Source organism: Arthrobacter sp. Y3222053 (assembly GCF_059092805.1).
In genome coordinates this window covers 1-56,499 of sequence record NZ_JBNHIA010000001.1, presented here as the reverse complement: position 1 = coordinate 56,499, position 56,499 = coordinate 1, and the positions used below count along the sequence as shown (strand labels likewise).

Sequence of the window (56,499 nt, the reverse complement as noted above, 5' to 3'; positions counted from 1 at the left end):
GGCCCAGGACTTCAAGCGCATCTTCGACGGCGACGCCGGCCCCAACACCGGCGGCATGGGCGCCTACTCGCCGCTGGAATGGGTTCCGGAGAACCTCGTCGAGGACGTCATGGCCCGCGTGGCACAGCCGACCATTGACGAGATGGCCGCCCGCGGCATCCCCTTCACCGGGGTGCTCTACTGCGGGCTGGCCCTGACCTCCCGCGGCCTGCGCGTGATCGAGTTCAACGCCCGTTTCGGTGACCCGGAGACCCAGGCCGTGCTGGCACGGCTGAAGACTCCGCTCGGCGGTCTGCTGCTCGCCGCGGCCAAGGGCTCCCTCGACTCCGCGGAACAGCTGCGGTGGGATCCGCGGAGCGCCGTCGCCGTCGTCGTCGCCGCCGAAAACTACCCCGACGCGCCGCGCACCGGGGATCCGATCCTCGGCCTGCCCGAGGCGGAGCTGCTGGAGGGCGTGCACGTGCTGCACGCCGGCACCCGGGAGCAGGACGGGGAAGTGGTCTCGGCCGGCGGGCGGGTGCTCGCCGTCGTCGGCCTGGGCGATGGGCTCGCAGAGGCCCGTGCCCGCGCCTACGCCGGGGTGGAACGGATCGGCCTGGACGGCTCGCAGCACCGCACCGACATTGCCCTGCGGGCCGAGCGCGGCGAGATCACCGTGCCCGGCACCTCCGCGGCCTCCGGCACGGACGGAGCCGACGCATGAGCCTGGACCTGCCGGCACCCGCGCAGCTGCCCGGCTGGCGGCACGTCTATTCCGGCAAGGTCCGCGAACTGTACGTCCCCGAGGATCCGGCGGTCACCGACCGGGTGCTGGTGGTCGCCACCGACCGGATCAGCGCCTACGACCACATCCTGCCCACCCCGATTCCGGACAAGGGACGGATCCTCACCCAGCTGAGCCTGTGGTGGTTCGATCAGCTGGCCGGGGTGCCCAACCACGTTATCAGCGCCGACGACGGCGTGCCCGCCGAGGTGGCCGGGCGGGCCATGATCTGCAAAAAGCTCGACATGTACCCGGTCGAGTGCATTGCCCGCGGCTACCTCACCGGATCCGGGCTGGCCGAGTACCGTGCCGATTCCGCCGTGTGCGGGGTGCCGCTGCCCGGCGGGCTGGTGGACGGTTCGCGGCTGGAGCCGGCGATCTTCACCCCGTCCGCGAAGGCGGAGCAGGGCGAGCACGACGAGAACATCACCTACGACGCCGTCGTGGACACGGTCGGCGCGGAGACGGCGGAGACGCTGCGCTCGCTGACCCTGGACATCTACACCGCAGCGGAGCGGACCGCCCGGGACCGCGGCATCATCCTCGCCGACACCAAGGTGGAGTTCGGCGCCGATCCCGCCACCGGGGCGGTCACCCTGGGCGATGAGGTGCTGACCCCGGATTCCTCCCGGTTCTGGGACGCGGCGCTGTACCGGCCGGGCCAGGCGCAGCCCTCCTTCGACAAGCAGTACGTGCGGGACTGGCTCACCTCGCCCGACTCGGGATGGGACCGGGCCTCCGATACGCCTCCGCCGCCGCTGCCGGACGAGGTGGTGGAGCGGACGCGTGCCCGCTACGTGGAGGCCTACGAGCGGCTGACCGGACGTACCTTCGTCTAGGGGAGGGGCCGGCAGCGGTCGGCGGGCGTAGGCGTCGTCGACGCCGGTGCTCGGGCCCGTCAACACCGGGAACCGTTAACAAGCAGGGGGGCGGCGGCAGCCTGCAGCCGGGGAACGGAACCGGAAGGCTCAGCCTTCGCTGAGCCGCATCCTGATCTCCCGTCCGGTCGGTGTGCCGTCCAGGGTGAAGGCCAGGACCAGGGCGGCGGCGCCGGGCGGCGGCTCGGGGATAAAGGACGAGCTGCCCTCCCAGTCGGTCCCGGTTCCCGCCGCCCGACTGCCGACCCATCGGTACCGGGTGCCGACGTCGTCGGTAATCTGCGCCTTCAGGCGGCCAAGCACCGCTGCTCCGGGCATCTGCGGCGGGTCCCTGGTCTCGGAAGCGGAATCGTGGCGGGTCTCGGCCCAGGCGTACAGGGCCTTCATGAAGGCGTTGTCCCGTCGCATCGTTTCCGGCCCCCGCACCCCGTACAGGCTCACGGTCAGTCCCGGACCGTACCGCTCCAGGCCGGGCGGCAGCTCACCAATGTTCAGGGCGCCGAAACGGACGTCGATTCCGTCGACGGTGGCGACGACGAGATCGCCCGGCGCGGAGATGATGGTGGGCATGCCGGCACCCTAGCGCATTTGCCGGGAAACAGCTGTCAGGGGGGGTGGCTGGGGAAACAAGAAAGGACCCGCTGTTTCCAGCGGATCCTTGATCCTGGTCGGGGTGACAGGATTTGAACCTGCGACCTCGTCGTCCCGAACGACGCGCGCTACCAAGCTGCGCCACACCCCGTGGCAGTTGCCTCCCGCGCCTTGTCGGCCCGCCGAAGCAACTTTACAAATATAGCCGATGCTGCTGCCGAACGCGAAACCGAACGAGGTGCCCTGCGTCACAGCGCGGTACGGCGCGGTCCGGTTCGGGCCTGCCCGGCTCCGCCTAGACCAGGGAGTCCTGCCAGGCGGCCTGGAGGGCGGCGTACCGGCCCTCGCCGCGGATCAGGTCCGCCGGCGTTCCGTCCTCCACCACCCGGCCGCCGTCGAGCACCAGCACCCGGTCCGCGATCTCCACGGTGGACAGGCGGTGCGCGATGATCAGTGCGGTGCGGTTGCCGAGCAGGGTCTGCAGGCCCTGCTGCACCTGCCGTTCGCTGGGGATGTCCAGCGAACTGGTGGCCTCGTCGAGGATCAGCACCACCGGATCGGCCAGGAAGGCACGGGCGAAGCTGATCAGCTGCCGCTGGCCGGCGGAGACGCGTCCGCCGCGCTTGTTGACATCGGTGTCGTAGCCCTGCGGGAGCGCCTCGATGAACTCGTGCGCGCCCACCGCCTGCGCCGCCCGCACGATCTCCTCCCGGGTGGCGTCGGGACGGCCGAGCGCGATGTTCTCCGCCACCGAACCGGAGAAGAGGAACGCCTCCTGGGTGACCATGACGACGGCGCGCCGCAGGTCCCGCTGGGAGAGGCTGCGCAGGTCCACGCCGTCCAGCTGCACGGCTCCTTCGGAGGGGTCGTAGAACCGGGCGATCAGCTTGGCGAGGGTGGACTTGCCGGCCCCGGTGGCGCCGACCAGCGCCACGGTCTGGCCGGCCGGCACGTGCAGGTCCATGCGGGGCAGCACCACCGGTCCGTCCCCGTAGCGGAATTCGACGCCGTCGAACCGGACCTCTCCCGCGGCGTGCGGCAGCTGCACGGGGTGTTTCGGCGGCCGCACGGTGGGCACCTCCTCCAGCAGCCCGGAGACCTTCTCCAGCGCCGCGGAGGCAGACTGGAAGGAGTTGTAGAACATCGCCATCTGGTCCACCGGCTGGAAGAACCGCTTGGAGTACAGCAGCAGGGCCAGCAGCGCGCCCACCTCCAGCCCGCCGTCGAGCACCCGGAAGCCGCCCGCCAGCAGGACGACGGCGACCATCACGTTGCCGATCAGCACCAGGCCGGGCTGGAAGACGCCGTTGAGGTTGATCGAGCGCATGGTTGCCATCCGGTAGTCCTCGGTCAGCTCGTCGTTGCGCTCGGCGTTGGCGCGCTCCCGCCGGAAGGCCTTCACGGCGCGGATGCCGGTCATGGTCTCGATGAAGTGCACGATCAATGCCGCGCTGGCCACCCGCTGGCCCCGATAGGCGATGGCGGAACGCTTCTGGTACCAGCGGGTGAGCAGGTACATGGGCACGAACGCGGCCAGCAGCAGCAGGCCGGTCTGCCAGTCCAGCAGGAAGATGCTCACTGCCGTGAAGAGCATGTACATGGCGCCGGAGGCGAGGGAGCTGATGCCGGAATCGAGCAGCTCCCGCAGCGCCTCCAGGTCCGAGGTCTGCCGGGAAATGATGCGCCCCGACGTGTACTTCTCGTGGAACTCGAGGCTCAGCCGCTGCGTGTGCCGGAACACCCGCAGCCGGAGGTCCAGCAGCATCGCCTGGCTGAGTGCCGCCGTGGCAGCCACGTAACCGGCGGTCAGGACCCCGGCCAGGACGGCGGCGGTCAGATATGCGGCGCCTGCCCCGAGCAGGGGCAGCCGGGCGCCGGCCTGCAACGCAGGCAGGGCGTGGTCGATGCCGAACGCAATGATGGCCGGGCCGGCCACCCGCGCCGCCTGGGACAGCACCACCAGGGTGATGGTGAGCAGGAACCGGGCACGCCGCGGGCGCAGCAGCGAGCCGAGCAAGGCCAGCGACCGACGCCGGACGGCCCGGTTCTGCCCCCGGCTGAGCTCGACGGCGTCCTCCCCGGCGGTGCCCATGGGCGCGGCCGGAGCGGAGGGGCGGGCCGGCCGGAAGCGTACGCGGCTCACAGGCTCGCCCCGTCCTGCTCCGCGTCGGCCAGGGCGGTGTCGAGATCCGCCGGTTCCTCGGGCAGGCTGGCGATCACATAGCGGTAGTGGGCACTGGAGGACAGCAGCTCGGCGTGCGTTCCGACGGCGGTGATCCGCCCGTCCTCCAGCAGGGCGACCCGGTCCGCCAGCGCCACGGTGGAAGGCCGGTGCGCCACGACCAGGGTGGTGGTGTCGGCCAGCACTTCCCGCAGCCGGGTCTCCACCAGCTCTTCGGTCTGCACGTCCAACGCCGAGAGGGGATCATCCAGCACCAGGACTTTGGGCCGGGCGGCGATGGCACGGGCCAGGGCGATGCGCTGGCGCTGCCCGCCGGAGAGGCTCAGCCCCTCCTCACCGATGAGCGTGTCCACCCCGTCCGGCAGGGAGTAGGCGAACCCGGCCTGCGCGACGTCGAGCGCCTCGGCGAGGAGCCGGTCACCGTCCGCCGCGTCCGCCGGGTCGGCTCCGAGCAGCACGTTCTCCCGCACGGAGCTGGAGAACAGGGTCGTGTCCTCAAAGGCGACGGCGGTGATCCGGCGCAGGTCGGCCAGGCGCAGGCGGCGCACATCGATGCCGTCGATCCGGACGGCGCCGCCGGTGACGTCGTAGAGCCGGGGCACCAGCTGCAGGAGCGTCGACTTGCCGCTGCCGGTGACCCCGACCAGCGCCATCGTCTCTCCGGCCCGCAGGGTGAGGTTGACGCCGTCGAGCAGGTTACGACGGTCGCCGCTCTTCCCTGCCTCCGCGTCCGGATAGGCGAAGTGCACCTGGTCGAACGCCAGTTCGCCGCGCACGGCGTCCGGGTCGGCCGGGTGCTCGGGATCGGTGACGGTCCTGCGCGTATCCATGACTTCGTAGTGCCGGTCGATCGCGGTCTTCGCCGTCAGCGTCATGGACAGCAGCATGCCGATCGATTCGACCGGGCCGGCCACCACCGAAGCGGTGGCGAAGAAGGCGACCAGGCCGCCGATGCTCAGCGCGCCGTCGGCCGCCAGGAAGATGCCGAGGACCAGCCCGACGGCGAGGGCCGCCTCCGGAAGCAGCGTGACGACCAGCGAGAACCGGGCCAGCGAACCGGCCCGCACGATTTCGGTCTCCCGCAGTTCCTGGGCCTGTTCCTCGAACCCGTCCAGCGCCTCACGGCTGCGCCCGAAGGCCTTCAGCACCCGGATCCCGTGCACGGATTCCTCGACGGTGGTGGCGAGGTCACCGGCCTGGTCCTGGCTGCGCCGGGTGACCCGGCCGTAGAAGCGGCGGAAACGGAAGCCGTAGAAGATGATCGGCACCGCAGCGGCGAGGAACACCAGGGCCAGCTGCCAGCTGGTGAAGAACATGACCGTGACACCGATGAGGACCGTCAGCGAGGTCACGACCAGCATGATGGCCCCGAAGGCCATCCAGCGGCGCAGCAGGTTCAGGTCGCTCATGGAGCGGGACAGCAGCTGGCCGCTGCCCCACCGGTCATGGAACTCGACCGAGAGGTCCTGCAGGTGGCGGTAGAACCCCCGGCGCATCCGGTTCTCCACCGTCGCCGCCGGGGCGATCACCAGATGGCGGCGCATGGCGACGAACGCGGCCTCCAGGACGCCGAGCAGCAGGACGATTCCGGCCGCGGTCCACAGGGCGGGCACGCTGCCGCCCGGCTCAAGGTAGGAGTTGATGAGCACCCGCAGCACCTGTGGGATGGCCAGCGCCATCAGGCTGGCCCCCAGAGCGCAGAGCAGGCCTAACAGCAGGCGGGACAGGATCGGTTTGAGGTGCGGGTACAGACGTCCAAGCGATTGCCACAAAGTCGTCTGCGCGGGCATGAAACCCCTTCATTGCAAGGCGCCGCACGCTCCGGGTGCAGCAGGTACCGGATCATCCTAGGCCACTTCCTGGCGTCAGCGGCGGGCCCGGGCACTTTTTGGCATCGTCCGAGACTGCTTCGCCGGCGGAACCTGCGCACCGGCCCACCGCGGGCATCCCGCTGCGAAGAGGGTCAGGAAGCGGCGGCCTCACCGCTGCGGGGCTCCAGAGTCAGCAGCACGGCCTCGGGGCGGCAGGCGAACCGGACCGGCGCGAAGCGGGAAGTGCCGATGCCGGCCGAAACGTTCAACGGCACCTCCCGGCCGCGGTGCTCCCACATGGTCAGGCCGCTGGCCCGCCAGGTCGGCAGGTCACAGTTGCTCACCAGGGCTCCGTAACCGGGGATGCAGACCTGGCCGCCGTGCGTGTGCCCGGCCAGGATCAGGTCCGCGCCGTCGTCGGCGAAACGGTCAAGGACCCGCTGGTAGGGGGCGTGCGCCACGCCCACACGCAGGTGCCGGGAGCGGCCCGACGTCGAGCTCCCGGCCGGGAAGCCGACATGCCTGTCCCTGGACAGATGCGGGTCGTCGACGCCGGAGAAGTCCACCCTGGTCTTGCCCAGCACCATCGACAGGCTGCGGTTGGTCAGGTCCAGCCAGCCGGCCCGCCCGAAGGCCAGGAACAGGTCCTCCCAGGGCAGGTCCTTCGGCTGGCGCTGCACCTTGGACGGACCCGTGAAGTAGGTGAACGGGTTCTTCAGCATGGGCGCGTAGTAGTCGTTGGAACCGGGGACGAACACGCCGGGGAACCGCATCAGCGGTTCCAGGGCCTCGAGCAGCGGCGGGACCGCCTCCAGATGGCTCAGGTTGTCACCGGTGTTGACCACGAGGTCCGGCTCAAGGTCCGCCAGCGACTGCAGCCAGCGGACCTTCGCCGCCTGGCCGGGCACGAAGTGGATGTCCGAGAGATGGAGCACCCGCAGCGGCGCGGCGTCCGGAGGAAGCACGGCAACGGTTTCCGACCGGACGCCGAACAGGTTGCGCTCTACCAGCGAACCGTAGGCAAAGGCGGCCGCGCCTGCGCCGAGCAGGCTGCCGGCGGTCCAGGCGGCGGTACGGGTGGTGGAACGAAGGGCGGAACGGGTGGCCTCAGCCGTCAAACTCAATCGTCTCCGCCGTCTCCGCCGTCGTTGTTCCCGCCGCCGCCGTTTCCGCCGCCGTCGTTGTTCCCGCCGCCGTTGTTGTTGCCACCGCCGTTGTTGTTGTTTCCGCCCCCGCCGTTGTTGTTGTCATTGTTGTTGTTGGGCGCGGGGCGGGGCTGGGCCACCTGGCCGATGACGCTGCCCGGAGGGTTGGTGAAGGCGTTGGCCTCATACTGACCCGGGATGCGCTGCATGAAGTTCTTCCAGGACGGCCCGGCGATCAGCGAGCCGTCGATCTCGGGGTAGACCCGGCCGCCGATGAGCTTGTCGCTCATGGTGGTGTTGTTGGCCTTCCAGTTACCGATCCAGGAAGCGGTCGACATGCCGGTCGTGTACCCCATGAACCAGGTCTGGGACCGCTCATCGTTGGTACCGGTCTTGCCTCCGACCGGAACGCCGATCTGCAGGTTGTAACCGGAGCCGTTGGTCATCACGCGCTGGGTGGCGTAGTTGACGCCCTGCGCGACCTCCTTCTTCATGACCTGCTCGCACTGCTGCTCCGGCACCGGGAACTCCCGGCCGTCGGCAGCCGTGACCGAGGTCAGGGCACGCGGCTCGCACTTCAGGCCCTCGGCGGCCAGGGTGGCGAAGCCGGTGGCCATGGACAGCGGCGAGGCGTCACCGCCGCCGCCGAAGGTCGACGGCGGATCCACGGACAGCATCTGCCGCTCACCGTCCGCGCCCTTGCCGTTGTGGATGCCCGCCTGGAAGGCCAGCTGCTGGAAGGAACAGAGGTCCAGCTGGTTGATCTCGGCGAGCGTGATGGTGTTCAGCGAGTTCGCCAGGCCATCCAGCACGGTGGTGGTCTTGTAGTTGGTGTCGCCGTAGTTGATGGGCGTCCACGCCTCGGGCGTGACGTAACGGCCGCCCGGCAGGCAGCTGGCATTCCACGTGTGTCCCGGCGGGTAGGTCCGCTTGCGTCCGTCCAGCGAGGTGTTCAGGGTCTTGCCCGCATCGAGCCAGGCCGCCACGGTGAAGGGCTTGTAGGTGGAGCCGGGCTGGAAACCGCCCAAGCCGTTCAGCGGCTTGTTCGGGTCACCGTTCTGGTTGACGTCAACGTTGAAGTTCTGCACCGAGTTGCCCTGGACATTCGTATCCGGGTTGTAGCGCGTGTTCTGCGCCATCATCAGGATGTTGCCGGTTCCCGGTTCCACGGAGACCATGGCGTGGCCGATCTCGCCGTCGGTGGTGTCCGGGTTGGCGGTCTCGTTGATGGCCTCCTGGGCAGCCGCCTGGATGTTGGAGTTCAGGGTGGTGTTGATCGTCAGGCCGCCGCGCAGCAGCAGCTTCCGGCGCTCCTCGCGGGTTGCGCCGAAGTTCTCGTCGTTCTCGATCAGCGCCTGAACATAGTCGCAGAAGTAGGGGGCCTGCGCCGCTCCCACGCAGTTGCTGGGCACCGGTGTGGGGGTGATCCCCAAATCGGAGGCGACCGCGGCGTCGTATTCGGCCTGGTCGATCCGGCCCTTGTCCAGCATGGCGCCCAGCACCAGGTTCCGTCGCTCGATGGCCCGCTCCGGGTAGGCCTCCGGGCTGTAGTAGGTGGGCCCGTTCACCAGGCCGGCCAGCATGGCCGACTGCTGGACGTTCAGGTCCTTGGCGTCGACGTTGTAGAAGTAGCGGGCCGCTGCCTGCACACCGTACGTGGTGCCGCTGAAAGGCACGATGTTGAAGTAGCCTTCAAGGATTTCCTCCTTGCTCAGCTCCTTCTCGACGGCGATGGCAAGCTTGATCTCACGCAGCTTGTCGCCCACGGTCTTGTTGCCGCTGAGGACATAGTCCTCACCGTTCTGCCGGGCGGTATCGATGATCACGTTGTTCACGTACTGCATCGTGATGGTGGAGGCACCGCGGCTGGTGTCGCTTGTGGCGTTGGACACCAGCGCCGAGGCGATGCCCTGCAGGTCCACGCCGCCGTGCTCGTAGAACCGGTCGTCCTCGATCGCGAGGATGGCGTCGACCATGTTTTCCGACACCTGGTCCAGGGTCACCGGCTGGCGGTTCTCCTCGTACAGGGTGGCGATCAGTGCGCCGTCGTTCGCGTAGATCTTGGACGGCTGGGCGAGTGCCCCGCGTTCCAGTTCGGCCGGAAGCTGGTCGAAGAACTGCAGCGAACCGGAGGCGGCGGTGCCGGCAGCGGCCGCGACGGGCACCATGAGACCGGCGGCAAGGACGCCGCACAGGGCGCTGACACCGAAGAAGGCAACCAGCTTTCCGAGCGTCGTCGCCGTGTCGAAAAACGGGGATTTGCGTGAGGCCATGCGCCCCAGTCTACAAGCACGCGTTACCCTGTCAGCTATGAGCAAATGGGAATACTTCATCACTCCGCTGCCCCTTCACACTCCGGGCCAGGTGCTGAACATGCACGGTGACGAGGGGTGGGAGCTGGTGCAGATCGCTCCGGCACCCAACGGCACCGGCTCGGTGGCCTACATGAAGCGGGAAAAGGCCGCGTGAGCGAACTAACGGGAGCCGTGTCCGCGGTCGAGGCCCGCCTGCAGGAGCTGGGCCACACCCTGCCCGGCGTGGCGGCACCGGTGGCCGCCTATGTTCCCGCGGTCGTGAGCGGCAGCCATGTGTTTACCTCCGGGCAGCTGCCCTTCGTCGGCGGGGCCCTGCCGGCCACCGGCAAGGTGGGCGCTTCGGTGTCCCCGGAGCAGGCGAAGGACCTCGCGGCCCTGTGCGCGATCAACGCCCTCGCCGCGATCAAGGACCGGATCGGCGACCTGGACCGGATCACCCGGATCGTGAAGGTCACCGGATTCGTCTCCTCCGATCCGTCCTTTACCGGCCAGCCCGCGGTCATCAACGGCGCGTCCGAACTGCTCGGCAGCGTGTTCGGCGAGGCCGGAGCGCACGCCCGCTCCGCCGTCGGCGTCGCGGTCCTGCCGCTGGACGCGCCGGTGGAAGTGGAAGTGACCGCGGAGTTTGTCTAATTCAGCCGTCCGGCTCTTTCCCGTCGCGCCCGATCAGCGCGGAGCTGCCGAGAGCTGGCTCGAGGACCCGGACCGCGCGCCGCGCCGGCCGCGGCCGGCCTCGTCCGTGGTCCTGGTGCGTGACTCGCCGCAAGGGCCGCTGACCTATCTGGCTTACCGGCCCGGTGAGTCGCCGCTGGGGCGGGTCGCCTTCCCCGGCGGAAGTGTTGAACCGGGCGACGACGACGCTGTGGGCTGGTTCGGGCCGGAACCGGCCCAGTGGGCGCGCACCATGGGGCTGGAGGACCACCACACCGCACGCCGCCACGTGGTGGCCGCCATCCGCGAGCTGTTCGAGGAAACCGGCATCCTGCTGGCGGGCCGGGACGGCTCCTCCCTGCTGGAAGGCAACGGCGGGCCGGACTGGATGGCCGCCCGCACGGCCATCGCCTCCCGGGACGCGAACTTCCTGGACCTGCTGAACCGCCGTGGCCTGGGCCTGCGCACCGACCTGCTGCGGCCGCTGTCCTACTGGCAGAGCCCGGACTTCGCCCTGCGCCGCTTCGAGACCCGCTACTTCGCCGCGGTCGCGCCCATGGGCCAGGAGGCGTCGCTGCTGGAGGGTAAGGGCGTCTGGGGCCGCTGGGTGGCGGCCGCCGACCTGGTCGCCGCGGCCGACACATCCGCGCTGGGCGATGAGATCGGGCGGCCCGATACACAGGGCCTCACCCTGGGCGAGCTGACCGTGCCCGCCGTAGGCCTGATGCTGGAGAAGATTGCCGCCTCGCGCAGCTGCATCGCCTATCTGTCCAAGCGCCGGGCCCCGGAGCCGTTCCGGCCCGAGCTGGTGGAGGTGGACGGCGAGCTGAGGCTGGCGGTCCGCACCCCGCGCAGCGAGGACGCAGGCCGCCGGGAACGCTGAGCCTGCCGGAGCCCTGGACCGCCTCGCCGGCAGCAGGATCGTTAACGGCGGCGGGCCCGGACCGAAGTCCGGGCCCGCCGCCGTCACCGCGTCCGGCGCATAAGGCCGGATCTCACATCGGTGTCGGAAAAATCAGCGCGAGCGCTGGCGCAGCCGCTGCACGTCAAGGATGACGACGGCGCGTGCTTCCAGGCGCAGCCAGCCGCGCTGCACGAACTCGGCCAGGGCCTTGTTCACGGTCTCGCGCGAGGCGCCGACCAGCTGGGCCAGCTCCTCCTGCGTGAGTTCGTGTGCCACAAGGATGCCGTCGGTGGCGGGGCGGCCGAACCGGTCAGCCAGGTCCAGCAGGGCCTTGGCCACGCGGCCGGGAACGTCGGAGAACACCAGGTCCGCGAGGGACTCGTTGGTGCGGCGGAGCCGGCGGGCCAGGGCCTGCAGCAGCTGCACCGACACCTCGGGACGGGACTGCAGCAGCTGGCGCAGGTTCTCGTGACGCAGCCCGGCCAGGCGGGTCTCGGAGACCGCCGTCGCCGTGGCGTTGCGCGGGCTCGGGTCGAACAGGGCCATTTCGCCGAAGAGCTCACCGGGGCCCAGGATGGCCAGCAGGTTCTCCCGGCCGTCGGGGGAGGTGCGGCCCAGCTTGATCTTTCCGGACACGATGAAATACAGCTGGTCGCCCTGGTCCCCCTCGCGGAAGACCGAAGCCCCGCGGGAGAGGTCGACTTCGGTCAGCTCCTCGGTCAGAGCGGCGAAGACATCGTCTCCCAGTGAGGCGAACAACGGCGCGCGGCGCAGTACCTCGATATCCATGAAATCTCCTGTAAATAGTTGTCTCTTCTATTATCTTGCCGCACCTGGGGTCGATGTCACACCTGCACCGGCTTTGTTCGCCATTGGATGAGAAAACCGCGCAGTGACGAGCCTCCGGCGGCCGGCCGGGCCCGTGGCGCGGCCCTGCGAAGCCCTGCCGGGCCGATCCGGCGGCTGCGGAAGCGGGGGAGGGCCGGGATAGACTCGTGGATCATCGGCCGGAACCCGATCGGCCGCGGCAGACCCCCCATTGGAGCTGTTTGTGCTCGACCTGACCGTCCTTGACATCATCCTGCTCCTGCTGCTGCTCTCCTACCTGGTGGCCGGGCTGCGCAAGGGCCTGATGGTGACGCTGGGCGGGCTGCTGGGGTTCCTCGCCGGCGGAGTGGCTGCGTTCTTCGCGGTGCCGTTCGTCTCGGCCTGGGTGCCGGATCCGACCTGGCGCATGGTCGTGGTCCTCGCGGTGGCCGTGGTGCTGGTCATCGGCGGCCACGCCGCCGGAGCAGCCCTGGGATCCGGGCTGCGCCGCTGGCTGAGCTTCCGCCCCCTGCGGGGCCTGGACCGTGCGCTCGGCGGGGTGCTGAACCTTGGCGTTGCCGCCCTGGTGATGTCCATCCTGGCCTTCAGCCTGACCACCCTGGGCATGCCTGCGGTCTCGCAGCAGATCGCCTCATCCCGCGTGCTGGGCACCATTGACCGCCTCACGCCCGAGCCGGTGGACCGGTGGACCGCGCAGCTGCGCTCGTTCACCCTCTCGGACGGGCTGCCCACCATCCTGGACAGCGCCGCCCCGCAGCAGGTGGAGGTTCCGGCCGGCATCCCGGACACCGAGGGGCTGCGCAGCTCCTCAGCCTCCGTCCTGAAGATCACCGGCACGGCCTTCCAATGCGGGCAGAACCAGACCGGCAGCGGGTTTGTGGTGTCCGACGAACGCGTGGTGACCAACGCGCATGTGGTGGCCGGGGTCGACGAACCCGTGGTGCAGCTGCTTTCCGGCGGAGCGCTGCCGGCACGGGTGGTCCACTTCGATGCCGCCCGCGACCTCGCGGTGCTTGCCGTGGACGGATTGTCGGCGGATCCCATTCCGCTCGGCACCGACCTCGCCCGCGGCGATACCGCCGCCTTTGCCGGCTATCCGGCCGGCGGCCCGTTCCGGCTCCAGGGCGCCGGCGTGGAGGCGCTGTCCGACATCATCGTCCGTGACATCTACGGCGCCGACCCCAAGCCGGTGCAGGTCTACACCCTCGCCGCCAACGTGCAGCAGGGCAATTCCGGCGGACCGCTGCTGGATACCGAGGGCCGCGCCGTCGGGGTCATCTTCGCGAAGACCACCGGCGACCAGCCGATCGGCTACGCACTCTCGGCCGCGGAGCTCGCCCCGCTGGTGCAGGCCGCGCCGGGCTACGCCCAGCCCGTGTCCGCGGGGGAGTGCACCAGCCGCTGACCGGGCGTCGGCTGCCTGCGACGGAGGCCGGACTGGGCCGGAGGCCTGGCGGAGTGCCTAGCCGGCGGCCGCTTCCTGCAGCTTCGAGGCCAGGAACTGCACCGCCATCCGGTAGCCGTGCCGGCCGGCGCCGGCGATGACGGCCTCCGCCACCGGGGAGACGTAGGAGTGGTGGCGGAATTCCTCGCGCCGGTGGATGTTGCTCAGGTGCACCTCGACCACCGGCAGCCCGACTCCGGCCAGGGCGTCGCGGATGGCCACCGAGGTGTGCGTGTAGGCTGCGGGGTTGATGACGATGCCGGCGGCCTTCCCGCGGGCTGCGTGGATGGCCTCGATCAGCGCGCCTTCATGGTTGGACTGGAAGCACTCCACGTTCCAGCCCAGTTCCCGTGCCGCGTCTTCGGCGGTGGCCTCCAGGTCCGCCAGGGTGTCGGTGCCGTAGACGGCGGGTTCCCGGGTGCCGAGCAGGTTCAGGTTCGGGCCGTTCAGGATGAGCAGGGTACGGGCGGAATCAGCAGCGTTCATGCTTACCACTATGCCGCAGAAGCCTCCTGCGTCACGGAACGGGTGCGGCTCATCCGGGCGGCCCCTGCGGCGCCGGCCAGCGTGATGAGGCTCATCAGGGCCAGGACGACGCCGGGGTGCCACCAGGCGCTGCCGGTCAGGTCGGCGAACAGCGCAGTGGCCGAGGGCGTGAAGCCGGCGGCGATGCCGGCGAAGCTGTAGGCCAGGGACATGGCGGTGAAGCTGGTGCGGGCCGGGAAGAGGTCGGCCATCAGCCCGCCGAGCGCCGCCCAGGCGGCCGTGGGGGCGATGCCGCCGATGAGGATGGTCAGGATGTACAGCGGGCGGTCGGCGATGCTGATCAGGTAGTACAGCGGGAAGGAGATCAGGGCCGTGGCCACGGCCCCTCCGGCCACGACGCGGGCTGAACCGATCCGCGTGGCCAGCCAGCCGAAGGCCGGGATGGTGGCCAGCTGCAGGACCGAGCCGACCAGGGCGGCATTGAGCACGGTGTTCTGCGACAGGCCCAGGACCTCCACGCCGTAGGACTGCGTGTAGGTGGTCATGAGGAAGTAGGAGCCGATGCCCAGCAGGGACGCGGCGACGGCGGTCAGGACGGCCAGCGGCTGGCTGCGCAGCACGTCCAGCAGCGGGATGCGGGCCACCTGGTGCCGGTTCTCGACCTGCTTGAAGACCGGTGTCTCGTCGATGGCGACCCGCAGGTAGATGGCGATGGCCATGAACGGGAAGGCCAGCAGGAACGGGATGCGCCACAGCCCGGCCTCCACGGCCTCCGGGGAGGCCAGGGCCAGAACCAGGAAGGTGCCGCTGACCATGATGGTGCCCACGGGGGAGCCGATCTGCGGAATGGCCGCATAGAGGGCCCTGCGCCGCGGCGGCGCATATTCGGTGGCGATGAGGACCGCCCCTCCCCATTCTCCGCCGACGGCCAGCCCCTGGAGGAGCCGCAGGACCGTCAGCAGCACGGGAGCCCAGGCGCCGATGACGCCGTAGTCCGGCAGCAGGCCGATAAGGCCGGTGGCGGTGCCCATCAGGACGATGGTCCAGATCAGCGCCTTCTTGCGCCCGATCCGGTCACCGATGTGGCCGAAGAGCACGGCCCCGACCGGCCGCGCCACGAAGCCCATGCCCAGGCTCAGGAAGGCCAGCAGGGTGCCGGTGAGCGGATCGACGTCGGGAAAGAAGATCCGGTTGAGCACCAGTGCCGCAGCCGTGCCGAACACGTAGAAGTCATAGGACTCCAGGGCCGTGCCGATGAACGAGGCCGCGGCGACCTTGCGGGCCGTCCGGGCATCCGGCGCCGGGACGGCAGGTGCCGACGAAGCGGCGTCGGGAGCGGGGGAGGAACCTGGGGCGGGGGAGATGGACACGAAAGCTGATTCTGCTCTGCGGGGCGCTGCGGCGCCAGCATGTGTGACGCGTGCAACGATTCTTTCCGCCGGGGCACCGCTCGGGCGGGGGTGCGGCTGCGGGCGGCGGGGAATAGCCGGGCCGGAGGATGGTTACACCTGACACTGTCCCCGAACAATGGAGGAACCCCATGAGCGCTTTGTACACCGCGGTCGCAACCGCCGTCGGCGACGGACGCAACGGCGAGGCCCGCACCAGCGACGGCCAGGTCGCCGTCGACCTCGCCGTGCCCAAGGAGATGGGTGGCGCCGGCGGCGCCACCAACCCGGAGCAGCTCTTCGCCCTGGGCTATGCGGCCTGTTTCCACTCCGCCCTCAAGCTCGCCGCCCGCGAGGCCAAGGCGGACATTGCCGACAGCGCCATCACCGCGGAGGTGAGCATCCACCCCGTGGACGGCGGGGGCTTCCAGCTCTCCGTGGCCCTGCATGCCGAGATGTCCGGAGTGGACCAGGGCACCGCGGACAAGCTGGTCGCCCGCGCGCATGAGGTGTGCCCCTACTCCAATGCGACCCGCGGCAACATCGAGGTGGAGGTCGACGCCGTCGTCGGCTGACCCTGCACGGCAAAAGGTGCGCGTCCCCAGACGGGGGCGCGCACCTTTTGTGCGTTTGCTCTACTTCTTCAGCGACTCCGCGATCTGCTGCATCACGGTGTTGTCGGCCAGCGTGCTCGCGTCGCCGGCCTCGCGGCCCTCCGCGACGTCCTTGAGCAGTCGGCGCATGATCTTCCCGGAGCGGGTCTTGGGCAGCTCCGGGACCACCAGGATGTTCCGAGGCTTGGCGATCGGGCCGATCTCGCTGCCGACGTGGTTGCGCAGCGTGGTGACGATGTCCGGGTCCTCCTTGGCGCTGCCGCGCAGGATCACGAACGCCACCACGGCCTCACCGGTGGTCTCGTCGGCGGCGCCGACGACGGCGGCCTCCGCCACCGACGGATGGGACACCAGCGCCGATTCGATCTCGGTCGTGGACAGGCGGTGCCCGGAGACGTTCATGACGTCGTCCACCCGGCCCAGCAGCCAGATGTCGCCGTCCTCGTCCTTCTTCGCGCCGTCGCCGGCGAAGTACATGCCGTCAAAGCGGGACCAGTAGGTGTCCTTGAAGCGCTGCGGGTCGCCCCAGATGCCGCGCAGCATGGACGGCCACGGCTCCCGGATGACCAGGAAGCCGCCGGAGCCGTCCGGCACCGATTCGCCCATCTCGTCGACCACGTCCACGCTGATCCCGGGCACCGGAACCTGCGCCGAGCCGGGCTTGGTGGCCGTGACGCCGGGCAGCGGAGCGATCATGTGCGCCCCGGTCTCGGTCTGCCACCAGGTGTCCACGATCGGCGCCGGATGCTCCTTCTTGCCGCCGTTGGCGCCGATGACCGTCCGGTACCACATCCACGCTTCGGGGTTGATCGGCTCGCCCACGGTGCCCAGCACGCGCAGGGAATCCAGGTCGAACCTGCCCGGAATGTCCCGGCCCCACTTCATGCAGGTGCGGATCGCCGTCGGCGCCGTGTACAGGATGGAGACCTTGTACTTTTCCACGAGCTCCCACCAGCGGCCCTGGTGCGGGGTGTCCGGGGTGCCCTCGTAGATCAGCTGGGTGGCGCCGTTGACCAGCGGGGCGTAGGCCACGTAGCTGTGGCCCGTCACCCAGCCGATGTCGGCGGTGCACCAGTAGACGTCGGTCTCGGGATGCAGGTCGAAGGTGTTCCGGTGCGTGAAGGCGGTCTGCGCCAGGTACCCGCCGGTGGTGTGGAGGATGCCCTTGGGTTTGCCGGTGGTGCCGGAGGTGTACAGGATGAACAGCGGGTGCTCGGAGTCGTGGCCGACGGCGGTGTGCTCGGCGCTCGCGGACTCCACGACGTCGTGCCACCACACGTCGCGGCCCTCGGTCCACTCCACCGGCTGTTCGTTGCGGCGCACCACCAGCACGTGCTCGACACTGTGGCCGTCCTTGGCCAGGGACGCGTCGACGGCGGGCTTCAGTGCGCTGGGCTTGCCGCGGCGGTAGCTGCCGTCGGCGGTGACCACCAGCTTGGCCTCAGCGTCGTCGATGCGGCTGCGCAGCGCTTCCGCGGAGAACCCGCCGAAGACCACCGAGTGCACGGCGCCGATCCGGGCGCAGGCCAGCATGGTGATGACCGCTTCGGGAATCATCGGCAGGTACACGGCCACCCGGTCGCCCTTGGCCACGCCCAGGGACTCGAAGGCGTTCGCGGCCCTCTTCACGGCTTCGGTCAGCTGCGCGTAGGTGTAGGTACGGGTGTCGCCGGGCTCGCCTTCGAAGTAAATGGCCACCCGGTCGCCGTTGCCGGCTTCGACATGGCGGTCCAGGGCGTTGTACGCGGCGTTGACCTTGCCGCCGACGAACCACTTGGCGAACGGGGCATCGGACCAGTCGAGGGTCTGGTTGAAATCCTCGTCCCAGGTCAGCAGCTCCCGGGCCTGCCGTGCCCAGAACTCGGGGCCTTCCGCAGCGGCCTCTTCATAGAGGGAGGCCTTGCCCACGGCGTTCTCGGTGAACTGCTGGCTGGGCGGAAAGCTGCGCCGTTCATGCATGAGGTTCTCGAGGGCGTCACCGTGGCGCTTCGTGGAGGCTTCCTGCCCGGCGGGGGGATTCACAGACATCTTTGGCCCTTTCTCGACGTGTCCAATGCGTGCGGCGGACGCCTGGGCGTCCACCGGCTTGGCTTCCACACTATCGCCGACCTGTGGTGGCGGTCACACACAGGGCCGTCAGCGGGGGTAAACGTGCGGTGAGCGGTAGCCGCCCGGCCCGCCCCGGCCCGCGCGCCGTGCCCCGCCTCGGCTAGTGTGTGTTCCCTGCGTTGATTAGGCTGTTGAGGGACTCAACCGCGTCATCGCAGGGTCGGAACGGAGAGCAGCATGAACCAGCCCCAGGTCGGGAACGAAGGCAGGAACGACGCCGCCGCGCGCGCGGCGGCCCCTCAGCAGAAAGACGGCGCGGCCGGCGGCACTGCCGTGCTCGGCCCCTTCAGCCTGCGGGAGCTGGTGGTCTTCGGAGCGCTGCTCGTGATCCTGGTCGCTTCCCTGGTGCCCTTCGGGATCCGCCGCGGCGAACTGTTCGGAGCCAACATCTGGAACACGGGATCGGTGTTCTTCCTGGGCATCGGCGTCCTGGTGCCCTTGGCCGTGGGAGCGCTCTTCGCGGCCCGGCGGCTGAGTCCGGGCACCAAACTCAGGGTGGGTTCCCTGTCGCTGGACCAGTTTGCCTCGGTCAGCGCCGTGCTGTGCCTGATCTACTTCCTGGTCCAGTTCTCGGTTTTCCTGAGCGCGTCCCTGTTCATCTGCCTGCTCGGTGCGCTGGTGTTCTTCGCCGCGACCACGCTGGCCCCCCATATCCCGGGTTTCTCGGCCGACTTCGCCGGGCGCGCCGAGGTTCCGGCGAATCGGGTCGCGCGTGACGCCGCCCCGCTGGCCCGCAAGCCCAAGGCGCCTGCCGCCACCGGACAGCCCGGACAGCCCGGGACACCCGCCGGCGTCGGGCACCCGGACCCCCGGACGTCCGGGCGGACGGGCGCTCCGGCAGCCGGATTCCAGGGCGTGCCCGCGGGCCGCGGTTCGGCCGACGGCGCCGCCGCTGCCGCCGGTGCCGGTGCCGCCGCGGCGGCCGGGGCCGGCGTCGGAGCCGCCGAAGCCGGACAGGCCATCCACCCGTCCGGCACCCAGTCGCCGCAGCAGGCCGGTGCCTCCGCGCCGGCGTCGAACACCGCCGCAGCCGCACCGGAACCGGCGGCACAGGCCACGTCCGACCGCGGCGGATCCGCACCCGCGGACGCCGACCGCGCCGGATCGGCACCGGCGGACACCCGCCGCAGCGAGGCTGAAGCCGGAGTGCCGGCCGGCGCCGGGCACCCCGAAGTGAGCGGCGGCGACGTCGCCGACGGCCGTACCGAGGGTGCCGCCACGGTCCAGGCCGGCCGCGAGGAACCCCTGCCCGCCACGACCGCCAACCCGGTGGTGGAGAACGCCGCCGCCCATCCGCGCACGGAATCGATCAGCGCGGTCCGCGACGAGAACGAACCTGTGGTCGAGGCGTTCTGGTTCGCCGTGGGCACGCCCCGGCAGATCGTCGACGAGCGCACCGGGCTGCCGCTGTTCATGTTCTACCCCGGAGACTGGGAGCTGGGCCTGGAGGACCGCGGGCATGAGTTCCTGGTCCAGGACAAGCGCACCGGCCGCATCGGCGTCCTGCGGGACCTGAGCAACATCGAACGCGTGTCCAGCGACGACAATTAAAGGCCCCGGGGCAGGGCTGCCCCAGGCGCCGGAGAACAGAACGGCGGCCCGGCCGCTGACCGAACAAAGGAAGACCCGCGTGGCAAAGGCCTGGGGACAGGAAACGGAACTGGCGCGCAAGCGCCGGGCCCGCCGCATCAACCGGCTGCTGGCCGAGCTGTACCCGTACGCCGTGGCCGAGCTGGATTTCACGAACCCCTATGAGCTGCTGGTGGCCACCGTGCTCTCCGCACAGACCACCGATGTGCGGGTGAACATGGTCACCCCCACGCTGTTCGCCCGCTATCCGGACCCGCGGGCGCTGGCGGAGGCCGACGAGGTGGAGCTGCAGGAGCTGATCCGCCCCACCGGGTTCTTCCGGGCCAAGGCGACGAACCTCCTGGCCCTCGCCAACCGGCTGGTCGACGAGTACGACGGCGAGGTGCCGGGCCGGCTCGAGGACCTGGTCACCCTCCCCGGGGTGGGCCGCAAGACGGCGAACGTGGTGCTGGGCAACGCCTTCGGGGTGCCCGGCATCACCGTCGACACCCACTTCGGGCGGCTCTCGCGCCGCTTCGGCTGGACGCAGTCCACGGACCCGGTGCAGATCGAGCAGGACGTCGCCGAGCTGTTCGAGCCGAAGGACTGGACCATGCTCTCGCACCGGGTCGTCTTCCATGGACGGCGGGTCTGCCACGCCCGAAAACCCGCATGCGGGGCGTGCGCCGTCGCGCAGCTGTGCCCGTCCTACGGCGAAGGCGAGACCGATCCCGACAAGGCCCGGAAACTGCTCAAGTACGAGCTGGCCCCCGGACGCGAGGACCTGTACCAACGAATGATGGCCGCCGAGACCCGGGCCCAGCTGCGGGCCGCCGGCTTCAGCCTCGACGCATGAGCGCCCGCGTACAGCTTGAGGCGCTGGCCGCCGCCGCGCGGGACTGGACTCCGGGCTCCGGATCGGACCTGGACGTGGCGCTGGAGCAGATGCGCCGCAGCGTGGACCCGGAGCGGGCGCGCCGTGCGGCGGTGCTGATCCTGTTCGGCGTCCTGGACGACCGCCCGGCCGATTTCTCCGGCTCGGCGGCGCCGGCTGACCTCGACGTCCTGCTGGTCGAGCGTGCCGCGACCCTGAACTCCCATCCCGGGCAGGTGGCCTTTCCCGGCGGCGGCGTGGATCCGGGCGACGACGGGTCCGCCGGCGCCGCGCTGCGCGAGGCGGAGGAGGAAACCGGCCTGGATCCGGCCGGTGTGCGGGTGCTGGGCCTGCTGCCCGAGATGGGCCTTCCGGTGAGCAACTTCCTGGTGACCCCGGTGCTGGCCTGGTGGGAGAAACCCACCGCGGTGGACGTGGTCGACTACGCGGAGTCGGCACAGGTGTTCCGGGTCCCGGTGGCGGACCTGCTGGATCCCGCGAACCGGCGCACCGCCGTCGTCCGGCGCGGGCGGATGGTCCACCGCACCCCGGCGTTCACCGTGAACGGGGTGCTGGTGTGGGGGTTCACCGGGATGATCCTTGACGCGCTGCTGGACCGGCTGGGCTGGACCCTGCCCTGGGACAGCTCGCTGGAGATCGAGCCGCCGCTGTAGCGGGGTGTCCGTGGCGCCGGGCCTACGGCCGCACAGGCCACCGTGCCCGAACGCGGCGCCGAACTAGCCGTCGGGGCGCCCGGCGTGGCCCGGAACCGCGGCCTCGCCTGCGTCCAGGACAGCGACCGCCAGCTGCACCCGGTTCGTCACGTCCAGCTTCGCAAAGGCGCCGGCGATGTGCGTTTTGACAGTGGCGATGCTCAGGAACAGCTCGCTGCTGATTTCAGTGTTGGTGAGTCCGCGGGAGACGGCGTAGGCAACCTCGCGCTCCCGCTCGGTCAGCACTGCCAGCCGATCCTCCCGGGCCGGAGCAGCCGGCAGGGCTCCTGCAGCGGCGACGGCGACGATGCGGCGCAGGACCTCGGGTGAGAAGCGCAGGTCATCGCGCGCGGCCGCGCGGACCGCTGAGACCATTTCCTCCGGGGCGGCGTCCTTGAGCAGGAATCCGCTGGCGCCGGCCCGAAGGGCGCCCAGGATGAAGTCATCCGTGTCGAAGGCTGTCAGGACGACGACGCGCGGGGCCTCCGCGGCGGACCTGATGCGCGACGTGGCTTCCACACCGTCCAGGACGGGCATGCGGATATCCATGAGGACAACGTCGGGCTTCTGTTCAGCGGCCACCCGGACCGCCGCTTCGCCGTTTGCCGCCTCTCCGATGACCGTCAGGTCCGGCGCCCCGCCGAGGATGAGCTGCAGCCCGGCGCGGACCAGCGGCTCGTCGTCGACGACCAGGACGCGCAGCACCGGCCCGCTCACCACGGCACCCGCACCGTTGTCGTGTAGCTTCCGTTCTCCGGCCCCGACTCCAGGGACCCGCCGGACAGTCGTGCCCGCTCGGCCAGGCCGATCAGCCCCATGCCTCCGGAAGCGTGGGCCGGAGGCGAGGTGAGCGGGTTGCTCACCGTTACCGAGATTCCGCGGCCGGGCCGCCCGGCCAGCACCACGCTGACGGGAGAGCCGGGGGCGTGCTTGCGGGCATTCGTGAGGCACTCCTGCACCGCGCGGTAGAGATGGCGGGAGGTGGCGTCGGCGAGGCCGTGCGCTTCCGGGTCCCGGAGAGCAGGGTCAATGCTCAGGTCCACCTGTGCGCCGGCGGAGCGTGCCGCATCCACCAGGGCGGGAATGGACTGCACATCGGGTTGGGGAACCGCTTCCGCGGCCTCCTCCCGGAGCACATTCAGCACGGCACGCAGCTCCTCGGAGGCCTTGTGCGCGGTCTCGCGAAGTGTTCCGGCCGTGGAACGGATGATTTCCGGGTCCAGATCGGTGCGGTATTCCAGGGCACCGGCGTGCATGGAGACCAGGCTCAGACGGTGGGCCAGGGTGTCATGCATTTCCCGGGCGATCCGGGTCCGTTCGGCCAGCCGGGCCTTTTCCTCTCGGATTCCGTGCTCCCGACGGGCGCTTTCGGCCTCGTGCCGCAGCGACAGCACCAGCGCCCGCCGGGCGCCGCGGTTGAGCCCGATCAGGACCAGGACCAGGAGCATGGCGAGCCCCAGGGCCCCGGCGGCCCATGGTGAGACCTCCGGGTCGGGGAAAAGCAGCAGGTCGACGGCGATGGCCGCTGTGAAGACGGCGACCGCCGTCGCCAGTTCCCGCGGCCGGCGCAGCGCGGCGATTTCGATGAGGGCGAGGCAGCCGGCGGGGAACGCCAGGACCGACAGCGACGCCATGGCGACGACCGCCACTCCGGCCCCGAAAGGCGCCCGCGTCAGTGCGAACGGGAGGAGCACGAGGGCGGCCGTCCCGAGCAGCAAATCAATGAGCATAAGGCCCAGGAACGGCAGGGGATCCGGATCCTCCAGCGAGATCTCCATGCCGCGCACCACCAAGAATGCCAACAGGCCGGTCATGGCAGCGGCGGCGGTCAAACCCACCACCTGGAGGGTCCCGCGGCGCAACGGATCGTGTGGCATTGCATCAACGCTAGCCAGAGCCGGGTGCGGTCGGCAATCAGCCAAAAGCATGAAACAGATCCAGCCTTTCGGCAGGCCGGCTGCATCCGCCTGGCCGAAGCGGTGGTGCGCGGTGCACGGGCACGCTGGACACCATGTATTCATCGCAGCTCCCCCCGCTTCCGTTCCACCGCCTGGCCCGGGCTGAACCGAACCACCGGTGGTGGCGGCCGCTCACCACCGTGTTGACCGCGCTCCTGGTGTATCTGGGCCTGGGCTTGGCCGTGATGGTGGCGCTGATGGTCCTGGGCGTACTGGTGCCGGCGGTGGGCGCCGCGTTGGATCAGGCGATGGCCGCCGAGATGGACCTCGCCCACCCGGGCCAGCTGGCATTCCTGCTTGGCACTGTCATTTTGATGTGGCCTGCAGTGGTGCTGGGTGTCCGCTGGGGCGGCGGGCGTCCGCCGGGCCGGCTGTCATCGGTGACCGGGCGGCTGCGGTGGAGCCTGCTCGGGCGGTTCTCGGCCCTGGCGGCAGCGTTGTTCGTTCCCATCTACGGCGCGGGCCTGCTGGTTCCCGGGATTGCTCAGCCGGCCGATCCGGAAACGAACGCCTCCTGGTCCTTGCTGTTCGTGGTCCTGGCGCTGGTGCCGTTTCAGGCCGCGGCGGAGGAGTATGCGTTCCGGGGCCTGCTGATGCAGGTCATCGGATCCTGGCTGCGGCATCCGGCGTTCGCCATCCTGCTGCCGGTTCCGCTGTTCGTCATCGGACACGACTACGGCCTCGTCGGCCAGATCGATGTGGCCGCGTTCGCCGTGGCGGCAGGCTGGGCTACTTGGCGGACCGGGGGACTGGAAGCCGCCGTCGCCCTGCATGTAGTCAACAACGTCGGGGTGCTGGGCCTGGGCGCGGCCGGCCTCCTCGATCCGAACGCAACGGATCTGGCTCCGGCCGGCCTCCTGTTCAGCTTGGTGTTCCTCGGCGGCTACTGCCTGATGATCCGGCGGTGGTTTCCCGCTCCGGCAAGAGGCTGCGCCGCGGAGACCTACTTGGCGTCCGCGTAGGAATCGACGATGACGGTCTGCACCGGAAATTCCAGCGGGATCCGGCCGAACAGCAGCGACGTCGCCTCAGCTGCGGCTGCCTGCACCGCAGCTGCCGCCTCCTCGGCGCGGTCCGCCGGAACGTGCAGCATGACCTCGTCATGCAGGAAGAACACCAGCTCCCCGGCCGGCCGCCCGTCCGCCGAGGCCGCGCGAAGGCGGCGCCGGATGCCGGCCAGCCAGCACAGCGCCCACTCCGCGGCACTGGCCTGGACCACGAAGTTGCGGGTGAACCGTCCCCGGGACCGGGCGAGGGAGTCCGCCCGCCTCTGTTCCTCGGCGCTTGCCGTCCGCTGAGCCGCCACCCAGCGTTCGGATGCCGGCGGGCAGCCGCGGCCGAGATGGCTGGCCACGGTGCCGCCGGCCTCGCCGGTGCGTGCTGCCTGTTCCACGACGCCGATCGCCCGGGGATAGGCGCGGGTCAGCACCGGCATGAGGCGCCCGGCCTCTCCGCTGGTGGCGCCGTACATGGCCCCCAGCATCGCCATCTTTGCCTTGCCCCGGTCACCGCCGAAGCCCTGGTCCGCGATGCCCTGATACAGGTCCTGCCCGCGTGCGGCGGCTGCCAGGTCGTCGTCCTGCCCCAATGCCGCGAGCACCCGCGGCTCCAGCTGGGCGGCGTCGGCCACTACCAGCCGGTGGCCGGGGTCGGGGCGGACGGCGTCACGCACCTCCTTGGGAATCTGCAGCGCACCGCCACCACGGGAGGCCCAGCGACCGGAGACGACGCCGCCCACCACGTACTCGGTGCGGAACCGGTCCTCGTGCACCCACGCATCCAGCCAGTGCCAGCCGTTGGCGGCGAGCAGCCGGGCGAGCTTCTTGTAGCGCAGCAGCGGTTCGATGGCGAGGTGGTTGTGCTGCTGCAGTTCCCAGGAGCGGGTGCTGCGCACCTCGATTCCGGCCCGGTGCAGGGCACGAATCAGCTCCTGAGGGGAATCCGGATTCAGCCGTGGGCTGCCCAGCGCCGCGCGCAGCTGCTCCACCAGGGATTCCAGCTCGCGGGGGCGCAGGCCCTCGGGCGGGCGCGGGCCGAGCTGTTCCTCGAGCATGGCCTCGTGCAGGCTCCGCCGCCACGGAATTCCGGCGTGCTCCATCTCGGCAGCGACCAGCCCGCCGGCCGACTCCGCGGCGCACAGCAGGGCGAGCCGTTGCCGGGAGGGGGAACCGGCGATGGCGGCAAGCTGCTCGGTCAGCTCGGACGCCATTGCCTCCGTGTCCGGGCCGGGAGCCGGGGCGTCGGCGCCAAGCAGCCCCGCGTCATCGAACAGCGAACCCTGGTCCGGGCTGACCCGGGCCGGCGGCACGGAGCGCGGCAACAGCTCCGGCTGATCCTCGTCCGGCGCCTCAGCCCGCAGCTTCTCCACATAGGGGGTGGCCGCGGCGGCCGGTGAGAAACGCAGGATGCCACGCACCAGGGCCAGGTCATGGCAGCGTTCCACCCGCAGCCCGGCGGCGAGCAGCGGCGCGTAGGCCGCCCGGCTGCCTTCCCAGACCCAGCGGGCGCCGGCGGCTTCGAAGTGCGCGACGGCGGCCGCCAGCTGCTCGGGTGCCACGGTACGGGCCTCGCCGATGGGCTGACCGTGCTCGTCCGCCGGCTGAAGCACGACCGGCTGCGCTGCGGGCCCAGGAGGCGCCGACGCCGGATGGCCGGCCGCCCGGGCGGCACGGCGGTCCACGGTGCCGGGGGCGAGGAGAACGTACATGCCTCCATTGTCCCTGCCTGCCGTGCCACGGCAGGGAAGGACTCTTCGGGCTGCTGCCGTCCTCCACAGCAGCGGCTGCCTTCCGCCCGGTCCCCAGCCGGCTTCGTTCCCGATCCCCGCGCCGTTCCCACGCCCCAGGCTGAAGGTGCAGGCAGGGCAGACTGCCCGGCCCGGCCTCTCCGGCAGGGACGTAGATGCCGAGACGGCCGGCGTCGGCGCAGGACAGGTGCGGGACAAGGTTGGGGAGGGCAGGATGGCGGCGGTGCTGCCGGAAGCAGACACGGGGTGGGTGCCGGCGGGTCCGGCCGCGGCCGGAGCGCCCGGGGAGCGGCGTCGTCGACGCGCCCGGGCGGCACCGGACGGAGTGCAGGTGCCGGAGCGCCGGATGAACTCCTGGCCGGGAGCCCCGGCGGGGACGGACACTGCCCGGGCAGGGGCAGCAGCCGGGTCAGGGAAGGCAGGGGTGCCTGAGGCGCTGCTGCTGCTCACCGGATCCCAGAGCCTGCACGAGGAAATCGCCCGTATAGCTGCCGCCGCAGACCGTGAACTGATCGTCTGCGCCGGTATCGGAGAAGCCGCCGCGGCTGCTGCCACAACCCTGCTGATCGACGTGGACACCGCCCGCCGGACCGGAGTGCCGGCGGCTCTGCGGCGCGGCGGCCGGCGGATCATTTTGCTGGCCGGCCCCGGGCAGGCCCACGTCTGGGAGCTTGCCGCGGAGCTGGGCGCGCACCGGGTCGCCGTCCTGCCCGATGCGGCGGCATGGCTTGTCGACCACCTGCGCCCGGCTCCAGCGGCTTCCCCGGCGGTGGTGCTCGGGGTCGCCGGAGGCTGCGGCGGCGCCGGGACCAGCACCACCGCCTGCTGGCTGGCGCAGGAAGCGTTGCGTACCGGACCGGTAATGCTGCTGGACGCCGACCCGGGCAGCCACGGGCTCGACCTCTGCCTGGACATCGCCGATGTGCCCGGACTGCGCTGGTCCGGACTGCGGGAGGTCCGCGGCTCCATCCACCCGGAGCAGCTGTTCCCGGCCCTGCCGACGGCGGCCGGCATCAGTGTCCTCAGCGGCAGCGAGGGACCGCCGGATATGCAGCTGCTGGATGCGGTGCTCGAGGCCGGACGCGGCAAGGCCGGCACGGTGGTAATGGACCTTGGCAGGGGCGGCGGAAGCGCTTCCGTCCGCTGCGACGCCGTCCTGCTGGTGGTTCCCGGAACACGTCGGGCGCTGCTTGCCGCCGCGCAGTCCGCGGTCCGGCTCTCCGGTGCACAGGTCGTGGTGCGCGGGCCGCTGGCCGACGGGCTGGACGAGCAGCGGGCGGCGGAGGTCGTGGGTCTGCCGCTCGCCGGGTACCTGCCCCGCTACCCGCGGCTGGACCGGGAGTCGGACCGGCTCGGAGTGCTGGCTGCGGGGCGGCGACGTTTCGTCAGGCGCCGGCTTCAGGGTGTGCTCGCAGCGGGGCTGGCCCGGGCGGCAGGTGCCCCATGAGTTCCAGGTCCGGCCGCCACGCCGCCGGAGAGCCGGTCCGGCCCCTGCCGTTCCAGCCCGACCATGCGACGTCGCACGCCGTTCCGCCCGCGGAGCCCGGCATGGACGACGTCGTGGCGTTGATCCGCCGCAGGGTGGTGGCCGATCCGGCGCCGGTGACCCGGGTGGGCCTGGCGGAGGCGGTCCAGCAGAGCGGGCGGGTGCTCGGCACCCAGGGAGCCCTGGCCGCCGTGGACCGGGTGCGTGCCGAACTGCAGGGCCTGGGGCCGCTTCAGCCGCTGGCGGAGGACCCAGCGGTGACCGATATCCTCGTCAACGCGCCTGATCAGGTCTGGACCGAAGGCCGCGACGGGCTGGCCCTGTCCGGACTGCGGCTGGGCACCGAGACGGACGTGCGGGCCCTGGCTGTCCGGCTGGTCGCCGCGGGCGGCCGGCGTCTTGACGATTCCAGCCCCTGCGCCGACGTGCAGCTGGGACCGTACCGGATTCATGCCGTCCTGCCTCCGGTCTCCACTGCCGGAACGGTGCTGTCGATCCGGATCCGGCGGAGCCGGGTCCTACTGTTGCCGGAGCTGGTCGCCGGCGGCATGGCCGACGACGCCGTTGCCTCGGTGCTGCACGCAGTGATCATACGGCGGCTCAACTTCCTGATCAGCGGCGCCACCGGCACGGGGAAAACCACGCTGCTGGCTGCCATGCTGTCCTTGTGCGGCCCCCGGGAACGGATAGTGGTGGTGGAGGACGCCTCCGAGCTGAAGCCGGACCATCCTCACGTGCTGGGCCTGCAGAGCCGACGCGGCAACATCGAGGGCAGCGGCGGCATCGACCTGGCGGATCTGGTGCGCCAGGCCCTGCGGATGCGCCCCGACCGGCTCGTGGTGGGAGAGTGCCGGGGCGGCGAGGTGCGCGAGCTGCTGGCTGCCATGAACACCGGGCACGACGGCGCCGGCGGAACGCTGCACGCCAACTCCGCCGAGGCCGTCCCGGCCAGGCTGGCCGCGCTCGGTGCGCTCGCGGGCATGAGCCGGCGGGCCCTGGAACTGCAGGCCGGCAGCGCCCTCGACGTGCTCATCCACCTCACCCGGACCCGCCAGGGACGGCAGGTGGACGAGGTGGCGCTGCTGAGGAGCGGCCCGGAAGGGTTGTCGGTGACGCCTGCCCTGATCCGCAGCAACGGCGCCATGGTTCCGGGGCCGGCGAAGTCCGAGCTGGACGCTCTGCTGTCCGCGGGCGGACCGTGACCGGGGCCGCCGTGACGCTGCTGCTGCTCGCAGCCCTCGCCCTGGTGCAGGGAACACCGCCCGGACACCGGGGCCGCCCACGTGGGGGAGCGGGACCGGGTGCGGGGGCAACATCAGGGGCAACGGTGCCCCGGATGCTCAGGCGGCTGCGCCGGCACGCCGAGCGGCTGTCTGCCCTGGAGCAGTCTGTCCCGGGCGGCCAGGTGCATGGTCCGGACGGATCCGGGCACCCGGCTCCGGGACGCCGGCCGCTCCGGAAAGACGGCTGGCAGGGCCCGCGGGCGCAGGATGACTCCCTGCCGTTGCTGGTGCACCAGCTGGCCGGGCTGTTGGCCGCGGGCCGCTCTCCGGGATCGCTGTGGGGGGACGCGGCCTCCCTCTGCCGGGCTGAAGCGGAGGCGGGGGACGTCCCGCAGGCTCGGGCCGACGTCCTGGCTGCCGCGTCGCGTGCCGCCCGGCTGGGCCTGAGCGTGGTTCCGGTGCTGCAGGACGCGGCGTCCACAACCGGCCGGCGGCGGCCGGGCGCGCTCATCCTCGGGCCGGGCCGCCGCTCAGGGGAGGTGTCGACCGAGGCCCGGTTCTGGCGGGACCTTGCCGCCTGCGTGCACGTTGCCGAGGCCAGCGGAGCGCCGCTCTCGGAGCTGCTGCACCGGTATGCGGAGGCGCTGGAGGCGGATCTGGACGCTCAGGCTGCCCGTGACGGTGTGCTTGCCGGCCCGCAGGCCACCGTCCGGCTCCTGGCCTGGCTGCCCGTGGGCGGGCTGGGCCTGGGATACGCGCTGGGCGCGGATCCGCTGGGAACACTGCTGGCCTCGGGATTTGGCTGGGCGGTGCTGGCGGCCGCGGCGGCGCTGACGGTGGCGGGGCGCGTCTGGTCCAGGCGGCTCGTTGCCTCCGCAGCCGGAACGGCACCGAAATGATCGGAGTGCTGGTGGCGCTGATGCTCGCCGCCGGCTCCGTTGTACTGCTTCTCCCTCCGGCCGCGGCTCGGAAGGCTGAGCCACCCGCCGAACCTGATCCGCCGCCGGGTATCAGCGACCCGGCGCTGATACTGGACCTCGTGGCGGTGATGCTGGCGGCGGGGCGGCCGCTCGGCTCCGCGTTGGAGGTGGTCGGAGGCCTGTGCGAGCAGCGGGCGGCGGACGGGCTGCAACGCCTCGCTGCAGGTCTGGGCCTTGGGCTTCCCTGGGAGGAGGCCTGGGCGCTGGCTGCCGGCCGGCCTGCAGCGGACACGGCGCGGGGCGTGGCGGGCGGTAGCGGCCAGGTCCTGGCCGACCTGCGGTACGCGCTGACGTACGCGGCGGGCAGCGGGGCGCCTGCCGCGCGGGTGCTGCAGGCCCAGGCGGCCCAGCTCCGTCGGCGCCGGATGCGTGCGCTGGAACGGCGGGCCGCGGTGCTCGGGGTTCGCCTGGTGCTGCCCTTGGGGCTATGCGCATTGCCGGCATTCGCCGCCCTGACCGTCCTTCCGCTGCTCATGTCCCTGCTGCCGGACCTGGGCTGACCGGCGCCGGTCCTGGGCTGACCGGTGCCGCCCCGGCTGACCAAACACCTGCGGCAGTTCCTCCACACCCCGGCGGAGCGTCCGTCCCGGTCCAGAGCCGCCCCTGGGCCCGTCCTATCGGGCCCCGTGCTCCCGAAGTATGGCGTTCACGGGCGGTCAGCCGGCCGCCGGTACCTCCGGGAAGGACGAATGATGAAGCAGATCCAGAACGCCCGCCGCCTTGAAAACCAGCGGCCGGGAAACCTCACCGGCTGCGGGGCGGAACCGGCTCTCGGGGAACGCAGCCCGGCAGCGGAAGCCGCCCTGCGCAGCCGGGTGGAAGGCTCTGACGTCGTGGACCTGGCCGACTGGAAGGTCCGCCGCGCGGCCGCCCGCCGGCTGCCGGATGACCCGGAAGCGGGCATGGCCACCGCCGAGTACGCCATCGCCACCCTGGCGGCAGTTGCTTTCGCTGCGCTTCTGGCCGCCGTCCTCGGCAGCGGCGAGGTGCGGGGGATGCTGATGTCGCTGATCCAGTCGGCACTCAGCCTCGGCTGAAACGAGCTGTGCTTGCCCTCCCGGAGGCGTGGGGCAGTTCAGCGGACTGCCCTACGCCTCATCTGGGAAAGGAGGCATGCATGCGCGGAAGGAGGCGCGGAAGGAGGGAGGAAGGATGCGGGGATTATCGGGTGCCGGTGCCGGTGCCGGTGCCGGTGCTGGTGCTGGTTCCGGTGTAGGGCAGCAGCCAGGGAACAGCGGTTCAGGCGGGATGTCCGGAACCGGAAGCGCATGCGGAACCGGACACCGGCTGCGGCGGGAGCTGGGCGCCGTCACGGCCGAAATGGCGGTGGGGCTGCCCGCCCTGACTCTGCTCCTGGCTGCCCTGCTCACCGGGGCTGCTGCAGGGGTCACCCAGCTCAGGGTGCAGGAAGCGGCACGGACAGCCGCAAGGGAGGTGATGCGGGGACAAGACGAGCAGGCGGTGGGGGCGGCCCGTCGAATTGCCGGGGATGAGGCTGCCGTGGAATTGCAGGAAGCCGGCGGCTGGGTGCAGGTGGAAGTATCCGCAGGACTGGACGCACCCCTGCTGCGGTGGCTTCCCGTCACGCTCCGGGCCTCGGCCGCAGCGCCGGCGGAAGGCGGCCCCTGATGGCAGCCGCCGGCGTCGGCCGGCCCGCCGACGGGGAACGGGGCGCGGGCACGGCGCTGCTGCTCGGCGTTGCCCTGGCCGTGGTCCTGCTGCTGGCCGGAATCCTGCTCATGGCACAGGCGCTGGTGGCTTCCGCCCGGGCGTCGACGGCGGCGGACCTCTCCGCCCTGGCCGCCGCCGACTCCGTGCGCGGGCTCCGGCCGGCAGCTCCCTGCACCCTTGCGGAAGAGACAGCGGGGCGTAACGGTGCCCGGCTGGGGGAGTGCCTGCTCGACGAAGCGGCGGGCACCGCGACCGTCACCGTGCGGGTGCCGGTCCCGGCGCTGGCCGGAATGTCCGTGACCGGAACGGCCCATGCCGGGCCACCCGGTGCGGGATCTGTGGAAGAAAGGCGGCCCGGGGCTGACGCGCGGACGCGTCAGCGGCCTGCCGCAGGCACCTGCTCCCGCTCCGTTTCGGCAGCCGCTGCGGGTGCGTGCTCCAGCAGCACCCCGAGCAGGGTGACCGCACCGTTCTTGTCCAGCGGGTTGTTCTTGTTTCCGCACTTGGGGGACTGGACACAGGAGGGGCAGCCGGCCTCGCACTCGCAGGCGCGGATGGCGTCACGGGTGGCCGAGAGCCAGATCTGCGCAGCTTCATAGGCCCGCTCCGCGAAGCCTGCACCACCGGGGTGGCCGTCATAGACGAAGATGGTCGGCATGCCGGTGTCGGCGTGCAGGGCGGTGGACACCCCGCCGATGTCCCATCGGTCCGATGTCGCAACCAGCGGCAGCATGCCGATCGAGGCGTGCTCGGCTGCATGCAGGGCGCCGGGGAAGTCCGCGGCGGCCAGCCCGGCGGCAGTGAGCTCATCGTCGGGCAGGACAAACCAGACCGCCTTGGTGAACAGCTCCCGGGCCTCCAGCTCCAGCGGTTCCTCGCCGAGGATCTCGTTCGAGACCAGGGCCTTGCGCTGGAAGGACACCACCTGGGTCGTCACCTTGACCGTGCCGAAGCAGGCCTGCAGCGGGCCCCACTGCTCGCTCCGCTCGGTCTCCAGCACCTCGATCTGCGTCACGTCGCGGGCCTGGGTGTAGAACTCCGGGTTGGCGCGGCTGACCATGGCGCAGTGGTCGGCCTCGTTCAGCTCATCCACCAGGAACGTCTGCCCCTGGTGGACGTACACGGCGCCGGAGTGCGCCTGGTAGTGGGCCTGAGGTGAATCCATCGTCCCAAGCAGGGTGCCGGTCTCGGACTCGACGATGCTGATCGGCCCACCGCCGGTGGCGCGCAGGTTCACCAGCGACGCCGCGGACTCGGCATGCGTCCAGAACCAGCCCGCCGGACGCCGCCGCAGGTAGCCCTGGGCCACCAGCTGCTCCAGCAGGCCGGCAGCGGTGGGCCCGAAGTCCGCCCGCTCCTCGGGCCGCAGCGGCAGCTCCGCTGCGGCCGCGCACAGATGCGGGCCCAGCACGTAGGGGTTGGCGGGGTCGAAGACGGTGGCCTCCACGGAACGGTCGAACACCGCCTCCGGATGATGCACCAGATAAGTGTCGAGCGGATCGTCGGAGGCAACGAACGCCGCCAGCGCGTCCTGCCCGGCCCGCCCGGCTCGGCCGATCTGCTGGAACAGCGAGGCCCGCGTACCGGGCCAGCCGGCCACCAGCACCGCGTCCAGACCGGAAATGTCGATGCCTAGCTCCAGGGCGGAGGTGCTCGAAATGCCCAGCAGCTCTCCGTTGCGCAGCCGACGCTCCAGCGCACGCCGCTCCTCCGGCAGGTAGCCGGAACGGTAGGCCGCCACCCGGTCCGGCAGCGACGGATGCACCTCCTCCACCAACCGGCGGGTAATCGACGCAATGCTCTCCGCGCCGCGCCGGGACTTGATGAACGCGATGGTGCGCACCTGCGCGGAGACCAGGTTGGCCAGCAGGTCGGAGGTCTCGGCGATCACGGTCCGGCGCTCGCGGGCCCCGTTCTCGCCCTTCAGCTCGGTCAGCTGCGGCTCCCAGAACGCCACCGTCACGGCGCCGTGCGGGGACGCGTCGTCGGTGACGGCCTGCACCGGGCCGCCGATCAGCCGGCCGAAGGACTCCCCGGGATCGGAGGAGGTCGCGGAGGCGCCGATGAACACCGGGTCGGCCCCGTACCAGCGGCAGATGCGCCGCAGCCGGCGCATCAGGTTCGCCACGTTGGACCCGAACACGCCCCGGTAGCTGTGCGCCTCGTCAATCACCACGTACTTCAGCCGGCGGAAAAACCGCGCCCACCAGGAGTGGTTGGGCAGCACCCCGAAGTGCAGCATGTCCGGGTTGGCGAGCACCAGGTTGGCGTGGTCGCGGATCCAGCGGCGGGCGCCGGGATCCGTGTCGCCGTCGTAGGTTTCCGCCCGCACCGTGGGCAGCCCAAGCGCCTTGACCGCCGAGAGCTGGTCCGCGGCGAGCGCCTTGGTGGGCGCCAGGTACAGGGCGACGGCGCCCGAGGGCTCCAGCGTGGCGCGCTCATCCAGCCCGCCGCGATGGATCGCATCCAGTACGGGCAGCTGATATGCCAGCGACTTGCCGGAGGCGGTGCCGGTGGCCACGATGACGTCGTTGCCGGCATGTGCCGTGTCCGCGGCCTCGACCTGGTGCCGCCAGGGCAGCTGCACGCCCAGGCGCCGGTACCCGGCCACGACGTCGGGGTGCACCCACTGCGGCCACGGGACGGTCCGGGCCTCGCGGGCCGGGATCTCGTGCACATGCACCAGCTGCTCAGGGTCGGCTCCGCCGCCCAGCAGCGGAATCAGGGAGTCGTGTAGGGCCACGCGGCCATTCTCCCACCGGGATCCGACAGGCCGCAGCGGTTTCGCCGCGGGCCGAGCTGACCGCCGGACAGGGTCAGAGCCGCGGCTCCAGCATGACGACGCCGGCCAGCGGCTCCCAGCCCAGATACCGGTACAGCTCCAGGCCCTCGGCGGTGGAGATGAGCAGTCCGGTCTCGGCGTCGTGCTCCAGGGCCACCGCGGTCAGCGCCCGCATGACATAGCTGCCGAGCCCCAGCCGGCGGTATTCGGGGTCGGTGAGAATCCGGTCATACACGGCAATGCCGTTGACCACGGCGACGCGGCCGCTGGCGACCGGAGCCCCGTCCAGGGTCACCGACACGTCGCCCACCGTTCCGGAGCGCAGGGTGTCCGTCACATATCCATCTCCCGGGGGCAGCGGGTCCTCGATGTCCTGGCCCTCCATGGCCAGGACCATGAACACCTCGTCCGCCGAGCGGACCTGGAGCCCGTACACGGACGCTGCGCCGTGGATTTCGTCCAGCCGCCGGGTCACGATCGTGAACAGCCGCTGCGGGCTGTGCCGGGCCGAGGAGGCCAGCGCCGCGAACTCGTCGTGGGAGGGTTCCAGGGCGAAGTACTCCCAGTCATTGGTTTTGTCATGCAGCAGCGCGGCCGGAAAGCGGCCCTCGTGCCGCATCCGGTAGCCCCGGGCCTGCGCCCATCCGGAGACCCAGGTCTCCAGCAGTTCCTCGCTCAGCTCGCCCATCATGCATGCACGATAGCGGCCGGGGCGGGGGAACGGTATGCAGCGGCGGTAAACCCGCAGCCGGCCCTGCGCCGGCCCCGTGTACGGCCCGACGCCGCCGGCCCGTCCCCGGCGCCCGACTACCCTTGAGGGGTGGCCATGAACCGAATCGCTCTGTACTACCTCTTCACCCCGCTGCCGGACCCGGAGGCGGTCCGCCTGTGGCAGCACACGCTGTGTGACTCGCTCGGACTGCGCGGGCGCATCCTGATCTCCCCCGACGGCATTAACGGCACGGTCGGCGGCCCGCTGGATGCCGTGAAGGCCTATGTGAAGGCCACCCGGCAGTACCCGGGATTCCGCGGACTGGAGGTGAAGTACTCCGAGGGCTCCGCTGAGGACTTCCCGCGGCTTTCCGTGAAGGTGCGCAAGGAGATTGTGAGCTTCGGCGCCCCCGGCGAGCTGAAGGTCGATGAGCACGGCGTCGTCGGCGGCGGCGTGCACCTGCGGCCGGAGGAGCTGCACGAGCTGGTGGACGCCCGCCGCGCCGCAGGGGAGGAGGTGGTCTTCTTCGACGGCCGCAACGCCTTCGAAGCGCAGATCGGCCGGTTCAAGAACGCCGTGGTGCCCGACGTCGAGACCACCCGGGACTTCATCCGCGAGCTGGACTCGGGCAAGTACGACGAGCTGAAGGACAAGCCGGTGGTGACGTACTGCACCGGCGGGGTCCGCTGCGAGGTGCTCTCCTCGCTGATGGTCAACCGGGGCTTCCAGGAGGTCTACCAGCTCGACGGCGGCATCGTCCGCTACGGCGAGGCCTACGGCGACAAGGGCCTCTGGGAGGGCTCGCTGTACGTGTTCGACCGGCGCATGCACACCGAGTTCAGCGACGAGGCCGAGGTGATCGGCCGCTGCGCCCGCTGCGAGGCGCCCACCAGCAAATTCGAGAACTGCTCGAACCCGGCCTGCCGCAAGCTCACCCTCTACTGCGCCGACTGCGCATCGGATCCCGCCACGCTCCGTTGCCCGGAGGGCTGCGCGGCCTGAACCTCCACGGCCCGAGGGGCGATGCATCCGCCCATAGACTGAAGCGGTGAACAGCTTTGCCCGGATTCCGGATGCCCCGCACAGTGACGACCCTGATCTGCTGGCCCGCCTGGCGGCCGACCTCACAGCAATGGACTACACCGTCGACGGCGTGGCCGCCTTCCTCGGCGAGGAGGCGGCCGATGCGCTGGCGCGGGAACAGCTGGTGCCTGCCATCCTCGCCTGCCGCCGGGAAGCGGCGGCCGCGCAGCCCCGCCCGGTGGCCGCCGCCGTCGCGCTGTGGCTGATCGGAGCGGAGCTGCCTGCAGCTGATCTGGACCGTGCGTTTCCCGGCACCGGGGTTGCCGGGCTCCTTCGCCTGGGGCTCGTGGAGCCCGCGACCAGCGACTCCGACGCGCCCGCCCGCCGTGACTCAGGCACCGCCGGCGGGGAAGAGGCGCTGCGTGCCGCCGTCGACCTGCGGCCGTACGGCATCGGCGGAGAAGGGGACACCCCGGCCGCCTCGCTCTGGGTGGCCAGCGACCTCGGAGCCCATCAGCGGCCCGGCGTGCTGCGCCGCGACCACGTCCTGGGCATCGGGCAGGCTTCGCTGAGCCTGGCGCAGCTGACGGTGCGCCGTCCGGTGGACCGGGCGCTCGACCTGGGCACCGGCTGCGGCATCCAGGCCTTCCACCTCCTGGGCCACGCCCGCCACGTGACCGCCACCGACATCTCCGACCGCGCCCTCGGCTTCACCCGCTTCAACCTGCTGCTGAACGCCCCGGCCCTGGGCCTGGACCCGCTGCGGCTCGAGGACCGGGTGTCGCTGCGGCTGGGGTCCCTGCTGGAACCGGTGGCCGGGGAACGGTTCGATTTGGTGGTCTCCAACCCGCCGTTCGTCATCACCCCGCGCACCGGTGCGGACGAGTCGGACCGCTTCACCTACCGCGACGGCGGGCTGCCGGGAGATGACATTGTCTCCTCCCTGATCCGCGGCCTCGGCGACGTGCTGGCCCCCGGCGGCACCGCCCAGATGCTGGGCAACTGGGAAATCCAGGCTCCGCCTGCCGCTCCGGACTCCCTCCCGGCAACCGACGCGGGCACCGCCACCGGCTGGGAACGGCGGATCCGCTCCTGGGTGCCGGCGGAGCTGGACGCCTGGGTGGTCCAGCGCGAACAGCTCAGCCCCGCCGAGTACGCGGAAATGTGGCTGCGGGACGCCGCCGAAAACCGGGACCGGGAGCTGTACACCGCCGCCTACGAGGCCTACCTGCGCGACTTCGCCTCCCGCGGCACCGAGGCGGTCGGCTTCGGCTCGATCTGGCTGCGCCGGCGCACCGGCAGCGAACCGCTGCTGCGCTTCGAAAAGATCACCCACCCCCTGGAACAGCCGATCGGGCCGCACCTGGGCGCCGCCGTCGAGCGCTACGACTGGGCCGCCGCGCGGCCCTCCCTGCTCCGGGAGCGGCTGGTGGTGGCGGACGACGTGACCGAGGAACGTCATCAGCGCCCCGGCGCCGAGCACCCGGGCGTCATCCTGCTGCGCCAGGGCGCCGGATTCCGCCGCACCAACCTGATGAGCACGGAGCTGGCCGGCTTCGTTTCGGCCTCCGACGGGGACCTCACCGTCGGCCAGATCATCGGCGCGCTGGCCGCGCTGCTGGGCCGCGACGGCGACGCCGGCTTCGCGTCCGGGCTGGAGGCCGAGGTGCGGAACCTGCTGCTGGACGGGTTCCTGGTGCCGCCGGCGGCCCGGCAGCGGCCGGAGCAGCCCTCCACAGGTAATTAACCCGCACGTCGGTAACTGTTCCGCCGACCAGTTACCCTAGTGCTGGGGCAACCCCCATACTGTCTGTGGATGAACCGGCGCCGGGCGCTGCGGCCCGCGGCAAGACCATCATCCAAACCATCAGCACTTCCGCTACGTAGGAGAGACGTGCCAGTTAAGGCATCGGACAAGAACACCGGCAAGAAGAAAAAGCTCGTCATCGTCGAGTCCCCCGCCAAGGGCAAGACCATTGCCGGTTATCTCGGAGAGGACTTCGAGGTGACCGCCTCGATGGGCCATATCCGGGACCTGCCCCAGCCCTCGGACCTGCCTGCCGAGCTGAAGAAGTCCTCGCTCGGCAAGTTCGCCGTCGACCTGGAGAACGGCTTCGAGCCGTACTACGTGGTGTCCACGGACAAGAAGAAAAAGGTCGCCGAGCTCAAGGCGGCGCTCAAGGACGCCGACGAGCTCTACCTCGCAACCGATGGGGACCGCGAAGGCGAAGCCATCGCGTGGCACCTGCTGCAGGTGCTCAAGCCCAAGGTGCCGGTACACCGCCTGACCTTCCCGGAAATCACCCGGGAAGCGATCCAGCGCGCCCTGCAGGAAATGCGGGACGTCGACGTCGCCATGGTGGATGCGCAGGAAACCCGCCGCATCCTGGACCGGCTCTACGGGTATGAGATCTCGCCGGTGCTCTGGCGCAAGGTCGCCCGCGGCCTGTCCGCCGGGCGCGTGCAGTCGGTGGCCACCCGCCTGGTCGTGGAGCGGGAGCGGGAGCGCATGGCGTTCCGCTCCGCCTCCTACTGGGACCTGATGGGCACCTTCGCCACCGCCCAGGACGAGTCCTTCAAGGCCAAGCTGGTCAGCCTGGACGGCCGGCGCATCGCCACCGGCAAGGACTTCACCGACCGCGGGCAGCTCAAGAGCGCCGATGTCGCGCACCTGGACGAGACGGCCGCCGTCAGCCTCGCCGCGTCGCTGGAGGCTGCCGCGTTCACCGTCCGCTCGGTGGACACCAAGCCCTACACCCGCCGTCCGGCCGCCCCGTTCACCACCTCCACCCTGCAGCAGGAGGCCGGCCGCAAGCTGCGCTTCTCCTCGCGGGTGACCATGCAGGTGGCGCAGCGGCTGTACGAAAACGGCTACATCACTTATATGCGTACCGACTCCCCGGCGCTGTCGGACCAGGCGATCAACGCCGCCCGCCGGCAGGCTTCGGAGCTGTACGGACCGGAGTACGTGCCGGACGCCAAGCGCATCTACAAGGGCAAGTCGAAGAACGCGCAGGAGGCGCACGAGGCCATCCGGCCCGCCGGCGACTCCTTCCGCACCCCGGCGCAGGTCGCCTCCGCGCTGCGCGGCGACGAGTTCAAGCTGTACGAGCTGATCTGGAAGCGCACCGTTGCCTCGCAGATGGCCGACGCGAAGGGCTCGACCGCGTCCGTGCGCCTCGGCGCGGTATCCTCCGACGGGCGTGACGCCGAGTTCACCGCCTCCGGCACCGTAATCACCTTCCGCGGCTTCATGGCCGCGTACGAGGAGGGCCGCGACGCGGTCCGCGGCGACGACGACGGCGAGTCCGGCGACGGCGCGCGGCTGCCGGTACTCAAGGCGGAAGACCCGCTGGCGGCCCGGGACATTACCCCCGCCGGTCACGAGACCTCCCCGCCGCCCCGCTACACGGAAGCCTCCCTGGTCAAGACCCTGGAGGAGCTGGGCATCGGACGCCCGTCCACCTACGCCGCCACGATCTCCACGATCATGGACCGCGGGTACGTCACCAGCCGCGGCCAGGCCCTGGTGCCGAGCTGGATCGCGTTCTCGGTGGTGCGGCTGCTCGAGGAGCACTTCACCGACTACGTCGACTACGACTTCACCGCCGAGCTCGAAGAGGACCTGGACCGGATCGCCCGCGGCGAGGCCGGCCGCGTGGAGTGGCTGGACCGCTTCTACTACGGGGACCGGCAGGAAACCGGGCTGCACACCATCGTCAACGACCTCGGCGAGATCGATGCGCGGGCCATCAATTCCATCGAGATCGCCGACGGCATCGTGCTGCGGGTGGGCAAGTTCGGCCCGTATCTGGAACGCGTCCTGCCGGCCGACGCCCCGGAGGGTACCGAGCCGGAGCGAGCCAACGTGCCCGAGGACCTGGCCCCCGATGAGCTGACCGCCGAGAAGGCCGTGGAGCTGATGAACAGCGCCGGGCCCGAGGAGCGGGTGCTGGGCACCGATCCCGAAACCGGACGCACCATTGTGGCGCGCAACGGACGGTACGGCCCCTACGTCACCGAGATCATCCCGGAACCGACCGAGGAGGAGCTCGCCGCCCAGCCGGTGGAATACTACAAGAACGGCAAGCCGAAGCCGCCGAAGAAGCCCGTGAAGGTGCGTCCGCGCACCGGGTCCCTGTTCAAGTCGATGAGCGTGGACACCGTCACCCTCGAGCAGGCGCTGGCCCTGATGAGCCTGCCCCGGGTGCTGGGCACCGACGCCGAGGGCAACGAGATCACGGTGCAGAACGGGCGGTTCGGCCCGTACCTGAAGAAGGGCACCGATTCCCGCTCCATCGGCTCCGAGGAGGAGATCTTCTCGATCACCCTCGAACAGGCGCTGGAGATCTACTCCCAGCCCAAGCAGCGCGGCGCCCGCGCCGCCGTTCCGCCGCTGGCCGAGTTCGGGCCCGACCCGGTCTCGGAGAAGCCGATCGTGGTGAAGGAAGGCCGCTTCGGCCCGTACATCACCGACGGCGTCACCAACATCACCGTCCCCCGGGCCACCAGCATCGAGGAGCTGACCCGCGAGCAGGCCATTGAGCTGCTGGCGGAAAAGCGCGCCAAGGGCCCGGCGAAGAAACCGGTCCGCAAGCGCGCCGCGGCACGGAAGTAGCCGCTGCCGCCGTCCGTCCGCCCCCGGGTGAACGCCCTGCGGGCGGACGGTGGCCGGCACCGCCGGGGACATAATGGAGACAAGCCAGGTTCCCTAGCGAAAGCGCAGCTGAATGCCCGAGTCCTCCAGCAGCCCCAGGCCCCTGCCTGACATTCCGGTGGTGCTTTCCAGCGCCTCCGTTTATCCGCTGAGCGTGTACGACACGTTCGCCGTGGCCCATGACCTGGGCTACGACGGGGTGGAGGTCATGGTCACCGGCAGCCAGATCAGCCGGAACCCTGATGAGCTCAAGCACCTGAGCGAGAAGTACGAACAGCCGATCCTCGCCATTCACGCCCCCACCCTCCTGGTCACCCAGCAGGTCTGGGGCAAGGCCTGGACCAAGGTGGAGCTGTCGGCCGCCATGGCGGCCGAGGTCGGGGCCCACGCCGTGATCGTGCACCCGCCGTTCCGCTGGCAGACCGGTTACGCGGAGAACTTCGCCGAAGGCGTGCGCCGGGTCGCGGAGGAGTACGGTGTGATCGTGGCGGTGGAGAACATGTACCCGTGGCGGGTGCGCGGCCGCGAGGCCAAGGCCTACCTGCCGCACTGGAACCCGGTGCCCGAACCCTATGAACACGTCACCTGGGACTTCTCGCACGCCGCCATCGCCGGAATGGATTCCTATGAGGAGATCCGCCGGCTCGGAGACCGCCTGACCCACGTCCACCTGACCGACGGCACCCCCAACGGCCGGGACGAGCACCTGCTGCCGGGGGAGGGCACGCAGCGGTGCGCCGAGGCGCTGAGCTACCTCGCCGAACGGCAGTTCACCGGCGTCGTCAGCATCGAAGTCAGCACCCGCCGGGCCAAGGGCGCCGGAGAGCGGGAGGACCTGCTGAAGCGGACCCTGGAGTTCACCCGCCGTCATCTGGGCCAGCTCGACGGTTAACCTGGCGGTTAAACGCAAAGTGCCGGCGATTCCTGCGGACGGTTGGGGGAAAACATCCGCGGATCGCCGGCACCCGAAGAGCCGAAGCCCTTCGTCACTCGCACCTCCAAGAGGCAGTTAAGACAGTAGTCCCGCAACCTGTGCAGCGGCTGGGCGGGCGCCGTGCACTTCCCGGGAACGGCCGGCACCGCCGCGCGTGGCAGAATCGGGACCATGGCTAGCGAAAACATTCCCCACGTGGCTTTCCTGGGCTGCGGTTCCATGAACGAAGCGATCCTTGCCGGCATGCTCGCCGGCGGGCATCCGAAGGACCGGATCACCGCCACTGTGCGGCGGGCCGAGCGGGCCGCCGAACTGCGGAACCGGCATGGGGTGGAGGTCCTGGCCGGTTCCGAGCAGGAAGACGCCAACCGCGCTGCGGCCGCCGCGGCCGACGTCGTGATCGTCGGAGTCAAGCCCGTGGGCGTGAAGGCCCTGCTCGAGGAGATCGCGCCTGCGCTGCAGCCCGGCGCGCCGGTCATCAGTGTGGCCGCAGCCGTCACCGTCCAGATGCTCGAAGCGGCCCTGCCCGCCGGCCAGCCGGTGATCCGCTCCATGCCCAACACACCGTCCAAGCTGGGGCGGGGCGTCGTGTCCCTGTCGCCCGGATCCTCCTGCAGCCAGGAGACCCTGGACGAGGCGGGACGGCTGCTGGCGTCCGCCGGAACCGTTGTCCAGGTGCCCGAGGAGCAGGTGGATGCGCTGTCCGCGGTCAGCGGCTCAGGGCCCGCCTACGCGTTCTACCTCGCCGAGGCCATGGCCGCCGCCGGTGAGCGGCTGGGACTGGATCCGCGGCTGTCGGCGCTGCTCGCCCGCGAAACCGTCGCCGGTGCCGGAGCCATGCTCGCCGAACCCGACGCCGACGCCGCGGCCCTCCGCCGCGCCGTCACCAGCCCGAACGGCACCACCGAAGCCGCCATCGCCGAATTCGATCGGCGCGGCCTGCCCGCGATCGTTGCCGACGGCGCCGCGGCAGCCGCCGCGCGTGCCGCACAGATCAGCGCCGAACTGCGGGACAGCTAGGCGCTGCCCGACCCGGTGCCCGCGGCGCCGCCCCTGCGTCAGGGGCGGGCGGCGAAGCGCTCCAGCAGGTCTGCATGACCGGCCACGATCAGCAGGTCCCGCCCGGAGACCTTGGTGTCCGCCTGGGCGTAGGTGAAGTCCTCGCCCGGTGACTTCACGCCCACGATGGTGACTCCGTACTTGGAGCGGACATTGGACTCGCGCAGGGTGAAGCCCTGGGTTTCCTTGGGCGGGTACATCTTCACGATCGCGAAGTCGTCGTCGAACTCGATGAAGTCCAGCATGCGTCCGGCCACCAGGTGGGCGGCGCGGCGTCCGGCGTCGGCCTCGGGGTAAATGATGTGGTTGGCGCCGATCCGGGCCAGGATCTTGCCGTGCGCAGGGGTGATGGCCTTGACCCACAGGTGCTCGATGCCCAGGTCCACCAGGTTCACCGTGATCAGCACGCTGGACTCGATCGACGTGCCGACGCCGACGACGGCGGAACTGAAATCCTGCGCGCCCAGCTGCTTCAGCGCCTCGATGTTCGTGGCGTCGGCCTGCACGACGTGGGTCAGCAGGGTGGAGGCCTTCTGCACGAGTGACGGATCACGCTCGATCGCCAGCACTTCGCGGCCCTGTCGCACCAGCTGCTCCGCCGTGGCCATGCCGAAGCGGCCCAGCCCGATCACGAGGACGGGGGCGTTGTGCGGGGGACGTTCAGCCAATGATGGGCCTCTCTTCCGGGAAGTGGTACAGGGTGTTGCTCTGGCGCACCGCCAGGGCGGCGGCCAGGGTGATGGTTCCCACCCGACCGGCGAACATCAGGGCGGAGAGGACGTATTTGCCTTCCGGCGGCAGGGTGGGGCTCAGGCCGATGCTCAGCCCCACCGTCGCGAAGGCCGAGATCACTTCGAACAGTACCGGCTGCAGCGTTTCACCCGTGATCACCAGCAGGGCCAGCGTGGACACCGCCACCAGGGTGGCGCCCAGGACGACCACGGAGATCGCCACCCGCATGGCGCCGTAGGGAATGGTCCGGGAGAAAGCCCGGACGTCTGAGTTGCCGCGTGCCTCGGCGACGATCGCCAGGAAGATCACGGCCACGGTGGTGACCTTGATTCCGCCGGCCGTCGACGCCGACCCGCCGCCGGCGAACATGAGCATGTCGGTGATCAGGAGCGTGCCGGGTGTCAGGTCCGCCATGTCCACCAGGTTGAACCCGCCGGAGCGGGTCATCACCGAGGCGAACACCGAGTGCAGCAGCTTCTCGCCGACGTCCAGCTCGCCGATGGTCCGGTCGTTGGCCCACTCCAGCACGCCCCAGAGGACGGCGCCGCCGATCAGCAGGATGCTGGAGACCAGCAGCGTGAGCTTGGTGTGGAGGTTCCACCGGCCCGGGTGCAGTCTGGTCTGCAGCAGCACCATGATCACGGGAAAGCCGAGGCTCCCGGCGAACACGCCGATCATCAGCGGGGCGAGGATCCAGATGTCCTCTTCATAGGGCACCAGGCCGTCGGAGTGCGGGGTGAACCCTGCATTGTTGAACGCCGAGACGGCGTAGAACACCGCATGCCAGATCGCCTGGCCGGGCGACTCGCCCAGCATCATGAACCGCGGCGCGAGCACCAGCGCCAGCACGGCTTCGATGCTGACCGTGGTCAGCACCACGATCCGCAGCAGGAAGCCGACCTCGCCCAGCCGGCCGGTGTTCATACCCTCCTGGGCGATCAGCTTGCCGCGTACGCCGAGGCGCCGGTTGACGGCCAGCGCCAGCAGGGAAGCGAGGGTCAGGATGCCCAGGCCGCCGACCTGGATGGCCACCAGGATCATGACCTGCCCGAAGGCGGACCAGTGCGTGGCCGTGGACACCACGGTCAGGCCGGTGACGCAGACGGCGGAGACCGCGGTGAACAGGGCGTCGTGCAGCGGCGTCGCATAGCCGGTGGCGGAGGAGATGGGCAGCGCCAGCAGGGCGGTGAACAGCACGATGACCAGCGCGAACACGGTCAGCGCCAGGCGCGCGGGGGAACGGCCGAAGAGGTCCTCGACCAAGGTCCGAAGCCAGGTAAAGACCGGCGGAATCATCCGCCGCTTCTCGGCGGGCGGTGCCTGCGGCCGGGCCGGCCGGGGAAAGGCCATCTCGCTGTTTTCCAGTTCTGTTACGGGGCTGTGCAACAGCTAGTAAACCACTAACCGATCCCCGCATGCCTGCGCTGCCGGCATCGCGTAGCCTGTCTGCATGACCAGTTCCGGGCTCAGCCTGCCGGCGATGCCGACGACCGTCATCTGGCATGAGTCGATGCTGGCCTACAACTTCGGTCCCAGCCACCCCATGAGTCCGCTGCGGCTGGACCTGACCGCCCGCCTGGCCCGCGAGCTGGGCCTGTTCGACCTGCCCGCGGTTTCGCTGGCGGAACCGTTCGTGCCCGACGACGACCGCCTGGCCATCGTGCACGACCGCGCCTACATCGCAGCGGTCCGGGCCGCGGGTGAGGCCCCGGCGGCCGCGGACCAGGCCTTCGGTCTGGGCACCGAGGACACCCCGGCCTTCGCCGGCATGCATGAAGCCAGCGCCCGGCTGGTGGGCGGCTCGGTGGCCGCAGCCGAGGCCGTGCTGTCCGGGCGCAGCGTGCACGCAGTGAACTTCGGCGGCGGCATGCACCACGCCGGCCGGGGCAAGGCGGCCGGATTCTGCGTATACAACGACGCCGCGGCCGCCGTCGCCCGTTTCCTCGAGGCCGGCGCCTCCCGCGTCCTGTACATCGACGCCGACGCGCACCACGGCGACGGCACCCAGCAGATCTTCTGGGACGACCCCCGGGTCATGACCATCTCCATCCACGAGAGCGGCCTGAGCCTGTTTCCGGGCACCGGTTTCGCCAACGAAACCGGTGGGCCGGGGGCGGAGGGGACGGCGGTGAACGTGGCCGTGCCCGCCGGCACCTCCGACGCCGGCTGGCTGCGCGCCTTCCACGCCGTGGTCCCGCAGCTGGCCCAGGCGTTTGTCCCGGAGGTGATCGTCAGCCAGCACGGCTGCGACGGCCACGCCGACGATCCGCTGACCAACCTGCGTCTGAGCATCGATACCCAGCGGCAGGCGGCGCTGACCATCGCCGACCTGGCCGGCCAGCTGTGCGAGGGCCGGTGGGTGGCAACCGGCGGCGGCGGGTACAACGTCGCTTCCGTGGTGCCGCGCTCCTGGGCGATGCTGATCTCCGCGGCCGCCAACGGCGGGATCCGCTGCACCACGCCGGTGCCCGCCCCGTGGCGGGACTACGTGCTGGAAAAGCACGGCGTCCGGGTGCCCGAGCTCATGGGCGACGGCGCCGACACCTGGTGGCGGTCCTGGGAGGTCGGCTACGACCCCAATGACGCGATCGACCGCACCGTCATGGCCACCCGCAAGGAAGTGTTTCCCTTGCACGGGCTGGACCCCTGGTTCGACTGACCCTCCAGCGCGACCTGCGGATACACGTTCCCGCGGGGAACGGGGCTAAGGTATTGGGCATGGTCATCGACGATGTGTTTGCCGTCATCGCGGAAGGTACCCGACGTGAGATCCTGGCCGCCCTACGGGCCGGCGACAAGTCCGTCGGCACCCTGGTACAGGAGCTGGAGGTCAGCCAGCCCACGGTATCCAAGCACCTGAAGGTCCTGCGCGAGGCAGGCCTGGTCTCCATGCGCGCTGAAGGCCAGAAGCGCTACTACTCCCTGCTCACGGGACCCCTCGATGAGGTGGTCCTGTGGCTGCGCGGGTTCGGGCTGCAGTCGCTGCAGCCGGCCGAACCGCAGCCGGGCCTCGCCGTCGTCGGATCCCGTGCCGGCCGCGGCATCTTCGCCACCCGTACGACGACGGCGCCCGCCGTCGTTCTGCCGCCCGCCGCCGCGGCGGCAGCCGCAGCCGGAAGCCCGGCGCCGCAGGATGATCCGCGCCCCCAGCCGCAGCTCGGCCGCACCGTGGGCCGCGCCGCCGAACGGGCCGCCGACCTGCTCGGCCAGCTGCCGAAGTTCCGCCGGCGCCGCTGACGGTGTCGGGCCCGCGGGCCACGTCCGCCGCTTTGGGCACACCGGCCGCACGGTCGTAACCGGAGGCCCGCCGAATTTTCTCCACGCCGCAGCCCCGCTAGCGTAGAAGGGGGCCTGCAACGAGGAGAAATCATGGATGCTGTACTGGAGCGCGTGCGCGACGAGGTGTTTCACCGGAACCCCGGTGAGACTGAGTTCCATCAGGCGGTGACGGAGGTTTTCGACAGCCTCGGCCCGGTCCTGAAGAAACACCCGGAGTTCGGCGAGGCGGCCATCCTGCAGCGCATCTGCGAACCGGAGCGGCAGATCATCTTCCGGGTGCCGTGGACCGATGACCGCGGCCAGGTGCAGATCAACCGGGGTTTCCGGGTGGAGTTCAATTCCGCCCTGGGCCCCTACAAGGGCGGGCTGCGGTTCCATCCCTCCGTCTACCTGGGCATCGTCAAGTTCCTGGGCTTTGAGCAGATCTTCAAGAACGCGCTGACCGGCATGCCCATCGGCGGCGGCAAGGGCGGCTCCGACTTCGACCCGCGCGGCAAGTCCGATGCCGAGGTCATGCGGTTCTGCCAGTCCTTCATGACCGAGCTGTACCGGCACATCGGGGAGTACACCGACGTTCCCGCCGGTGACATAGGCGTCGGGGGCCGGGAGATCGGCTACCTGTTCGGCCAGTACAAGCGGATCACGAACCGCTACGAATCCGGAGTGCTGACCGGCAAGGGCGTGAGCTGGGGCGGTTCCCTCGTCCGCCCCGAAGCCACCGGGTACGGCGTGGTCATGTTCGTCGAGGAGATGCTCAAGACCCGCGGCATGAGCCTGGACGGGCAGCGCGTGATCGTCTCCGGCTCGGGCAACGTGGCGATCAACGCCATCGACAAGGCCCAGTCCCTGGGCGCCACCGTGGTGGCCTGCTCCGACTCCTCCGGCTACGTCGTGGACGAGGCGGGCATCGACGTCGGCCTCCTGCGGACCATCAAGGAGGTCGAACGCGGGCGGATCGTGGACTACGCCACCCGCCGCGGCAACGGGGCCGGGTTCGTGAAGGGCGGCAGCGTCTGGGACGCCGGGGCCACGGTTGCCCTGCCGTGCGCCACGCAGAACGAGCTGGACGAGCGGGCCGCCGTGTCGCTGGTCAAATCCGGAACGGTGGCCGTGGCGGAGGGCGCCAACATGCCCTGCACGCCCAAGGCGATCGAGGTCTTCCAGGACGCGGAGGTGCTGTTCGGTCCGGGCAAGGCGGCCAACGCCGGCGGCGTGGCAACCTCGGCCCTGGAAATGCAGCAGAACGCGAGCCGGGATGCCTGGTCCTTTGAGCACACTGAGCGCCGGCTCAGCGAAATCATGTCCAGCATCCACGACCGATGCGCCCGCACCGCCGACGAGTACGGCGCCCCCGGCAACTACGTGGTGGGGGCCAACATCAGCGGCTTCGTGAAGGTCGCCGACGCGATGCTCGCCCTCGGCGTCATCTAGAGTCGGACCGACGTCCTCCGGGTCCGCCCGGACAGCGTAGGGGCGCGGCACCGGCGATGGTGCCGTGCCCCTGCGCTGTGCGTGGCACGTCCGGGCTGGTCAGTTCCGCTGGGCCCAGGTGGTCCGGGTCAGTGCGGCGGCGCTGCCGCTTACGGCGGCGCCGGCGGGCAGCCGGACGTGGTCCTCCGTCAGCTCCGACATGGACGCCGCGCCCAGCAGCGCGAGGGTGTTGCGCACCTGGGCGCCGAGGATCTCAATGGCCCGTTCGACGCCGGCCTGGCCGCCGGCCATCAGCCCGTACAGGTAGGCGCGCCCGATCAGGGTGAAGTCCGCGCCCAGGGCATGGGCGGCCACGATATCGCCGCCGTTCATGATGCCGGTATCGAGAATGATGGCGGTGCGGCCCTTCAGTTCGGCCGCGATTTCCGGCAGCAGGTGCAGCGGGACCGGTGCGCGGTCCAGCTGCCGGCCGCCGTGGTTGGAGACCACGATGCCGTCCGCCCCGTGGTCGACCACCTTCCGGGCGTCGTCGAGCGTCTGGATCCCCTTGACCACCAGCCGGCCCTTCCATACCTCCCGCAGCCAGTCCAGGTCCGCGAAGGTCAGGGTCGGGTCGAACATCGAGTTGATCAGTTCGCCCACGGTGCCGCTGTACCGGTTCAGCGATGCGAAGGCCAGCGGCTCATGCGTGAGGAAGTTGAACCACCAGGCCGGCCGGTATGAAGCGTCGAGGACGGTCTTCAACGTCAGCGCCGGCGGGATGGTCATGCCGTTGCGCACGTCGCGCAGGCGTTCACCGGCAACCGCCGTGTCCACGGTGACCATCAGCGTGTCATAGCCTGCGGCCGCCGCCCGTTCGATCAGCTCCAGCGACTTCTCCCGCTCGGTCCACAGGTAGAGCTGGAACCAGTTCCGGCCCTGCCCGGCGGCTTCTTCGACATCTTCGATGGAGGCGGTGCCCATGGTGGAGAGCGTGTACGGGATGCCCGCGGCCGCCGCCGCCCGGGAACCGGCATATTCACCCTCGGAGTGCATCATCCGGGTGAAACCGGTGGGGGCGATGCCGAAGGGCAGCGCGGAGCGGGCACCGAGGATCTGCACCCCGGTGTCGATCTGCTGGACGTTGCGCAGCACGCCCGGGCGGAACTCGAGGTCCCGGAACGCGGCGCGGGCACGGTTCAGCGTGATCTCCTCGCCTGCGGCACCATCCGTGTAGTCGAACGGCGCCTTGGGGGTACGCCGGCGCGCCATGTCCCGCAGGTCCCAGATCGTCGAGGCGCGCCGCAGCCGGGCGGCCTGCCCCACCACCGGGGGCTTGAACTGCAGCAGCGGGCGCAGATCGGCGGGCTTGGGGACGCGTCGCCTCAGGGCGGGAGGAAGATGGGTCACGTTCTGCTTCCTTGCAGGTCGGTTCGGGGTTTCCGAGCCTACGGAAACCGCACGTGGGGGGACAAGTATCCTGAACGAATGAGAACCCACCAGCTGGTGCTGAACTGGCTTGAGACCGCCCTGGCCGCGGGGGACCTGGCTGTGGGCGACAGGCTCCCCGGAGAGCGGGCCCTGGCCGAGCAGATCGGTGTGTCCCGCGCGTCCGTCCGGGAAGGCATCCGGATCCTGGAAGCCATGGGCATGGTGCGGGCGGGTGTGGGATCCGGCCCCGAGTCCGGGACCGTGGTGACCGCCAATCCGGCCGCGGCACTGAGCTCGGCCCTGCGCCTGCACATTGCCAGCTCCCACCTGGCGGTGGCCGACGTCGTCGAGACCCGGGTCATGCTGGAGTCCTGGACCGGGCTTCACGCCAGGGCCGGGGCGCCGTCGCTCGAGCAGGCCGGGCAGCTGCTGGACGCCATGGATGACGACGACCTGGATGTGGCCGACTTCCTGGAACTCGATACCAGGTTTCACGTGGCGCTGGCCGAAGCTGCCGGCAATTCACTGATCAACGCCATGATGGCCTCGCTGCGCGACTCGATCCGGGGCTACACGCTGGCCCGTGCCCGGAACGTGCCCCAATGGGAAACCACCGCGTGCCGGCTGCGCGGGGAGCACCGCGCGATACTGGCCGCGGTCCGGGAGGGGCGCAGCGGCGACGCGGGACGGCTGCTCGCGGAGCACATCCGCGGCTACTACCGCGAGACCGAGCCTGCGCGGGAGGCCGCTGCCGGCTGACGGCGCCGTCATGGTTTGCGCCGGGGGCGGGCAGGGGTCTAGGGTCGGGGCATGACCAAGCGTTGGTATGCGTATTTTCCGTTGGCTCTGGAGGAGCCCGCGCGGTAATACGCTGACGCTTACCTTCAGAGCCAACAGGGCAGGGAGAATTCCCTGCCCTTCGCCATTCCCGGCGGGTTCTGAGCATCCGGTCCCGCCGTGTCACCACAGGGACGGACCATCATGCACACACTTGCTCCTGCAGCCACCTCAAACCTTCGGGTCACTTCCTTCCGTGCCCTGCCCTCGCCCGGGCAGCTGCTCGACGAGCTGCCGCTCGGCGGGCTGGCTGCCGCCGGCGTGGAGGCCGGCCGCGCGCAGATCCGGCGCGTGCTCGACGGCGAGGACAGCCGGCTTCTGGTGATAGCCGGGCCGTGTTCCATCCACGATCCGCAGGCAGGGCTGGAGTACGCCCACCGGCTGGCCGAAGCCGCCGACCGGCACCGGGGGCAGCTGCTGATCGTGCTGCGGGCCTACTTCGAAAAGCCGCGCACCACCGTGGGCTGGAAGGGCCTGATCAACGACCCGCACCTGGACGGCAGCCACGACATCGAGGCGGGCCTGCGGGCGGCGCGGCGGTTCCTCCTGGACGTCGCCGACCTGGGCCTGCCCACCGCCACCGAGTTCCTCGAGCCGATCAGCCCGCAGTACCTCGCCGACCTGGTCAGCTGGGGTGCCATCGGCGCCCGGACCACCGAAAGCCAGATCCACCGTCAGCTGGTGTCCGGGCTGTCCATGCCGGTCGGTTTCAAGAATGGCACCGACGGCGGCACGACCGTGGCGCTGGACGCCTGCGCCGCCGCAGCGGCACCGCAGACCTTCCTGGGCATAGACGAGGAGGGACGGGCGGCGATGGTGGCCACCGCCGGGAACCCGGACACGCACCTGATCCTGCGCGGCGGCAACGACGGGCCGAACTTCTCGCCGGCGCACGTCGCAGAGGCCTCCGCCGGGCTGGCGGCCCGGGGCCTCAACCCGCGCCTCATCATTGATGCCTCCCATGCCAACAGCGGCAAGGACCACGTCCGCCAGGCCGGCGTCGCCCGCTCAATAGCCGCCCAGGTCGCCGCCGCCGACGACGCCGCGGAGCAGGTGGCGGGGGTCATGCTGGAGAGCTTCCTGCAGGGCGGGGCGCAGAAGCTGCCGGCGTCCGGACCCGCGCACCTGACCTACGGGCAGAGCATCACCGACGCCTGCATGGACTGGGCCGCGACGGAGGCGGTCCTGGCGGACCTGGCCGAGGCCGCCGGGCACAGGCGGAACGGGCGTCAAACGGTTCCCGGAACTTCCACTATGGTTACTTCAGCCACTAGAGTGGTGGACTAGACGATCACCGCAGTGGTCCTCAAGGCGACACGCCTCCCGGATGGCGGCTGTGGCGCGGCACACCCTAAGTGGACCGCCCCGCTGCCTGCGAGCGAAGGAACTATTGACCAATGGCAGACGAGAGCAACTTCTCGAACGTGCGCTTCCTGACCGTGTCGGAAGTCGCCGATGTCATGCGTGTTTCCAAGATGACCGTCTACCGGCTGGTTCACTCCGGTGAACTGCCGGCGGTGCGGTTCGGGCGCTCCTATCGGGTTCCGGAATCCGCCGTGCAGCAGGTGCTGCGAGACGCCGCAACCAACCGGCGCACCGACACCGCGTAGCCTTTCGAGGCTGCGGAAACCGGTGTCAACGGGAGCCGCAGTGAAGCGGTACCCTGTTAACGAACGTTTTTCATTCATGGCATGTGCTGCCGGTATGGATGCATCGTTGCCTTCCGGCGGAGGTGCCCCTGTGCCGGAGCAATCCGACAAGAGTTTGTGAGGACTACGTGGGTTCTGTTATCAAGAAGCGCCGCAAGCGTATGGCCAAGAAGAAGCACCGCAAGCTGCTTCGCAAGACCCGTCACCAGCGCCGCAACAAGAAGTAGCCTTCTTCGGCCCTTGTGAAAGGAAGCCCGCATCCCGTTTCCGGGAAGCGGGCTTCACGCCTTAACGGCGCCGTGGACAAACGCGGGGTCAGCGGGCCCGCATCCAGGACCAGCCGCGCCAGAGCCCGTAGGCCGCCCCGGCCGTCGTCGCCGTCTTGAGCCCGAGCGTTGCAGCTCTGCGGCCGGCACGGAAGTCATAGACGGGCCAGTTGTTGTCCCTGGCGTGCCGGCGCAGCCGCGCGTCGGGGTTGATGGCCACCGGGTGCCCGACCATGGTCAGCAGGGGCACATCGTTGTAGGAATCGCTGTAGGCCCAGCAGGCCGACAGGTCCAGCCCTTCCCTGCGTGCCAGCTCGCGGACACCCTCCGCCTTGGCCGGCCCGTGCAGGAATTCGCCCACCAGGCGGCCGGTGTACAGCCCGTCCGTCACCTCGCTCACCGTACCGAGGGCTCCGGTCAGGTTCAGCCGGCTGGCAATCACCGAGGCCACCTCCACCGGAGTGCCGGTCACCAGCCACACCGGACGGCCCGCCTGCATGTGCTGCTGCGTGAGGGCACGGGTTCCGGGCCAGATCTTCGACTCGATCATCTCGTCGTAGACCTCTTCGCCCAGCGCGCGGACGTCGTCGGCGGCCAGCCCGGTGGCGAAGGCCAGGGCCGCGTCACGGACCGAATGCACATCCTGCATGTTTTCTCCGCGCAGCATGAAGCGCATCTGCTTGGCGGCGAAACCCGCCGCATCACGCAGCGTGAAGACCCCCCGTTGGTACATCTTCCGCCCGACATGGAACAGGCTCGCCCCGCGCATGAGGGTGTTGTCGACGTCGAAGAACGCGGCTTCGCCGGGCCGCCCAGCCGCGGCCTCGGGACCCGGAAACTTGACGGCGGTGGAACGGGGCATGTTTCGAGTCTACGCAATGCCCGCCGGCCGGCAGCACCGGCCGTCGAAGGCGTCGCACAATGCGGAGCGGGGGCCAACGGGCGCTATTTTGGGAGTATGCACGCTTCGCCAGCCTCCGCCACGCCCGACCTGATGCTGCTCACCCGCACCGGATGCCACCTCTGCGAGCAGGCCCGGGACGTGCTGCGGCGGGTGGCGGCGGACTTCGGACTGCAGTGGCGGGAGGAATCGGTGGACGGGGACGCCGACCGGGCACGCCGCTTCGGCGAGGAGCTGCCGGTGCTCTTCGTCGACGGAGTCCAGCGCGACTTCTGGCAGATTGATGAGACCAGGCTGCGCCGGCTGCTCGCTGCGAGGCAGGCATGAGCCTCGCCGCCGATCCCACCGCAGCAGCCGGCAGCCTGCGCAGCGGCTTCCGGCTGCGCCCGGCGCGGCCTATCGTAGTGCTGGATCAGGACATCAGCCGGCGGCGCCGTCGCGCGTACCGGGGGAGGGAGCAGCTGTGAGCCGCCCTCCGAAGCCGATCAAGGCACCGGCGGACAAAGCGCCGGACGATGGGGCCCACCCGGTCGGCCGGCATATTCCGCCCGCATCACTGACCCGGCTGACCATCTACCTGCGGGCGCTCGGTGCGCTGCTGACCGAGGGGGTCGAACGGGTCTCCAGCGAGGAGCTTGCGGAAGCGGCAGGCGTGAACTCTCCCATGCTGCGCAAGGACCTGTCCTACCTGGGTTCCTACGGGACCCGCGGCGTCGGCTACGACGTCTCCTATCTCAGCGGCCGCATCGCCGCAGCCCTGGGACTGACCCTTGACTGGCGCGTGGCCATCGTCGGCGCCGGCAACCTCGGGCGTGCGCTGGCAGGGTACCCGGGGTTCGCCTCGCGCGGCTTCGAGGTCGTAGCCCTGCTGGATTCCGACCCTGAGGCCGTCGGCCAGCAGGTGGGGCGGCTGGAGGTCAGCCACGTCGACGACCTCGAAACCATACTTGAGCGGACTGCATCGAACATGGCCGTCCTGGCGGTCCCCGCGGAAGTGGCGCAGGTCCTCTGCGACCGGCTGGTTGCCGCCGGAGTCAGGAGCATCCTCAGCTTTGCCCCGGTGCTGCTCCAGGCTCCGGACCACGTGCAGCTGCGGAAGGTGGACATGGCAACCGAACTGCAGATCCTGGCCTACCACGCCCAGCGGGCGCAGGTCTCGGAAATCGCGACGGACGCCAGGGCCCGGCTGGCGGACGGGCAGGGCCTGCGCCGCTCGTCGGGAAAGGCCGGATAGCCGCCGTCAAGGTGCTGGAAACTGCAGCAGTGCGCGTGTCAGCGCCGTCGCCTGCGGGCCAGCAGCCCGTTGACGGTCCGCCTCCGAGCGGAGTCCAGGCGGACCGGGCCGGACGCCGTGGTGTCAGTCCCGCCGACCCCGGCGTGAACGTCGGCCCGCTCACCGGCCGCAGCATCGAGCCCGGCCGCCATATCGGACTCGGCCGCAGTATCGGGCCCGGTGGCGCCGGCGCCGTTCTTTAGACCGGCAGCAGCCGTCCGGACGGCGCCTGAACCCGTCTCCATCGGCGTGCCGGGATCGCCGGCCCCGACCGGATCGGGGCCGGCTGCGGGCAGCATCGGCAAATCCGCCCGGCCGTGGGACGGCCGGACAAGGTTCAGCACCCTGTCCAGCCGGCGAGGCGCGCCCCGCCGCAGCCAAACGCTCCCCGCCCCGGGGCTGCTGCCTGCTGCATAACGGGTGCGCCGGTCCGCCTGCTGCCCCGCGGGCGGACCGGCGTCGCCCGTCGCCGCCTCCTCGGCGGCAGGTTCCGCTGCCAAGACGGGGCCCAGGGTGCCGGGGGACCCGGCGGCATCGCTGCCGTCCGGCTCCTGGTGTTCTTCGGCTTCGTCGTAGCGTTCCGCGGCCTGGTCGAGGAATGCCCTGGCTGCATCGGCGTCCGCACGGGAACGTTCAGCCAGGTCGGCCAGCCAGAGCGAGACCTGTTGGGTGAAGAACAGTGCCACGCCGAGCCCGGCGAGGAGGACGGCGAACAGCTGTGCTCCGGAATGCGCCGCGCAGGCGGCCGCGGCTGCTGGGAGCGCGGCGGCCGCACCGACAACCCGGGCCCAGGGGCGGCCTTCCAGGGCGCAGGCGGCAATGAGCAGGTAGAGACCGAAAATGACCACCGCTGCCGCCGCATTGACGAAGGCAAACACACCATCCAGAACCGGCGTCGGAACTCCGAGGTCGAGGACGAACGCGCCGGCTTCGTCCGAGAGGTCGAACGGGCCGCTGCCTCCCAGGTTGTCCCTCAGGCCAAAGCAGGCGGCGGCGATGATCAGCCCGACCCCAAGCAGCAGGGCGGGCGGCCGGCCGAAGACGCGGACCGCGGCAGCGCGCCGGGGCCATGGCGGCCGGTCCGGAGCAGGACGGCGGACATCGGGTGCAGCGGAAGGCGCGGGAGCGGGACGTCGGGCCGGCGGCGGCGGGACGCTGGACAGCGGACGGACGACGGGGACGGGCGGGACACTGGAATGCCGCGGCCTTTTCAACGGCGCAGGTACGTGTGTGACGCGCAGGGAACGGGGATCGGAGTGGCCGGCTGCGGGGGAGGAGCTCATGGTCATCGCCGCCTTCAAGGGAGCAGGTGCGAAACCGCGCTGGTCTGCTGCGGGAGCAACAACGCTACGCTGCAGGTCCTGCGGGCGGACCACATCGGGAAGGCTTTGGCCCTGCCGCACCCGAAAACGAAAGAACGCCGGCGGTCCCTGGGGGACCGCCGGCGTCGGACGGTGAGCGGAGTGGGGGCTCCGGGGCGCCTGCGGAGGCGGCCCCGGGAGCCGAACCCGTAGGGCCGGAACCCGCCTGCTGCTAGTAGGTGCCGTAGGGGTTCGTGCTGCCGGTTCCGGCCCTGGAACCGCTGAAGTAAGGCCGGGACGGGGTGAGCCAGAGCAGGATGATCGCCGCGTAGCCGAGCAGGTTCACCGCGGTGTACAGCAGGCCGGTGCCCAGGAACAGGGACGCCGGATCCGCCAGCAGGCTCAAGAGGAACGGAACGAGGCTCAGCGCCGCCAGGACGGTGCCCAGGATGCGGGCCCAGTTGCTTCCCTTGCGGACAAAGAAGGCGACGAGCAGATAGACGCCCAGAGCGAGCAGGCCCATCACCACCAGGACACCGGAAAAGACCGGGAGCACCTCGTCCAAGGACAGGCCCTGGGCTTCGAAGTCACGCTCCTGCTGCGCTGACACGTAGCCTTCCGGGTTGAACGCGGCAGCGATGTTGTTGATCAGGGACAGCACGCCCGCAGCAACCAGGAGCCAGAAGCTGATCATCACTTCGCGGGGGCGGGGCCCCTTCGCCGCAGGCCCGGCGGTACCCGGGTTCGGGTACCCCGAGGGCTGAGCAGCCTGGTAACCGTAGGGCGAAGGAACCCCAGGCTGGCCGTACTGTCCGTACTGCGGCTGCCCGTACTGCTGCTGGGCTGTGGGGTCCGCCGGCTGTCCGTACTGCTGCTGTCCGTACTGCTGCTGGGCTGTGGGGTCCGCCGGCTGTCCGTACTGCT

General features: G+C 70.6%; 50 protein-coding genes, 1 tRNA gene and 2 pseudogenes (1 of these 53 only partly in view). 32 read left to right on the top strand and 21 right to left on the bottom strand.

Annotation, left to right across the window (positions count from 1 at the left end; translation table 11 throughout):
* Window positions 1–703, top strand: partial view of a phosphoribosylamine--glycine ligase gene (gene purD, locus AC5RUW_RS00265; RefSeq protein ID WP_494158835.1) — the 3' portion only. Its footprint begins 608 nt before the window's first position; 703 of the gene's 1,311 nt are visible here — the last part of the coding sequence; its start codon lies off the left edge, out of view; the stop codon is at window positions 701–703.
* Window positions 700–1,602: a phosphoribosylaminoimidazolesuccinocarboxamide synthase gene (locus AC5RUW_RS00260; RefSeq protein WP_494158834.1), complete on the top strand. Its 903-nt coding sequence runs from the start codon at window positions 700–702 to the stop codon at window positions 1,600–1,602. Before purD ends, AC5RUW_RS00260 begins: the two co-directional genes overlap by 4 nt.
* Window positions 1,603–1,731: 129 nt before the next feature.
* Here the strand turns inward: AC5RUW_RS00260 and AC5RUW_RS00255 are convergent, their stop codons facing one another.
* From AC5RUW_RS00255 to AC5RUW_RS00230, 6 genes are all read right to left on the bottom strand, one after another.
* Window positions 1,732–2,211, bottom strand: a complete 480-nt coding sequence (locus AC5RUW_RS00255) for a hypothetical protein (RefSeq protein WP_494158833.1) — start codon at window positions 2,209–2,211, stop codon at window positions 1,732–1,734.
* 95 nt (window positions 2,212–2,306) lie between these two features.
* A tRNA-Pro gene (locus AC5RUW_RS00250) sits at window positions 2,307–2,383 on the bottom strand.
* A gap of 144 nt (window positions 2,384–2,527) precedes the next feature.
* A complete protein-coding gene (locus tag AC5RUW_RS00245) occupies window positions 2,528–4,324 on the bottom strand; it encodes an ABC transporter ATP-binding protein (protein ID WP_494159536.1) in 1,797 nt (598 codons plus the stop codon).
* Window positions 4,325–4,371: 47 nt separating this feature from the next.
* Window positions 4,372–6,204 carry an ABC transporter ATP-binding protein gene (locus tag AC5RUW_RS00240; protein WP_494158832.1) on the bottom strand — a complete coding sequence of 611 codons (1,833 nt, stop codon included), beginning with the start codon at window positions 6,202–6,204 and terminating at the stop codon, window positions 4,372–4,374.
* 173 nt (window positions 6,205–6,377) lie between these two features.
* Window positions 6,378–7,343: a metallophosphoesterase gene (locus tag AC5RUW_RS00235; protein ID WP_494159535.1), complete on the bottom strand. Its 966-nt coding sequence runs from the start codon at window positions 7,341–7,343 to the stop codon at window positions 6,378–6,380.
* A 2-nt stretch (window positions 7,344–7,345) separates the two neighbouring features.
* A complete protein-coding gene (locus AC5RUW_RS00230; protein ID WP_494158831.1) occupies window positions 7,346–9,643 on the bottom strand; it encodes a transglycosylase domain-containing protein in 2,298 nt (765 codons plus the stop codon).
* A 37-nt stretch (window positions 9,644–9,680) separates the two neighbouring features.
* Between AC5RUW_RS00230 and sp36 the strand changes: the two genes are divergently transcribed.
* The 3 genes from sp36 to AC5RUW_RS00215 are packed head-to-tail and all read left to right on the top strand — an operon-like array spanning window position 9,681 to window position 11,219.
* Window positions 9,681–9,839, top strand: a complete 159-nt coding sequence (sp36, locus tag AC5RUW_RS00225) for a Sp36 family protein (protein WP_494158830.1) — start codon at window positions 9,681–9,683, stop codon at window positions 9,837–9,839.
* Window positions 9,836–10,318 (top strand): RidA family protein, encoded by a 483-nt coding sequence (locus AC5RUW_RS00220; RefSeq protein ID WP_494158829.1) that lies wholly within the window; start codon window positions 9,836–9,838, stop codon window positions 10,316–10,318. The genes sp36 and AC5RUW_RS00220 overlap by 4 nt, the downstream gene beginning before the upstream one ends.
* On the top strand, window positions 10,311–11,219 hold the full coding sequence (locus AC5RUW_RS00215) for an NUDIX hydrolase (protein WP_494158828.1): 909 nt from the start codon (window positions 10,311–10,313) through the stop codon (window positions 11,217–11,219). The genes AC5RUW_RS00220 and AC5RUW_RS00215 overlap by 8 nt, the downstream gene beginning before the upstream one ends.
* A gap of 132 nt (window positions 11,220–11,351) precedes the next feature.
* Here the strand turns inward: AC5RUW_RS00215 and AC5RUW_RS00210 are convergent, their stop codons facing one another.
* A complete protein-coding gene (locus AC5RUW_RS00210; protein WP_494005819.1) occupies window positions 11,352–12,029 on the bottom strand; it encodes a Crp/Fnr family transcriptional regulator in 678 nt (225 codons plus the stop codon).
* Between the two features lie 262 nt (window positions 12,030–12,291).
* Here AC5RUW_RS00210 and AC5RUW_RS00205 point away from each other — a divergent pair, with 262 nt between their 5' ends.
* Entirely contained in the window at window positions 12,292–13,473 is a 1,182-nt protein-coding gene (locus AC5RUW_RS00205; RefSeq protein WP_494158827.1) for a MarP family serine protease, read from the top strand.
* 57 nt (window positions 13,474–13,530) lie between these two features.
* Here the strand turns inward: AC5RUW_RS00205 and aroQ are convergent, their stop codons facing one another.
* Complete coding sequence (aroQ, locus tag AC5RUW_RS00200; RefSeq protein ID WP_494158826.1) at window positions 13,531–13,998, bottom strand: type II 3-dehydroquinate dehydratase; 468 nt, start codon at window positions 13,996–13,998, stop codon at window positions 13,531–13,533.
* An 8-nt stretch (window positions 13,999–14,006) separates the two neighbouring features.
* Window positions 14,007–15,368 carry an MFS transporter gene (locus AC5RUW_RS00195; protein ID WP_494158825.1) on the bottom strand — a complete coding sequence of 454 codons (1,362 nt, stop codon included), beginning with the start codon at window positions 15,366–15,368 and terminating at the stop codon, window positions 14,007–14,009.
* A gap of 170 nt (window positions 15,369–15,538) precedes the next feature.
* On the opposite strand from AC5RUW_RS00195, the gene AC5RUW_RS00190 reads away from it, so the two are divergent.
* Window positions 15,539–15,961 (top strand): organic hydroperoxide resistance protein, encoded by a 423-nt coding sequence (locus tag AC5RUW_RS00190; protein ID WP_494005815.1) that lies wholly within the window; start codon window positions 15,539–15,541, stop codon window positions 15,959–15,961.
* A gap of 60 nt (window positions 15,962–16,021) precedes the next feature.
* On the opposite strand, the gene acs is transcribed toward AC5RUW_RS00190, so the two are convergent.
* Window positions 16,022–18,028 (bottom strand): acetate--CoA ligase, encoded by a 2,007-nt coding sequence (acs, locus tag AC5RUW_RS00185; protein ID WP_494158824.1) that lies wholly within the window; start codon window positions 18,026–18,028, stop codon window positions 16,022–16,024.
* Between the two features lie 258 nt (window positions 18,029–18,286).
* On the opposite strand from acs, the gene AC5RUW_RS00180 reads away from it, so the two are divergent.
* The 3 genes from AC5RUW_RS00180 to AC5RUW_RS00170 all read left to right on the top strand — a co-directional run bounded on the left by AC5RUW_RS00180 (window position 18,287) and on the right by AC5RUW_RS00170 (window position 21,226).
* Window positions 18,287–19,660: a hypothetical protein gene (locus tag AC5RUW_RS00180; protein ID WP_494158823.1), complete on the top strand. Its 1,374-nt coding sequence runs from the start codon at window positions 18,287–18,289 to the stop codon at window positions 19,658–19,660.
* 79 nt (window positions 19,661–19,739) lie between these two features.
* On the top strand, window positions 19,740–20,534 hold the full coding sequence (nth, locus tag AC5RUW_RS00175; protein WP_494158822.1) for an endonuclease III: 795 nt from the start codon (window positions 19,740–19,742) through the stop codon (window positions 20,532–20,534).
* Complete coding sequence (locus tag AC5RUW_RS00170) at window positions 20,531–21,226, top strand: NUDIX hydrolase (RefSeq protein ID WP_494158821.1); 696 nt, start codon at window positions 20,531–20,533, stop codon at window positions 21,224–21,226. Before nth ends, AC5RUW_RS00170 begins: the two co-directional genes overlap by 4 nt.
* Window positions 21,227–21,289: 63 nt before the next feature.
* On the opposite strand, the gene AC5RUW_RS00165 is transcribed toward AC5RUW_RS00170, so the two are convergent.
* Window positions 21,290–21,982 carry a response regulator transcription factor gene (locus AC5RUW_RS00165; RefSeq protein ID WP_494158820.1) on the bottom strand — a complete coding sequence of 231 codons (693 nt, stop codon included), beginning with the start codon at window positions 21,980–21,982 and terminating at the stop codon, window positions 21,290–21,292.
* A 416-nt stretch (window positions 21,983–22,398) separates the two neighbouring features.
* Window positions 22,399–22,995 (bottom strand): annotated as a pseudogene (locus tag AC5RUW_RS00160) (sensor histidine kinase); the annotation flags it as partial.
* A gap of 281 nt (window positions 22,996–23,276) precedes the next feature.
* Between AC5RUW_RS00160 and AC5RUW_RS00155 the strand changes: the two are divergent.
* A complete protein-coding gene (locus AC5RUW_RS00155) occupies window positions 23,277–24,185 on the top strand; it encodes a CPBP family intramembrane glutamic endopeptidase (protein ID WP_494158819.1) in 909 nt (302 codons plus the stop codon).
* Here the strand turns inward: AC5RUW_RS00155 and AC5RUW_RS00150 are convergent.
* Complete coding sequence (locus AC5RUW_RS00150) at window positions 24,167–25,930, bottom strand: bifunctional 3'-5' exonuclease/DNA polymerase (RefSeq protein ID WP_494158818.1); 1,764 nt, start codon at window positions 25,928–25,930, stop codon at window positions 24,167–24,169. The genes AC5RUW_RS00155 and AC5RUW_RS00150 overlap by 19 nt on opposite strands.
* Window positions 25,931–26,393: 463 nt before the next feature.
* On the opposite strand from AC5RUW_RS00150, the gene ssd reads away from it, so the two are divergent.
* From ssd to AC5RUW_RS00115, 7 genes and pseudogenes are all read left to right on the top strand, one after another.
* Window positions 26,394–27,416: a septum site-determining protein Ssd gene (ssd, locus tag AC5RUW_RS00145; protein ID WP_494158817.1), complete on the top strand. Its 1,023-nt coding sequence runs from the start codon at window positions 26,394–26,396 to the stop codon at window positions 27,414–27,416.
* The gene (locus tag AC5RUW_RS00140) at window positions 27,413–28,657 is read left to right on the top strand and encodes a TadA family conjugal transfer-associated ATPase (protein ID WP_494158816.1); all 1,245 of its coding nucleotides are present in this window, start codon (window positions 27,413–27,415) and stop codon (window positions 28,655–28,657) included. Before ssd ends, AC5RUW_RS00140 begins: the two co-directional genes overlap by 4 nt.
* 134 nt (window positions 28,658–28,791) lie before the next feature.
* Window positions 28,792–29,577, top strand: a complete 786-nt coding sequence (locus tag AC5RUW_RS00135) for a hypothetical protein (protein WP_494158815.1) — start codon at window positions 28,792–28,794, stop codon at window positions 29,575–29,577.
* Entirely contained in the window at window positions 29,574–30,158 is a 585-nt protein-coding gene (locus tag AC5RUW_RS00130; RefSeq protein WP_494158814.1) for a type II secretion system F family protein, read from the top strand. Before AC5RUW_RS00135 ends, AC5RUW_RS00130 begins: the two co-directional genes overlap by 4 nt.
* Before the next feature lie 192 nt (window positions 30,159–30,350).
* Complete coding sequence (locus tag AC5RUW_RS00125) at window positions 30,351–30,695, top strand: DUF4244 domain-containing protein (RefSeq protein ID WP_494158813.1); 345 nt, start codon at window positions 30,351–30,353, stop codon at window positions 30,693–30,695.
* Window positions 30,696–30,906: 211 nt separating this feature from the next.
* Window positions 30,907–31,287 (top strand): TadE family type IV pilus minor pilin, encoded by a 381-nt coding sequence (locus AC5RUW_RS00120; protein ID WP_494158812.1) that lies wholly within the window; start codon window positions 30,907–30,909, stop codon window positions 31,285–31,287.
* Window positions 31,287–31,640 (top strand): annotated as a pseudogene (locus AC5RUW_RS00115) (Rv3654c family TadE-like protein); the annotation flags it as partial. The gene AC5RUW_RS00120 and the pseudogene AC5RUW_RS00115, both read left to right, overlap by 1 nt.
* Before the next feature lie 65 nt (window positions 31,641–31,705).
* On the opposite strand, the gene AC5RUW_RS00110 reads toward AC5RUW_RS00115, so the two are convergent.
* The gene (locus AC5RUW_RS00110; RefSeq protein WP_494158811.1) at window positions 31,706–34,072 is read right to left on the bottom strand and encodes a DEAD/DEAH box helicase; all 2,367 of its coding nucleotides are present in this window, start codon (window positions 34,070–34,072) and stop codon (window positions 31,706–31,708) included.
* Between the two features lie 73 nt (window positions 34,073–34,145).
* Window positions 34,146–34,802: a GNAT family N-acetyltransferase gene (locus AC5RUW_RS00105; protein ID WP_494158810.1), complete on the bottom strand. Its 657-nt coding sequence runs from the start codon at window positions 34,800–34,802 to the stop codon at window positions 34,146–34,148.
* Window positions 34,803–34,931: 129 nt separating this feature from the next.
* Between AC5RUW_RS00105 and trhO the strand changes: the two genes are divergently transcribed.
* From trhO to proC, 5 genes are all read left to right on the top strand, one after another.
* Window positions 34,932–35,825, top strand: a complete 894-nt coding sequence (gene trhO / locus AC5RUW_RS00100) for an oxygen-dependent tRNA uridine(34) hydroxylase TrhO (RefSeq protein ID WP_494158809.1) — start codon at window positions 34,932–34,934, stop codon at window positions 35,823–35,825.
* A gap of 46 nt (window positions 35,826–35,871) precedes the next feature.
* On the top strand, window positions 35,872–37,593 hold the full coding sequence (locus AC5RUW_RS00095; RefSeq protein ID WP_494158808.1) for a DUF7059 domain-containing protein: 1,722 nt from the start codon (window positions 35,872–35,874) through the stop codon (window positions 37,591–37,593).
* A 147-nt stretch (window positions 37,594–37,740) separates the two neighbouring features.
* The gene (gene topA / locus AC5RUW_RS00090) at window positions 37,741–40,464 is read left to right on the top strand and encodes a type I DNA topoisomerase (RefSeq protein ID WP_494158807.1); all 2,724 of its coding nucleotides are present in this window, start codon (window positions 37,741–37,743) and stop codon (window positions 40,462–40,464) included.
* Window positions 40,465–40,576: 112 nt separating this feature from the next.
* Window positions 40,577–41,395, top strand: coding sequence for a sugar phosphate isomerase/epimerase family protein (locus AC5RUW_RS00085; RefSeq protein WP_494158806.1), 819 nt, complete (start codon window positions 40,577–40,579; stop codon window positions 41,393–41,395).
* Window positions 41,396–41,608: 213 nt separating this feature from the next.
* Window positions 41,609–42,457: a pyrroline-5-carboxylate reductase gene (proC, locus tag AC5RUW_RS00080; protein ID WP_494158805.1), complete on the top strand. Its 849-nt coding sequence runs from the start codon at window positions 41,609–41,611 to the stop codon at window positions 42,455–42,457.
* Between the two features lie 38 nt (window positions 42,458–42,495).
* Here proC and AC5RUW_RS00075 read toward each other — a convergent pair whose 3' ends face one another.
* Entirely contained in the window at window positions 42,496–43,164 is a 669-nt protein-coding gene (locus AC5RUW_RS00075; protein ID WP_494005794.1) for a potassium channel family protein, read from the bottom strand.
* Entirely contained in the window at window positions 43,157–44,524 is a 1,368-nt protein-coding gene (locus AC5RUW_RS00070; RefSeq protein ID WP_494159534.1) for a TrkH family potassium uptake protein, read from the bottom strand. The genes AC5RUW_RS00075 and AC5RUW_RS00070 overlap by 8 nt, the downstream gene beginning before the upstream one ends.
* A gap of 154 nt (window positions 44,525–44,678) precedes the next feature.
* Here AC5RUW_RS00070 and AC5RUW_RS00065 point away from each other — a divergent pair, with 154 nt between their 5' ends.
* The 3 genes from AC5RUW_RS00065 (at window position 44,679) to gdhA (ending at window position 47,938) form a co-directional block, all read left to right on the top strand.
* Window positions 44,679–45,887 (top strand): acetoin utilization protein AcuC, encoded by a 1,209-nt coding sequence (locus AC5RUW_RS00065; protein WP_494158804.1) that lies wholly within the window; start codon window positions 44,679–44,681, stop codon window positions 45,885–45,887.
* Window positions 45,888–45,946: 59 nt separating this feature from the next.
* Entirely contained in the window at window positions 45,947–46,465 is a 519-nt protein-coding gene (locus AC5RUW_RS00060) for an ArsR/SmtB family transcription factor (protein WP_494005791.1), read from the top strand.
* Window positions 46,466–46,597: 132 nt separating this feature from the next.
* A complete protein-coding gene (gene gdhA / locus AC5RUW_RS00055; protein ID WP_494158803.1) occupies window positions 46,598–47,938 on the top strand; it encodes an NADP-specific glutamate dehydrogenase in 1,341 nt (446 codons plus the stop codon).
* A 99-nt stretch (window positions 47,939–48,037) separates the two neighbouring features.
* Here gdhA and AC5RUW_RS00050 read toward each other — a convergent pair whose 3' ends face one another.
* On the bottom strand, window positions 48,038–49,327 hold the full coding sequence (locus AC5RUW_RS00050) for an alpha-hydroxy acid oxidase (protein ID WP_494158802.1): 1,290 nt from the start codon (window positions 49,325–49,327) through the stop codon (window positions 48,038–48,040).
* 78 nt (window positions 49,328–49,405) lie between these two features.
* Here AC5RUW_RS00050 and AC5RUW_RS00045 point away from each other — a divergent pair, with 78 nt between their 5' ends.
* The 4 genes from AC5RUW_RS00045 to AC5RUW_RS00030 all read left to right on the top strand — a co-directional run bounded on the left by AC5RUW_RS00045 (window position 49,406) and on the right by AC5RUW_RS00030 (window position 52,061).
* Window positions 49,406–50,107 carry a FadR/GntR family transcriptional regulator gene (locus AC5RUW_RS00045; protein WP_494158801.1) on the top strand — a complete coding sequence of 234 codons (702 nt, stop codon included), beginning with the start codon at window positions 49,406–49,408 and terminating at the stop codon, window positions 50,105–50,107.
* 222 nt (window positions 50,108–50,329) lie between these two features.
* A complete protein-coding gene (locus AC5RUW_RS00040; RefSeq protein ID WP_494158800.1) occupies window positions 50,330–51,472 on the top strand; it encodes a 3-deoxy-7-phosphoheptulonate synthase in 1,143 nt (380 codons plus the stop codon).
* A 110-nt stretch (window positions 51,473–51,582) separates the two neighbouring features.
* Window positions 51,583–51,795, top strand: coding sequence for a helix-turn-helix domain-containing protein (locus AC5RUW_RS00035; protein ID WP_494005786.1), 213 nt, complete (start codon window positions 51,583–51,585; stop codon window positions 51,793–51,795).
* A gap of 167 nt (window positions 51,796–51,962) precedes the next feature.
* Window positions 51,963–52,061 carry a 30S ribosomal protein bS22 gene (locus AC5RUW_RS00030; RefSeq protein ID WP_003792170.1) on the top strand — a complete coding sequence of 33 codons (99 nt, stop codon included), beginning with the start codon at window positions 51,963–51,965 and terminating at the stop codon, window positions 52,059–52,061.
* Window positions 52,062–52,149: 88 nt separating this feature from the next.
* Here the strand turns inward: AC5RUW_RS00030 and AC5RUW_RS00025 are convergent, their stop codons facing one another.
* A complete protein-coding gene (locus AC5RUW_RS00025; RefSeq protein ID WP_494158799.1) occupies window positions 52,150–52,962 on the bottom strand; it encodes an HAD family hydrolase in 813 nt (270 codons plus the stop codon).
* A gap of 96 nt (window positions 52,963–53,058) precedes the next feature.
* Here AC5RUW_RS00025 and AC5RUW_RS00020 point away from each other — a divergent pair, with 96 nt between their 5' ends.
* Window positions 53,059–53,328, top strand: a complete 270-nt coding sequence (locus tag AC5RUW_RS00020; protein ID WP_494158798.1) for a glutaredoxin family protein — start codon at window positions 53,059–53,061, stop codon at window positions 53,326–53,328.
* A 157-nt stretch (window positions 53,329–53,485) separates the two neighbouring features.
* On the top strand, window positions 53,486–54,235 hold the full coding sequence (locus AC5RUW_RS00015; protein ID WP_494159533.1) for a redox-sensing transcriptional repressor Rex: 750 nt from the start codon (window positions 53,486–53,488) through the stop codon (window positions 54,233–54,235).
* A gap of 38 nt (window positions 54,236–54,273) precedes the next feature.
* On the opposite strand, the gene AC5RUW_RS00010 is transcribed toward AC5RUW_RS00015, so the two are convergent.
* Window positions 54,274–55,557 (bottom strand): hypothetical protein, encoded by a 1,284-nt coding sequence (locus tag AC5RUW_RS00010; RefSeq protein ID WP_494158797.1) that lies wholly within the window; start codon window positions 55,555–55,557, stop codon window positions 54,274–54,276.
* Window positions 55,558–55,807: 250 nt separating this feature from the next.
* The coding region (locus AC5RUW_RS00005; RefSeq protein ID WP_494158796.1) for a DUF7144 family membrane protein at window positions 55,808–56,499 on the bottom strand (692 nt) is incomplete at its 5' end.

Excerpts from the sequence above, each read along its gene's own strand:
- AC5RUW_RS00040 (WP_494158800.1), top strand. The coding sequence starts at position 50,330 with ATGCACACACTTGCTCCTGCAGCCACCTCAAACCTTCGGGTCACTTCC.
- AC5RUW_RS00150 (WP_494158818.1), bottom strand. The coding sequence starts at position 25,930 with ATGTACGTTCTCCTCGCCCCCGGCACCGTGGACCGCCGTGCCGCCCGG.
- AC5RUW_RS00060 (WP_494005791.1), top strand. The coding sequence starts at position 45,947 with ATGGTCATCGACGATGTGTTTGCCGTCATCGCGGAAGGTACCCGACGT.
- acs (WP_494158824.1), bottom strand. The coding sequence starts at position 18,028 with ATGTCTGTGAATCCCCCCGCCGGGCAGGAAGCCTCCACGAAGCGCCAC.
- AC5RUW_RS00035 (WP_494005786.1), top strand. The coding sequence starts at position 51,583 with ATGGCAGACGAGAGCAACTTCTCGAACGTGCGCTTCCTGACCGTGTCG.
- AC5RUW_RS00210 (WP_494005819.1), bottom strand. The coding sequence starts at position 12,029 with ATGGATATCGAGGTACTGCGCCGCGCGCCGTTGTTCGCCTCACTGGGA.
- AC5RUW_RS00155 (WP_494158819.1), top strand. The coding sequence starts at position 23,277 with ATGTATTCATCGCAGCTCCCCCCGCTTCCGTTCCACCGCCTGGCCCGG.
- AC5RUW_RS00065 (WP_494158804.1), top strand. The coding sequence starts at position 44,679 with ATGACCAGTTCCGGGCTCAGCCTGCCGGCGATGCCGACGACCGTCATC.
- AC5RUW_RS00070 (WP_494159534.1), bottom strand. The coding sequence starts at position 44,524 with ATGATTCCGCCGGTCTTTACCTGGCTTCGGACCTTGGTCGAGGACCTC.
- AC5RUW_RS00245 (WP_494159536.1), bottom strand. The coding sequence starts at position 4,324 with ATGGGCACCGCCGGGGAGGACGCCGTCGAGCTCAGCCGGGGGCAGAAC.
- AC5RUW_RS00240 (WP_494158832.1), bottom strand. The coding sequence starts at position 6,204 with ATGCCCGCGCAGACGACTTTGTGGCAATCGCTTGGACGTCTGTACCCG.
- AC5RUW_RS00135 (WP_494158815.1), top strand. The coding sequence starts at position 28,792 with ATGCTCAGGCGGCTGCGCCGGCACGCCGAGCGGCTGTCTGCCCTGGAG.
- AC5RUW_RS00105 (WP_494158810.1), bottom strand. The coding sequence starts at position 34,802 with ATGATGGGCGAGCTGAGCGAGGAACTGCTGGAGACCTGGGTCTCCGGA.
- AC5RUW_RS00255 (WP_494158833.1), bottom strand. The coding sequence starts at position 2,211 with ATGCCCACCATCATCTCCGCGCCGGGCGATCTCGTCGTCGCCACCGTC.
- AC5RUW_RS00010 (WP_494158797.1), bottom strand. The coding sequence starts at position 55,557 with ATGAGCTCCTCCCCCGCAGCCGGCCACTCCGATCCCCGTTCCCTGCGC.
- sp36 (WP_494158830.1), top strand. The coding sequence starts at position 9,681 with ATGAGCAAATGGGAATACTTCATCACTCCGCTGCCCCTTCACACTCCG.
- AC5RUW_RS00120 (WP_494158812.1), top strand. The coding sequence starts at position 30,907 with ATGTCCGGAACCGGAAGCGCATGCGGAACCGGACACCGGCTGCGGCGG.
- gdhA (WP_494158803.1), top strand. The coding sequence starts at position 46,598 with ATGGATGCTGTACTGGAGCGCGTGCGCGACGAGGTGTTTCACCGGAAC.
- AC5RUW_RS00140 (WP_494158816.1), top strand. The coding sequence starts at position 27,413 with ATGAGTTCCAGGTCCGGCCGCCACGCCGCCGGAGAGCCGGTCCGGCCC.
- AC5RUW_RS00190 (WP_494005815.1), top strand. The coding sequence starts at position 15,539 with ATGAGCGCTTTGTACACCGCGGTCGCAACCGCCGTCGGCGACGGACGC.
- aroQ (WP_494158826.1), bottom strand. The coding sequence starts at position 13,998 with ATGAACGCTGCTGATTCCGCCCGTACCCTGCTCATCCTGAACGGCCCG.
- AC5RUW_RS00020 (WP_494158798.1), top strand. The coding sequence starts at position 53,059 with ATGCACGCTTCGCCAGCCTCCGCCACGCCCGACCTGATGCTGCTCACC.
- AC5RUW_RS00170 (WP_494158821.1), top strand. The coding sequence starts at position 20,531 with ATGAGCGCCCGCGTACAGCTTGAGGCGCTGGCCGCCGCCGCGCGGGAC.
- AC5RUW_RS00045 (WP_494158801.1), top strand. The coding sequence starts at position 49,406 with ATGAGAACCCACCAGCTGGTGCTGAACTGGCTTGAGACCGCCCTGGCC.
- AC5RUW_RS00130 (WP_494158814.1), top strand. The coding sequence starts at position 29,574 with ATGATCGGAGTGCTGGTGGCGCTGATGCTCGCCGCCGGCTCCGTTGTA.
- AC5RUW_RS00230 (WP_494158831.1), bottom strand. The coding sequence starts at position 9,643 with ATGGCCTCACGCAAATCCCCGTTTTTCGACACGGCGACGACGCTCGGA.
- AC5RUW_RS00025 (WP_494158799.1), bottom strand. The coding sequence starts at position 52,962 with ATGCCCCGTTCCACCGCCGTCAAGTTTCCGGGTCCCGAGGCCGCGGCT.
- AC5RUW_RS00085 (WP_494158806.1), top strand. The coding sequence starts at position 40,577 with ATGCCCGAGTCCTCCAGCAGCCCCAGGCCCCTGCCTGACATTCCGGTG.
- AC5RUW_RS00180 (WP_494158823.1), top strand. The coding sequence starts at position 18,287 with ATGAACCAGCCCCAGGTCGGGAACGAAGGCAGGAACGACGCCGCCGCG.
- AC5RUW_RS00125 (WP_494158813.1), top strand. The coding sequence starts at position 30,351 with ATGAAGCAGATCCAGAACGCCCGCCGCCTTGAAAACCAGCGGCCGGGA.
- proC (WP_494158805.1), top strand. The coding sequence starts at position 41,609 with ATGGCTAGCGAAAACATTCCCCACGTGGCTTTCCTGGGCTGCGGTTCC.
- AC5RUW_RS00260 (WP_494158834.1), top strand. The coding sequence starts at position 700 with ATGAGCCTGGACCTGCCGGCACCCGCGCAGCTGCCCGGCTGGCGGCAC.